Origin of the sequence: Roseobacter sp. GAI101, assembly GCF_000156335.1 — a bacterium.
GTDB lineage: Bacteria > Pseudomonadota > Alphaproteobacteria > Rhodobacterales > Rhodobacteraceae > Sulfitobacter.
Window position 1 is genome coordinate 2,171,549 of record NZ_DS999213.1, and the last position, 56,389, is coordinate 2,227,937.

Genomic DNA, 56,389 nt, shown 5'->3' on the forward strand with positions numbered 1-56,389 from the left:
CCCAGACCCCGGGATATTTAAGAGCCAGAGAAGACTGAATAGTCGTTGTTTGAAAGCAACGGCAGTAAGGTCTCAGCGGTCGGTATCTTATGAAGTCTTACCGCCTGATCTCTCAGGTCTCCGGTTTTGCTCAAGCTTCTAAGTATTTTTTAAACAGGTCAAGATCCTACGCTCTTGGAAACGATAGCAAGCGCAGTCGCATCTGATGATGGCTGCCACCACCTTTAACGCTTAGAATGCGCCCGTGCGTCTGCGAGCAATTGATCCGATCGCGTTTCGACAACGCGTTCTAGGGTTTCCATAAACTCCTTGCGCGCCATTCCGGCGGGCATCGGTTCCAGAAACTCGACCACCGCGACGCCAGGGCGACGGTACAGGCCGCGACGGGGCCAGAAATACCCAACATTCGTGGCGACCGGTACGCAGGGCTGACCCAGCTGTTCATAAAGTGCCGCAGTCCCTTTTTTATAGGGGACGACTGCGCCCGGTGCGACGCGGGTGCCTTGGGCGTAGATGATCATCTGGCCCGCTTCCATGTCGCCGACCCTGACGTCGGCCAGCATCTTTGTCACCGCCTGCCCCCGTTTGCCACGGTTGACGGGGATCATCCCCATGCGTTTGGCATATTGCCCGATCACAGGCATCCAGAGGATTTCCCTTTTCATGATGAATTTACCCGCCGGGACAGATTGAAATATCATCAGAATATCCAGGAAGGACTGATGCTTGGCGGCAATCAAGACTGCATCTGTTGGGGGCGTGCCGCGTACTTCACAGCGCATGCCGACGATATGTTCTGCCATCCACATCACCCCGCGCGAATAGCATTTGCAGCAGGCATAAGCCCCCCGCTTGGAAAACAGCGCCCATGGTGCATAAAGAAGGCCGATAACAGGCATGAAGACCGTGCACCCCACGATAAAGGTGATCGAGCGTATCCACTGTAACATCAGGCAAGTTCCTTTAGGGTACGGCGCGCTGCGGCACCAGTAGCGGCAAAGGCGACGGCACCTGCCAAGAACGGGATCAGCGGCGGCACCAGCCAATGCCATCCTTGAAAGCCGAGACCGGTCAGAAAGCCCCCCGCGTCAGAGGTGCTTGGCAGCAGCAGGATCGCCAGCATCCCCAGCACCGTGCCCGCTGCCGACCCTGTCAGCGCGCGCAGCGTGAAACGCCGGATAAAGGCCTGCGCGATATAGCCATCGGTGGCACCGACCAACCGCAACACCGCGATGACCTGTGCGTTCGCAGACAGCGCGGCATTGGCTGCAAGTGTTACCATCGCCGCCATCGTCGCCGTGATCAGCAATGTCGATATCCACCCCAACAGTTTGAGCCGCGAGGCCGCTTTGACCAGCGGCGCACGCCAGCGGCTATGGTTGTCCAACACCGCGCCGGGCACCTCGGCAGCCAGTCGCAGGCGGAGCCCGTCGGCGTCCATGCCATCACCGTCCTCGATGATTTCGATCAGGCGGGGCACCGGCAATGCGTCAATTGCCAATTCCGGGCCGAACCAAGGGGCAAGCAGTTCCTGCTGTTCGGCGTCTGTCAGCGCACGGGCGGTCTGTACACCTTTTGTCGTCTCAAGAATGCGCAGGGCGGCGGCCGTTTGTGCGGCGCGTTGATCAACCGGAGCCACGACGCGGATCGTCGCAGTACGCGCCAGTTCCTGCCCCCACATATTCGCCAACCGGCCTGACGCCAGCGACAGCGCCAGCGCAAACACCGCCAGAAACGCCATCGTCGCAGCCGCAAATAATGTCAGCTGCGCGGTGAACCCAGACGGCGGCACGACCCGGTCCGCCTGCCGGTCCCCTTTGAAAAGGGCCGCAAGGGTGGCGTTTGGCTTGGTCACAGGTCAGCCCCCGCCAGTTGGATACGCCGGTTGGCGATCCGCAACACCCGCGCCTGCACCTGCGCCTTGGTGGCGCGGATCAGGCTCAGGTCATGGGTCGCGATCAGCACGGTCTTTCCCATCTTGTTCAGCTCGACCAACAGGCGCAGCAGGCGTTGGGACATTTCCCAATCCACATTGCCCGTGGGTTCATCGGCCAGCACCACATCGGGCGACATGATCACGGCACGTGCAAGGGCCGCACGCTGGCGTTCGCCCCCCGACAGTTCAGGCGGCAAGGCATCGGCGCGGTTGCTCAGGCCGACCCAGGATAACAATTCCTGAAGGTCTCCGCCTGCAGTATCGGCATGGCGACCCGACACTGTCAGCGGCAGGCTTATGTTTTCGGACACCGGCAGGTGGTTCAGAAACTGGCAATCCTGATGCACGACACCGACGCGCCGGCGGACCATCGCGATATCATCGCGGTCAAGGCTGCGCACATCCGTATCGAACAGGCGCACATGACCCGCTGTCGGCAACAGCGCGCCGTAGCATAGCTTCATCAAGGTGGTCTTGCCGGACCCCGACGGCCCGGTCAAAAAGTGAAACGATCCCGGTGCCAGCTTGACCGAGATATCGGACAGCAATTCGCCCCCGCCATAGCTATAGGCCACGTTTTCAAACTCGATCACACGAAATTCCCAACTCGTTCGAACTGTTGTGCCTTAGCACCGCTTGGGTTTCAATGCACCCCTTGGCAGGCTGGGTGCGAAGATTGCACTTTTCCTGTCGATTTCTACACCATAAGGTCATTTACAGGTGAAGAAGGTGAGGTTTCCAATGGGTACGGACGCGAGATGAGACTGATCTGTCCCAATTGTGATGCGCAATACGAGGTTCCCGACGAGGTCATGCCGAGATCGGGGCGCGATGTGCAATGTTCGAACTGTGGCCAGACCTGGTTCCAGCACCATCCCGATCATATGCCCGAAGAGGATTCAGACGCTGCCGAGGATGACGATTTCTTTCCCGGGACCACACCGCAAGGGACACCTGCCCCTGTGCGCAAGCAGCTTGATCCGTCGGTCGCAGATATCCTGCGACAGGAAGCCGAAGCGGAGCAGGCCGCACGCCAAAGCCGTCAGGCAGAGACATTGGAAAGCCAACCCGATCTGGGGTTGGATAGTGCCAGCGAAACCACTGAAAGCGAACGCGCACGACAGGCCCGCGACCGCATGGCCCGGCTGCGCGGCGAGGAAATGCGCACCGCACCCGAAGCCAAGGCAACAGCGGCTGCCATGGGATCACGCCGCGACCTGTTGCCCGACATCGAAGAGATAAATTCAACCCTGCGGTCTGATACGGCGCGGCGCAATGCCGCCCCCGCCGGAGATGTGGCAACCGCCGTAGGCCTGGATACACCCGAAGAGCGGCGCGGCTTCAGCGTCGGGTTTCTGAGCATCGTGGTTCTGGCGACGCTGCTGATCATGGTCTATGTCTTTGCGCCAAAGATTGCCGCGATGGCACCTGGGGTCGATCCCTATCTGTCGGCCTATGTGGCTTGGGTCGACAACACCCGCCTGTGGCTGGACAGCCAGTTGCAAATCGCCTTGCAGTGGCTGGATGCCAAGGCTCTGGAATCGGGCAGCTAGGCCAGTATCAATCAGAATTCTGGCGCGCTCAGGCCTGAGCTAGAAACGGTCCAGCAAACGGTTCAGGTAGTCACGTTCGACCTCGGGGCGGCCAGCTTCGCCTGACCGGCGTCTAATCTCATCCAGCAATTCGCGCGCGCGCCCGTAAGCATCATTGTCCATCGACAGGTCGCCTTCGGTGCTTTCGCCCCCGTTCGAGGATTGATTGCGCCCCAAGGGATCACGGCTCTTGGCCTGCTGGTTTCCTTCGCCAGTGCCTTGGCCCGGCTGGTTCTGCTGCTGTTCCTGCGCCATGGCATCCCCAAGGGCACGCATGCCGTCGCGCAGGGCTTCCATCGCCTGAGACTGGTTATCAATCGCCTCGGACAGGTCATTCCTGCGCAGAGCTTCTTCGGCACCATCCATGGCCCGGCCCGCGCGGTCCAGCGCGTCGCGCGCGGCTTTTCCTTCGGGTGTGCCACCGCCCGGAAGCCTCCCTCGCTGGCGGTTCAACTCATCCCGCAGCGCTTGCTGGCGATCGGCGATGGACCCTTGGCCTTGACCCTCTTGGGTCTGACCGTCGTTTTGGCCGTTGTTCTTCCCGGGCTGCTGTCCTTGCTGCTGCCCCTGCTGTTGTCCTTGTTGCTGACCGGGCTGCTGACCTTGCTGGCCTTGTTGCCCCTGCTGACCCTCGGGATTGAACTGATCCTGAAGATCGCGAAAGGCCTGATCGCTCAGGTCCTGCTGATCGCGCAAGGTCTCTGCCAGCCCTTCCATCGCTTGCTCACCGGGGCTTTGACCGCCCTGACCGGGCTGGCCCTGGGTGACGCGCATGTTCTCCATCATTTCCTGCAACTCGCGCAGGGCCTGTTCGGCCTCGGCCATGCGGCCCTGCTCCATCAACTCCTGAATGCGGTCCATCATGCGCTGCAAATCGTCCTGGGTCATCTGCATGCTTTCGCCCTGCTGCCCTTGCTGCGGGTCCTGCGGGTCGCCGTTCTGAGCTTGCTGGCGCTGCAACTGACGCATGTATTCCTCGGTCGCGCGGCGCAATTCGTCCATCAGTTCGGCGATTTCCTCTTTCGACGCACCGTTCTTCATCGCCTCTGTCAGGCGTTCCTGCGCACGGCGCATCCGGTCCAACGCATCGGCCAGCACGCCCTCTTCCAGCTCAATCGCGAGGTCCCATAGATCTTCGGCGATATCGGTCTGGACCTCATCGGTCAGGCCATACCGGGCGCGAATATCCAACCGGTCGATCTGCTGACGCAGCCGCAATGCGGATGTTTCCGACCGGAACACGTCTTGCGGACGATACGCCACCGCCTTGAGGACCTGTGCCAACCGCGCCGCGTTCGCCTTGGACCACAGCAGGTCACGCCTCTGTTCGATCACTGCGGCAGCAAGCGGGTCGAAAAAGCGCCGTCCCGGCAAGGTCATCTCGCGCGCGGGGGTCGCAACCTGCTGCTCTGACGCGTCCAGAACGCTCAGGCTGATTTTGACCGGCAGGTTCGCCCATGGGTGCTTTGAGAAATCATCGATCAGATTTTCTTCGAAACTGGTACGGTCCCCCGCGATCGGCATCGGCAAGGGCACAACCAGTTCGGGGCGCATATCGGGTTCAATCGCCAGACCGTAGCGCCGGTCAACCGCCGCCAGATCAAGGCTGATCCGCGCCTCGCCCGCCTCGACTCCGTAATCATCGCGGGCCGCAAAAGGCAGGCGCATTTCACCCAAGGCCGCAACCTCGGGATTGCCCAGAATTTCCACCTCGGGGGCGGCATCCGGCAGCATCGTCACGTCCCACGCCCGCCCGCCGGGGCCATCAATGCGGATTTCACCACTTTGGGCGACCGTAAAATCCATCACCAGTGCAGGTTCTGCATCAGATGCGACAGGATCACCCGACACGGTCTGCGCCACGGTCAACGCGCCGACTTCGCCATAAAGCCGCAGCGTGATCAGCGTACCGGCAGGCAAATTGATCGCCCCGGCGTCCAAGTCAGCTAGGTACAGCGTCGGCCGCCCGGTATAGCGGGGCGGTTCGGCCCAGCCTTCCCAGACAGGGCCGCTCGCCAGTCCGCCAGCGCCCGGGGCCATCCCCGCAACCGATCCCACACGCAGGACTGACCCAAAGATCAGCGCCGTCGCGAAAAACAGCACCGCCACATAGCGGAGCGCAAACGGATCGCGCCGTGACACGCGCAAATCGGCAGGCACGGCCCGCGCTGCCGCCGCGCGGTCGCTCATCCGTTTCTGATGGGCGCGCCAGACCGCCATCGACGCCGCATCGCCCGCACCGATGGCTTGCGCGTCCTTCAGGGCCTGAATGGGCCGTCCGGGCAAGCTGGCATCCAGCCGTGCCAATGCTTCGAACTGTCTAGGGATCCGAAAATGCCATGCGGCGTAAACCAATGCACCCACGGCAGCGATCAACGCCACCACAGCCGCGGCGTAAACACCTTCGACCGGGACAAGATCGTGCAGCCCCAGCATCAACGCCGCCAGCACGAAAAGGATCACCCCGAACACAGGCCAAAGCGCCTGCACCAACATTTCAGCCCACATGCCCGCCCAAGTCAGCCTGAGCGGCCACTTGATCTTGGCCAGCCCGCGCCGTTGGTCATCGCTTGTGAATAAGGTCATCTTTGACAGTCTCCCGCACGGCAGACACGCAGCGCGCGGTCAAAGCCATTCAGGGATGGTATCTCGATTTATCATTTCGTCAAAGGTCGGTCGCGGGCGGATAACCGCAAATTGATCATCCTTGACCAGAACTTCGGGAATAAGTGCCCGCGAATTATACTCGCTGCTCATCACGGCACCATATGCACCGGCACTTCTGAACGCGACAAGGTCTCCTGCGGCAAGCGCGGGCATCATGCGCTGCTTGGCAAAGGTATCCCCGGATTCGCAGACCGGCCCGACGATGTCATAAGGCTGCTGTTCCGCACCCGGTGCGGGTTCCACCACGGGGATGATATCGTGATGGGCCTCGTACATGGCGGGGCGGATCAGGTCGTTCATCGCACCATCCAGAATCAGGAAATCGCGGCCTTCGCCAGACTTCACATAGATCACTTCGCTGATCATCAGGCCGGCATTGCCCGCAATCAGGCGACCGGGCTCGATTTCAACCTCGCACCCCAGATGCCCCAGCTTGCGCTGCACCATCGCCCCGTAATCGCGGGGCAAAGGCGGCGCTTCATTGCTGCGCTCGTAAGGAATGCCCAATCCGCCCCCCAGATCAAGGCGGCGAATGTTGTGGCCATCAGCGCGCAGAACTTCCGTCAGTTCGGCGACCTTGTCATAGGCCTGTTCGAACGGGGCAAGATCGGTCAGCTGGCTGCCGATATGCACATCGATCCCGATGACCTCCAGGCCCGCCATCGCGCCAGCCATGCGGTAAACCTCGCGCGCACGCGCGATGGGAATGCCGAACTTGTTCTCGGACTTGCCGGTCGCGATCTTGGCGTGGGTCTTGGCGTCAACATCCGGGTTCACGCGAATGGTAATGGGCGCGACCTTGCCCAGTGACCGTGCCACAGTATCCAGCACCTCCATCTCGGGCTCGGATTCAACGTTGAACTGTCGAATGCCGCCTTCCAGCGCCAGCCGTATCTCGGCGGCCGTTTTGCCTACGCCGGAAAACACAATCTTGTCGCCCGGAACACCAGCCGCCTTGGCGCGCAGATATTCCCCGGCTGACACAACATCCATGCCAGCGCCCGCCTGGGCCAAAGTGCGCAAAACCGCCTGATTGGAATTGGCCTTCATCGCATAGCAAACCAGATGGTCCATCCCTTCAAGTGCATCATCAAACGCCTTGAAATGGCGCAGCAACGTCGCCGTGGAATAGACGTAAAACGGTGTTCCCACCGTTGCCGCGATCTCTGATATGGCAACGTCTTCAGCGAACAGCGCACCGTCGCGATACAGGAAATGATCCATCTTCTCTGGCTCCCAAATATCCCCGCCGGAGGCTCCGACACTATTTTACAGGGGCCGACCGCAGAAATAGATACAAGGGCAGGCCACAGCTTACCCCAATACCAAAGGTTGCGGGAATGGCAATCAGCGCCAGCCAATTTCGCCGCACCGCGACCTCGGCGACGATCCAGACCGTCAGCGTAACAGCGGCGATCGTCAAATCCCAGACCAACCCGCTCGAGGCTGCGTTCGCATGCCACGCATCGACCATGCCCATGATATCAAACCCATTGGCCCGAAACCATGACACGAAATAATACATCGGATGGACCGCGCCCCAGACGGCCAGGGCAAGATAGATCATGCGCAGGACGGACATGTCAGAACCCCTTTGAAACGCCGACGTTCACATACCCTGAAACGTGAATGCCCGGTTCATAATTCGACGGCTCTTGGCGCGGGTGGGTCACGTCATCAGCATTGCGCGGCACCGGTGTGGTACAGGCCCCCAGCACGATCGCCGATAGGATCATCCCCGCCAGCCGCGTCACAGACCCAACCCCAGACCCAACCGAAACGGGTTGGGTCCGACAGACACGGACGTGCCAGCGTAAACGCCTGAATTCGACAGGGTCACGTTGCCGTTGATCTGCGGTTTTTGCGGTTCGCCATCCGCGCCGCACCCCGCAAGGGCAAGCAAGGACACCAAAGCCAAGGCAGGTTTCATCCTACAATCCCTTTCCAGCGGGCAACCTGCGCCCGCACTTGCGCTGGCGCGGTCCCCCCGTAAGACATACGCGAATTGACGGAATTTTCCACGCCCAGCACGTCAAAAACATCCGCCGTGATGCCGTCATGGGCAGTCTTCATCTGGTCCAGCGTCAGATCGGGCAGGTCACAGCCGTTCTTTTCGGCCAGTGCCACAAGCGATCCGGTGATGTGATGCGCGTCACGAAACGGCAGGCCCAGCACACGCACCAGCCAGTCCGCCAGATCGGTCGCGGTCGAAAACCCCGACCCCGCCGCAGCGGCAAGGCTGTCGCGGTTCGCGGACATGTCCTTGACCATGCCCTCCATCGCGGCCAGCGCCAGCATCAGGTTATCGGCGGCGTCAAACACCTGTTCCTTGTCTTCCTGCATGTCCTTGGAATAGGCCAGTGGCAGCCCCTTCATCACCATCATCAGCGCCACGTTGGCCCCCATGATGCGTCCGATCTTGGCGCGGATCAGCTCTGCCGCGTCAGGGTTCTTCTTTTGCGGCATGATGCTGGACCCGGTCGAAAAACGGTCCGACAAGGTGACAAAACGGAACTGTGCAGACGACCAGATCACCAGTTCTTCCGCGAAACGGCTCAGGTGCATCGCACAGATGGACGCCGCCCCGAGGAATTCGAGGGCGAAGTCGCGGTCACTGACCGCATCAAGCGAATTGGCAGACGGGCGGTCGAACCCAAGCGCATGCGCCGTCATGTCGCGGTCGATCGGAAAGGACGTGCCCGCCAATGCCGCCGCACCCAAGGGGGATTCGTTCATCCGGGCCCGTGCATCGCGCATCCGGCTCAAATCCCGGCCGAACATCTCGACATAGGCCATCATGTGGTGGCCCCAGGTGACCGGCTGCGCGGTTTGCAGATGGGTGAAACCTGGCATGACCCAATCGGCCCCCGCTTCTGCCTGCCCCAGCAATGCCTGGATCAAGGCCAGCAGACCGCTTTCGGCGGCGTCGAACTGGTCGCGCACCCACAGCTTGAAATCCGTCGCGACCTGGTCGTTGCGCGACCGGCCCGTGTGCAGACGCCCGGCGGGTTCGCCGATGACTTCTTTCAGCCGCGCCTCGACGTTCATGTGGATGTCTTCCAGCGTCGTTGAGAACTGGAACGTCCCGCCTTCAATCTCTGACAAGACCGTGAGCAGGCCTTTCCCAATCGCATCCGCATCGCTATCAGTGATGATGTTCTGTGCGGCCAACATGGCGGCATGGGCGCGCGACCCGGCAATATCCTGGGCGGCCATGCGCTGGTCAAACGAGATCGAGGCGTTGATCGCCTCCATGATCGCGTCTGGTCCGGCGGCGAAACGGCCACCCCACATCTTGTTCGAAGTCGTATCAGTCATCAGGCAACCCCTCGGAGGGAAAATGAGAAAAGTAATGCTCGCGCTCGTTTATACGGCCCTGGCCGTCGGTGCAAACCCAAGCTTTGGCCAAAGCGTCGACATCGCAGCCTTGCGCGACGGGGACATGAAAAAACTCGTGGTGCATGACGCGCCTGTGGCGACGTCGACAGTGGCCTTTGATCTGGCTGATGGCGCGGGCCAGGCGACACTTGAGGACTGGCGCGGCAAATATGTTGTGGTCAACTTTTGGGCGACATGGTGCGCGCCCTGTCGCAAGGAAATGCCGCAGTTGAACGCACTGCAAAAGGAATTCGGCGGCGATAATTTCGAGGTGCTGACGATTGCCACGGGCCGCAATTCCCCCGACGGGATTCAACGGTTCTTTGACGAGGCTGGCGTTGACAGCCTGCCGCGCCATCAAGACCCCAAGCAGGCCCTCGCCAGCCAGATGGGGATTTTCGGCCTGCCGATCACCGTGATCATGGACCCCGACGGCCGCGAGATCGCCCGCCTGCGCGGCGACGCCGATTGGTCCAGCGACAGCGCAAAGGCGATTGTTCAGGCATTGGTGGCCGACAGGACCGACAGTTAACCGGTTCTGTTGCTAAAAACGACCGCACGCCCCCCCCTTATCAGGCCGCGTGATGCAAAATCGCGGCCTCGGATACGCTAAGGTTGCGCCGCGCATAGCTGCCATAGGTATGCGGATCAAAGGTCAGCTTGGGGTACTGCGCGACAAGCCGTGCCCGGTCGGAGCCATCAAGCGTCTCCAGCGCCGCCGAGGCGGGGTGGAAGCTTTCTGTTTCGACACCGTTGGCCCACATGATCTGGTGGGTGTCCAGCAGCACGTGGATATAGGTGATCTCGCGGGTGTGGGCGTCGACCGTGACGCTTGACCCGTTGATCATATCCTTGGCCGACACCAGCACCTCTGATGTATTGAACAAACTGCGCGCGACCTCACCCTTGATCAGCAGCCGGTGACTGGGCGACACCAGCAAATCCTGATCCGGGCGCGCAAGGCCCAGCGCGTTGGCGTGAAACCGCACAGGACGCAGTTTCGGCATCGCAAACAGGCGTGCACCGCTCATCCGGCGTTTGCCGATCCAGCGGATCGGTTGCATCCCGTTGTCTTTGGTCTGAACCAGATCACCTTCGCGCAGATTTTCGATCCGGTCTGCGCCATCTGCGGTGCGGATCAGCGTGCCGGGGGTAAAACAGATCACGCCCCCGCCGTTTTCGGCAACCTTGTCCAACGCGACAGACCCAAGCGTATGGTGCACGATCCAAAGATCGCTGTTGCGCGGCGGCATTTCATCCAGAAACATCAACAGTGGCTGGCTGCCACGGCCCACCTCGATCAAGGTCACGGTATAGCTTTTGCCACCGTCGGTGACGACAAAACTGTTGTCCATCAGTTCCGAAAACTGCGTATCGCTGCGATCCTTGCGCACCGGCGGTGCGTCCTGATCCAATGCTGCGCCCACAAGACGGTGCACCATGCGTGCCGCCCGTTTGCGCAAGTCTTCTGCGCCGTCTGCCTGATCCAGCCGCAATACATCATTCGGGCCGTCAACGCGGATTGCGTCACCTCTCCATGCCCATGCAGCCCCTACTTTCAAGGATTGCACCGGCGCGGCGTCTAGCCCGTCTATTTCTGTTTGCGCCCAGCTTATGACAAACGTGCCTTTAAAGCCCGTTCTGCCCACTGTTCACCTGCCTCGTCTTTTTTTATTGGGGTCAGGTTAGCAAAACGGCAGCCGTCTGGGAAGACCGGTTGCGTCAAAGGTTCCAAGGCGTTGCAAAAAGGCTAACCTGTCAGATCGGCAGGTCGATGCTGCCCCTGCGTGCAGTCAGTTAACCGATCCGCCGGATCGGCACTGCTAGAACGAGAAATTCACCCGAACCGCCCCGACAACCTGATCTTCGGGCTGGGTTTCATATTCCTTGCCCAACCATGTCACGCCATAAAAGGCCGATGCGCCGTCGCCCTGCCAATGCACGCCAAGACGCACGCGGTCGCGGTGGTCCGTCAGGTCAAGGCCGCGGTCTTCGGGCAGATAGGTGCTATCGGTGACATAGGCCATGTCGGCCCCCACGACAAAGCTGAAGCCGGTGTTTTCCGCATTCGGGATCACCCGATAGCGATGTCCGGACGTCGAATCGCGGACCAATAGCCCGCCCCTGCCGATGCTGCCAAAGGTAAAGTCGACCCCTGCCCGCACCATGGTCTCGATCCCGGCTTGGCCTTCGACGAAAGGACGCAGGGTCGTTTTTGTCCCGATCGGATAGCTGCGGGCCGCCTCGACGATCATGGTCGGATGAAATCCATTGGCGATCTGCGCATTCAGGGTCTGGTCCGACGGAGGTCTGTCCCCGACCAGATCATGAAACTCACGCTGCAAGCTGCCCAGCCCGGTCTGCGGACCCGTGGCATAGACCGCAGCACCCATCGCCAGTTCCATTGATTTATACTGGTAATGCGTGTGCAATCCTGCGGAAAGCACCCCGGCCCAAGGGCGCGATCCCGCGCCAGGGTTGACGATATTTTCCGGGGCGAGCACTTCCATCCCAAGGCGCAATTCGATCAGATCGCCGAAACGGTCCGGAAGATCGCCGATCCAAGGGCTCCCCCACACTCTCGATGAGGCGACAGCGCCAGTACGTTCGCGGTCTTCCAGATCACCCAGAAAATCATTTGTGATCAAGCGGCCATAGCCGATGCGCGTGCGATCCGCGGCACTGGCAACGAGTGGTGTCAGAAGGGATGCGGTCAAAGCGGCAAGAAAAATTCGAAACATATGCGGTCCTGCGGTTACGCCCCCCGGCCCACCTGATTTAACCCCTAAAGTGATTCGATCAATGCGGCTAGTGCGCAGCGGCAACAGAACAAGTTTTGTTTTCAACCTGTTGCATCCGATGAAACTTGCGCAACGCCGACAAATCGCTAACGTTATACCAGTAAAAATAGCGCCGGAGCCCCCATGTCAGACCCGAAATCGCACCCGTCCCGCCGAATCGTTTCATCGCGCCACCTTGCCGAAGGCGAAGGTTGGGAGGCTTCCGAGCTCGAATACGGCATGATCATCGCATATAACGCGTTCAGCCGATGGATGTCGCGCTGCATGACCGCAGCCGGCAATCCCGACCTGACACCGCTTGAGATTCTGGTGCTCCACAACACCAACCACCGCCAGCGCGACAAACGCCTGACCGACATTTGCTTTATGCTGAACATCGAAGACACGCACACGGTCAACTACGCGCTGCGCAAGCTGTTGAAATCCGGTCTGATCGAAGCGGAAAAGCGCGGCAAGGAAGTATTTTACCGCACCTCAACCGCAGGGGCCGACCTGATCGAGGCCTACCGCGCCGTGCGCAACACCTGCCTGATCGACAGTCTGGGCCGCACCGACATCAAGGGCGACGATCTGCGTAACATCGCCGCCCATCTGCGGGCCATTTCAGGCCAATATGATCAGGCAAGCCGCGCGGCGGCGTCGCTTTAGCGGCCCAACTGGTTGGCGGCACGGGCCAATTCGGTGATCGCGGCCCAGTCGCCAGCACGCACCAGCGCGTCGGGGGCAACCCAGCTGCCGCCTGCGCAAACCACATTGGGCAGCGACAGATAGCTTTCCGCATTGGACGGGCTGACCCCGCCCGTCGGGCAAAAGCGGATTTGCGGCAAGGGTGACGCCAGCGATTTCAATGCCGGTGCCCCGCCAGATGCTTCGGCAGGAAAGAACTTGAGCATATCATAGCCGCGTTCCAGCAAGCGCATCGCTTCTGATGCCGTGGCGGCACCGGGCAGCATCGGCAGATCCAGATCTTCGGCGGCTTGAAGCAGCTTGTCGGTGGCACCGGGCGAGACGCCGAATGTGGCCCCTGCATCGACCGCGCGCTTTACATCGTCGGGCGTCAGCAAGGTGCCAGCACCGACGAAGCCGCCCTCGACCTTTGCCATTTCGGCAATGACATCAAGCGCGGCATCCGTACGCAATGTCACCTCGAGCGCAGGCAAGCCGCCAGCGACCAGCGCCTCGGCCAAGGGCCGCGCATGTGCAACGTCATGCACCACCAGAACCGGCACGATCGGGGCGCGTTTGCAGATCTCGTAGGCGGATGCGCTTGCGTCTTGGGGGGTCATATTTTTCGTCCTTTTGTCAAATCAAATGCTGCTGGCACCGGTATCGGCAGCGCCGACGGTCTTGCGGAAGGTGGCGAACAATTCACGCCCCTGCCCGTGTTCATTGCCCGACAGATCGGCGCTCGCCAACGGGCGATCCATCACACCGGGCGTCACGATATCAAGCAGGCCGTCACGGGCATCGACGCGGATCACGTCCCCGTCCTGTATCCGTGCGATCGGCCCGCCGTCCAGCGCTTCGGGACAGACATGGATCGCGCTCAGCACCTTGCCCGACGCGCCCGACATGCGGCCATCGGTGACCAGCGCCACCTGTAGCCCGCGCGCTTGCAGGTTCGCCAAGACTGGTGTCAGGCTGTGCAGTTCGGGCATGCCGTTGGCCTTGGGCCCCTGAAAGCGCACGACAACCACGACGTCTTCGTTGAATTCGCCATTCTTGTAGGCCAGCTTGACCGCTTCCTGATCGTGAAACACCCGTGCAGGCGCTTCGACCACATGCTGTTCGGGCTTGACCGCAGATACTTTGGTCACCGCATTGCCCAGCGACCCCGTCAAGCGTTTCAAACCGCCTGTCGGCTGGAACGGGTCCCCCATGGGCCGCAGGATCTTGTCGTTCAATGTCGCGGTCGGCCCCGCGACCCATTCGACCGCACCGTCCTTCAGCTTGGGGTCCTGGGTGTAGCGGTCCAGACCGTCTCCGGCGACGGTTTTGACGTCCTTGTGCAGCAAGCCGCCCGATATCAACTGCCCGATCATATAGCCTAGCCCCCCGGCCGCGTGGAAGTGGTTCACATCGGCCAGACCGTTGGGATAGACCCGCGCCAGCAGCGGCGTCACATCGGCCAGATCCGAAAAATCCTGCCAGTCCAGAACAATTCCGCCAGCCCGCGCCATCGCCACCAGGTGGATCAGCAGATTGGTCGATCCGCCCGTCGCATTCAGCCCGACGATACCGTTCACATAGGCTTTTTCGTCGAGCACATCGCACACCGGCGTATAGTTGTTGCCCAGATGGCTGATCGCCAGCGCACGCTGCGCGCCTGTCACGGTCAGCGCATCGCGCAATGGGGTATTGGGGTTCACGAAAGACGCGCCGGGCAAATGCAAGCCCATGAACTCCATCAACATCTGGTTGGTATTGGCGGTACCGTAAAAGGTGCACGTGCCCGGACCGTGATAGGCTGCCATCTCCGAGGCCATGAGCTCTTCGCGCGTCGCCTCGCCCGAGGCGAACCGTTGGCGCACCGCAGCCTTTGCATCGTTCGAGATACCCGAGGTCATCGGCCCCGCAGGCAGGAAGATCGCGGGCAGATGCCCAAAGACCTGCGCCGCGATCACCAGCCCCGGCACGATCTTGTCGCAGACCCCCAGAAAAACGGCGGCGTCAAAAGTGTTGTGGCTCAGGCCGACCCCTGCGGCCATGGCGATGACGTCGCGCGAAAACAGGCTCAGCTCCATCCCCGGGGTGCCCTGGGTGACACCGTCGCACATGGCGGGCACGCCGCCTGCAACCTGCGCGGTGCCCCCGACGGCGCGGGCGGCGTCGCGGATGATTTCGGGAAAGCGTTCAAACGGCTGATGCGCCGAAAGCATGTCATTATAGGTGGTGATGATGCCGATGTTGCCCGCCGATTTCGTGGCAAGCGCATCCTGATCGGGGCCGGCACCGGCATAGGCATGGGCCTGCCCGCTGCACGACAGATGCGCGCGCGCCGGTCCGTCTTCGGCGGCGCGGCGCATGCGGCCCAGATAGGCTTCGCGGCTTTGCGCGCTGCGCGCAATGATCCGGTTGGTGACGCGGGCTACGGTATCGTTAAGCATGATTTCTCCTCCTGTTTCGCATCCCGGCGGGGCCGTTGATCCAAAATATGTTAGCGCTAACCTAGCACGGCCGTCAGGATTTTGCAAACCTGCTGAAGCCTACGTGCGGGATAAAGCGAAAAGACCCTTTCCCCGCAAATTCTTGTACCTTAAACAAACCCAATGACAAATATTGAACCTTCTTTTCTGATCGCCGTAGATGGTGGCGGCACCGGGTGTCGCGTTGCTGTGGGCACGGCAGCGCAGGGCATTCTGGCCGAAGCCAAGGGCGGGCGTGCCAATGTCAGCACCGATTTCGACGAGGCGATCGCGAATATCATGCAGGCCACCGGAACAGCGCTTCAGGCCGCAGGGCTGGACGCCAGCCGGATGGGCGACGCCGTGGCGCATCTGGGGCTGGCAGGTTTTACCGGGCCGGACATCGGGGCCAGGGTCGCTGCGGCATTGCCCTTTGGCACATCGGTCGTGACTGAAGATACCGCGACCACCATCGTCGGGGCCATCGGGCAAGACGACGGGTTCGTGATTGCCCTTGGCACAGGTACCATCATCGCGCGCCAACGTGACGAGGTGCAAAAATGCATCGGCGGGTGGTGTTATCAGGTGTCGGATCAGGCGTCAGGCGCGTGGCTGGGACACGGGGCGTTGGTACAAACGCTGCTGGTGGTAGACGGCATATTGCCTCCCAGCCCCTTGTCCAGCCATCTGCTCGACACCCTTGGCGGCGGCGCGGGCATCGTGCAATTCAGCCTCAAGGCGCGGCCCGGAGATTTCGCGACCCACGCGCCGGCCGTGGTGCAGGCCGCTGCCGCTGGTGATGCGATCGGTGTCGACCTGATGAAAAGCGGTGCAGCATATCTGCAAAGCGCGCTCACCTCACTTGACTACAAGACCGGGGATATCCTGTGCCTCGCGGGCGGTGTCGGTCCGCATTACGCAGATTACCTGCCCGCCGACATGACGCGCCATCTGGTCCCCGCCAAGGGCCGCGCAGTAGACGGGGCCTTTGCGCTCGCGATGCGCGCTGCGCGGCAATGACCCCAAGACAGGCCTTCACAGGGGCACGGATATTTGACGGCAGCACCCTGTGGGACGACCATGCGCTGCTGGTTTCGCAGACCGGCACGACACAGTTGGTTGCCCCTCATGCTGTGCCCGATGGGTGCCCCGTCACAGCGCTGAACGGCGGTGTGGTTTCACCCGGCTTTGTCGATCTTCAGGTCAACGGCGGTGGCGGGGTGATGTTTAACGACAGCCCCGATGTCGAAACCCTGACCGTGATGGCCACCGCCCATCAAAGCCTTGGCACGTCGGCATTTCTGCCGACGCTGATCACCGATACCCCTGATCAAACCCGGGCGGCAATTACCGCGGTACGCCAAGCGCTCGGGCAAAATATCCCCGGGATTTGCGGGCTGCATCTGGAAGGGCCACACCTGAGCGTGGCGCGCAAGGGGGCCCATGACGCAACCTTGGTCCGGTCAATGACGGCCGATGACCTTGCTATGCTGCTTGAAGCTGCCGACCATATCGACACGCTGATGGTCACCGTCGCCCCCGAAAACGTCACCACAGCGCAGATCACCGCGCTGTCCAAGGCAGGCGTCATTGTTTCGCTGGGTCACAGCGATTGCGTTTACGACACTGCGATGCGGGCGTTTGACGCTGGCGCGGCCTGCGCCACCCATCTGTTCAACGCGATGAGCCAAGCCACTGCGCGCGAACCCGGACTGGTCGGTGCCGCGCTGGATCATGACACCGTGTCGTCAGGGCTGATCGCGGATGGCGTTCATGTGCACCCCGCAATGATCCGCGCCGCACTGGCCGCGAACAAGGGACCGGGCGAGGTTTTTCTGGTCACGGATGCCATGGCAACGGCGGGGTCGGACATCACCAGCTTTACCCTGAACGGTCGCGTTATTTCGCGCGCGGGCGGCAGGTTGACCTTGGCCGACGGCACGCTTGCGGGTGCTGATCTGACGCTGCCGCAGGCGGTGCGTTATATGGTTGATGTGGTTGGCACACCTCTGACTGACGCTTTGGCCCGCGCAACGACCTTCCCCGCCGCACTGCTGCGCACGGCGCATGATACGGCGCACGCGCATAGCATGATCTGGCTAAGCGATGACTTCACCCGGTGCCGCTGGCTGACCGACCTATAGCGGCGGCAGGATCGGCGCAAAGGAATAGTCCTGACAAAAGCCGATCAGTTTTTGTACCGCATGCGATCCGCTCTCGATGGCTTCGGCCTCGGTTCCGATCAAGGTGATGACGGCCTGCGCCTCGCCCTGCCAATCAAGGATCGGAGCAGCCAAGGCGACCAGACCGGGAATGAAATCACCGTCCACTGTCGCATGCCCCTGCGCCTTGATCTTGGCACACAGCGCATCGACCCCCGCCGTCGTCGGCACAAAATCCGATGCCAGGGCGGGTGTGCGTTTCATCCGGCGCAATTCGGCCTCGAGTAAGGTCTGGATCGGCGCGCGCGGGGCCCATGCAAGAAAAGCCCTGCCTGACGACGAATTCAGCAAAGGCAGCGTCGTGCCCAGGCCCATCGACGTCACGACAGGGGCCGCCGCGCGTTCCCACCGGACCACCGTCGCACCGCCACCGCCCCACACGGACAGCAGCACCGTCAGGCCGGTTTCGTCGCGCAGATCGGCCAGCGCTTCGGACGGGCGGTTCACGAAATCATGGCGTGCGATGGCGGCAAGGCCCAGCCGCATTGCCCCCGGCCCCAGATCATATTTCCCCGACCGTCCTGCCTGCGCCACAAGCCCCGCGTTCAGGAAGGACGCCAGATAACGGTGCACCTTGCTGGGGGGCATGTCACTGGCGCGCGCCAGATCGGTCAGCGATGTCGGTCCCGCCTGATCCGCCATCACCGACAGCAAACGCAACGCGGTATCAAGCGACTGGATGCCTGCGCTTTGGCTTTCGGATGATTTGGACATGGCACCTTCCCTTGCGAATTCCCCCATCGTTACAGTCCGGACGGGCAAGACACAATCACCGCATATTTTCCGCAATAAGGAATCTATTGCCTAATGTGCAATTGTCCCCTAGCGTCCCCGCAAGGTTTGAGTGAGAGCTTTGGGAGGAGCAGGATGTCAAAACTATCAAGCGTGGCGATTCTGGGCGGCGGGCCTGCGGGGCTTTACACCGCGATCTTGTTGCGGCGCAAAATGCCCCACGTCCGCGTAAAGCTTTTCGAACAGAACCCCCAAGGTGCCACCTTTGGCTTTGGCGTGGTATTCTCGGATCAGGCGCTGGCGTTTCTGAAGTCAGCGGACCCCGAGATTCACGACCTGCTGACGCCCCATATGGAACAGTGGCAAAACATGACCCTCCACCTGCCCACAGATCAGGTTGTGCTGGACGGGGTCGGGTTTTCCGCCGTTGGCCGGCTTGAGCTGATCGAGATCCTGCGCAAACATGCGCTGGCCTTGGGCGTCGAGATGTCGTTTGACCACCTGATCACCTCATTGGACGAGATTGATGCCGATCTTATTGTCGGGGCCGACGGGCTGAATTCACTGGTGCGCCGGACGTTCGAGGCTGATTTCGCCCCGCAAATCGACCATTTCACCAACCACTTTGCGTGGTTCGGCACCGACCGCCCCTTTGATACCCTGACACAAAGCTTTATCGAGACTGATCTTGGCCCGCTGAACGCGCACCACTACCGGTTTGCGCCGGATCGCAGCACGTTTATCATCGAATGCGAGGCCGAGACGTTCCAGAACTACGGCTTTGCCGACATGACCGAAGACGCCAGCGCCGCCCTGTGCCAGTCCCTGTTTGCGGATGTTCTGGGCGGGACCAAGTTGATCACGAACAAATCGCTTTGGCGGCAGTTCCCGCGGCTTTGGTGTGAAAACTGGGTCTCGGGGCGGCATGTCATCATTGGCGATGCAGCACATACCGCGCATTTTTCCATCGGGTCCGGTACGCGCCTCGCGCTTGAGGATTGCATCGCGTTGGTCAACGCCCTGGCCACGGATGCCGACATTGATGCCGCCTTGGCCACGTTTCAGGCCGACCGTTTGCCGGTGGCGAAAAAGATGGTGCAGGCGGCAAACACCTCTGCCCTCTGGTACGACAATTTCGGCGACAAGATGGCGCTTGCCCCGCTGGATTTCGCGTTTGACTACATCACCCGCTCCGGCCGTGTGGACATGGACCGGTTGCGCAAAATGGCCCCGGCATTCGCGGCCCGTTACGAGGGGCGGCCCGCCCAGATCACGGACCCGGTTGCCGACATGGTGCCCGGCGCGGTCGAGATCGGGTTTGACAAGACGCAGCACGCCAACTGCTCTGACATCCTGTGGCAAAACCTTGCACGCAACCCCGACAGCACCGCCATCATTACCCCCGATGGCCGGATCAGCTATGCCGCACTGATCACGGATGCCGCGCGTTGGGGCAATGCGTTCATCGCCGCCGGTTTGAAACGTGGCGAACGGATCGCATTCCTCCTGGATGATACCGCTGCCTATCCTGCTGCCTTCTTTGGGGCTGTGCGGGCAGGATTCGTGCCAGTGTTGCTGAACACGATGACCACGCCCGAGGTGTTGACCTTTTTCCTCAAAGACAGTGCTGCACGGTTTGCGATCTGCGACACGGCGCTGGCGGACAGGTTTGACGCGACCGTAATGACAGGCACCGATCTTGAGACTGTGATCGTCGTCGGAGGTGATGCAGCCGGTTTCATGACAGACGCAGCTTTCCTTGAAAACCAACCCGACACGCTGGCCTGCGCGGATACCGGCCCCGATGATATGGCGTTCTGGATGTATTCTTCAGGCTCGACAGGCATGCCAAAGGGCATCGTGCATCTGCATCACGACATGGCCTATACCCAAGCGTCATTTGGCGTTCAGATCTTGCAACTGCGCCCTGATGATGTCTGCTATTCCGTCCCCAAGATGTATTTCGCATACGGGTTCGGCAACTCCGCCACCTTCCCGTTTTCGGTCGGCGCTGCGGTCTTGCTGATGCCCGGACAGCCCCGCCCCGAGGCCGTGTTATCGGCGATCGAAACCTGCAAGCCCACGGTGCTGTTCGGCCTGCCGACCTTGTTCACCGCCGTCGCACGGCATGAAAATGCGGCGACGACCGATCTGTCCTCTGTGCGTCAAAGCATGTCCGCCGCCGAAATTCTGTCAGAGGATGTCTATAAAACATGGGTCGATCTGGTGGGTCACGGCCCGACCGAGGGGCTGGGATCGACCGAATTACTTCATGTCTACCTGTCGAACACATTGCAGGATCACCGTCCGGGGGCCGCTGGGGCGCGGGTACCCGGCTATGAAATCCGGCTCGAAACCCCTGATGGCACCCCTGCACAGCCGGGCGAAGAGGGCGTGATGTATGTGCGCGGTACCTCGTCCGCGCCGATGTATTGGAACCGCCCCGACAAGACCGCCGATACGATGCGCGGCGACTGGATCTATACCGGGGACCGCTTTGTCGAGCGTGACGGGTATTACTATTTCCAAGGCCGCGCCGATGATCTGATCAAGGTGTCCGGACAATGGGTCTGGCCGCTGGAAGTCGAACGCTGCCTGAACGAACACCCCGATGTGCACGAATGCGCCGTGCTGGCGCATCAGCTTGACGACCGCCGCATGACCCTGCGCGCCATCGTGCATCTGCGCGACGGCATTACGGCGGATGACACCCAAAGCGACGCATTGCGCGGCTTCGTCAAATCCCGGCTACAGCCGTATAAATACCCCCGCCTGATCGATTATGTCGCTGAATTGCCCAAGACCGGCACCGGCAAGATCGACCGCCAAGCGTTGCTGCACCGCCCCTGAATGACCGGAGACCCCATGAGCTTTATCTTTCCTCCTGCCCCCACCCCCAGCGTCGCCATCGCCGGATCGACCGACCGCATCCCAGTGCGCCGTATCTTTTGTGTGGGGCGCAACTATGCTGCCCACGCTATTGAAATGGGCAAAGACCCCGACCGGGACCCTCCGTTCTTTTTTACCAAACCCGCCGACGCGATGGTCGAGGATGGCCAGACGATCCCCTATCCGCCCGAAACCGAAAATTTCCACTACGAGGCGGAATTGATCGCCGTCATCAGCACGGGCGGGCGCAACATCGCGCAAGCGGACGCTTTGGATCACGTTTGGGGCTATGCTGTCGGCAATGATCTGACCCGCCGCGACCTTCAGCTTGAGGCACGCGAAAAGGGCCGACCCTGGGACTGGGGCAAAGCCTTTGACCGCTCGGCGGTGATCGGGCCTGTCCATGCCGCAAGCGATGTGGGCCATCTGGCACAAGGGGCGATCAGGCTGACGGTGAATGGCCAGCCCCGCCAAGACGCCGATCTGGCCGAACTGATCTGGTCGGTGCCCGAGGTCGTTTCGATCATCTCGCAGTCCATCGAACTGCGGCCTGGCGATCTGATCATGACAGGTACCCCCGCTGGCGTCGGGCCGCTGCTGGAAGGCGATACATGTGTTGTCGAAATCGAAGGCCTGGGGCAGGTTACCACCCATATTGGCCCGCGCGCCTGATCCGAAAAAGGGAGAGAGACCATGACCAAAGAACCTGATCACGAGACGGTTGCCCACGGCATGCAACCCGAAGATACGCCTGCGCTTCGGGCGTTGTACAAGGGGTTCGAGGCGGAAAACCTGATCCCGCTTTGGAACCAGCTTGGCGATCTGATGCCGATGCACCCCAAGCCCAAGGCGGTGCCGCACATCTGGAAATGGTCGCGCATTCTACCGCTGGCCGAAGCGTCCGGTGAACTTGTCCCCGTGGGCCGTGGCGGCGAACGCCGCGCGCTTGGGCTGGCGAACCCCGGCCTTGGCGGCAACGCCTATGTCAGCCCGACCCTGTGGGCCGCGATCCAGTATCTGGGGCCAAAGGAAACCGCGCCCGAACACCGCCATTCCCAGAATGCCTTTCGGTTCGTGGTCGAAGGTGAAGGCGTCTGGACGGTGGTAAACGGCGATCCCGTGCGCATGTCGCGCGGTGACCTGTTGCTGACGCCGGGGTGGAACTTTCACGGGCATCACAATGTCACGGACAAGCCAATGGCATGGATCGACGGGCTGGACATCCCCTTCAGCCAGCATAATGACGTCGGCTTTTTCGAATTCGGCACCGAACATGTCACCGATTATGCCACCCCCAACTTCAGCCAGGGCGAACGGCTCTGGGCCAACCCCGGCCTGCGCCCGCTCTCAAGGCTCGAGGATACCGTGAGCAGCCCGCTGGGGGCGTATCGCTGGGAACACACCGACCGCGCCTTGACTGAACAGCTGCTGCTGGAAGACGAAGGCATTCCCGCCACCGTCGAACAAGGCCACGCCGCGATCCGATATGTGAACCCCACGACGGGCGGCGATGTGATGCCGACGATCCGCTGCCAGTTCCACCGCTTGCGTGCCGGCGCATCCAGCAAGACCCGCCGCGAGGTGGGATCATCAGTGTTTCAAGTGTTCGAAGGCAAAGGTTCGGTTGTACTGGACGGCGTAGAACATGCGCTCGACATCGGCGACATGTTCGTCGTGCCCTCGTGGATTTCATGGTCGCTGCAAGCCGAAACGCAATTCGATCTGTTCCGCTTTTCCGACGCGCCGATCATAGAACGGTTGAATTTCGGACGCACCATGGTGGTCGAGGAATGACAACCACAGACGCGGCCCTTGCAGCTTTTGTTGCGCGCCAAGGCAAGGGCGCGCGTTACGATGCGCAGGCGGCCCCGGCGGACGCACTGGCGATGGCCCGTAGGGGCACGGCCTATTTTGCCCGTCTTCTGAACGGGCTGGGCGATGCCGATCTTGACGCGCCATCGGCTCGCGCGGGGTGGTCACGACGCGCGGTGATTGCGCAGACCGGATACCATGCCCGCCACCTTGGGCTTTTCATCGCCGCCGCGCAGACTGGTACCGGCCGGGACCGGCCGCTGGCCCCCTCCCCGGCGGAAATAGCCTTGGGTGAAACCCTCCCGCCGCGCGCCTTGCGGCACCTGATCGAACACGCCAGCGTGCATCTGAACGTCGCATGGCGCGACATGACGGATGGGGATTGGGGGTTGACCTGCAACGGCATCGCCCTGCGCGATACGCCGGTGCTGCGTGCGCGGGTGCTTTGGCAGAACGCGCTGGACCTGAATGCCGGAGGACGCGTCAAAGACGTGCCCGACGACCTGCTTTAGAAAACGGCGGCGCGGGGTAAACCCTACGCCGCCGCCGTTATTCATCGCTCAAGGCCGCCATGATCTGATCATAAGCCTCACGCGCTTTGACGCGCATTTCGTCGTCGGTGGCATCCTGAATAGGATGCGGCACCAACACGTATCTTGCGCCTTCCATGCCTAGTGCCTTGCGCTGCGTTTCGGCGGCTTGGCCAAATGCGCTCGAGGCGACGGAAACGGACGGGATCCCCTGGATTTCAAACCAGACTGTATCGTGCATACTGCACGTGGTACATGATCCTCAATCCGCCAATGCCTCTATCATGAAATCGCATTCATCGCGGATTTGATGGCGCAATGCGTCGGGGCACGGCTTGGCGAAAGTCGGCTTGGTATAGCGGCGGATTTCAACGGCGGGCGCGCCTTCGGCTATCAAGCGGTCCAGTTCGTCCAGCAGGATATTGCCGCGCGGTTTGCTGATGTTCAGCAGCCCTACGACACCCTGGACCGATCCGGATCGTTCGGTAATCTGACGCACGACCGGGACGCGTTCATCCGTCGGGTCGAGAATTATTGTCATTCATGTCCTCCTCTGTAGGTGATGCTAGCCCAGATCGATCTTTCTGGAAACGGAAATTGATCCGACCGCCCCCGTGGCCCAGCCATGGAAGGCCGACGAAAACTTGCCGGCCTCGCCGCCGGCGACAACGATATGGATGTATTCCTTGCCTGCGAATTTCGGGGCAAGCTGCGCCAGCTTTTCCGGGCCCATCTTTTCGGCATCAGCCTGCGGTATGCCTGCACCGGAATGATCATCCTGGACCATTTCACTTAAGGGGCGCGACGTGACCTCTTGGATCCGGTCGCGCAGGCGGTCTTTGGAGTATTCGCCATCCACGGTCAGCGTATTGATATGTTCAGGGCACACGACCAGCAGCGCATCGACGGGCAAGTTGTGTAACTTGGGCATGAAGACCCCCTCTAGCCCCTGCCCCAATGACCCGGCAATCTGGTCGGGCTTGCGCGAGGTCTGGTCGACGATATGCACCGGGCCGCCGGTCATGGCAAAGACGGTCACGACGGACTCCTCCGCCTTGAATCCGCGTTCAACATGCAGCGGCTCCCACGGCGACACGGCCTCGTTTTCGGCAAAGCACATGGTGTATTTCATAGGGTTACCCAACACCGACCGTTCAACGCCCCCCGTCGTGGCCCCGCCAACATTGCGGATCACCAGACGCAGCGCGCGACCGATGGTGGCGTTGGCACGGTTGCCCGCGCCCATTGCGCCAAGGCCCGCATTCATCCCGATTTTCTCTATCACGGGGCCGTTCACGATCATGACCGTCGCGGCCCCCATCGTCGTGGCAGTCACCCCGTGAATGTTGAATTCATCCGTACAAACCGCCTCGACCGCAGCGATGACTACGGGCAGATATTCCGGCTTGCAGCCCGCCATCACCGCATTGATCGCGATCTTTTCAACGGTACCGACCCCCATGTTCGGCGGCACGGTCGCGATCACCTCTTGCGGATCGCGGTGGGTCCCCGCGAGCATCCGCATCACCCGTTCGGGCGTCGGCGGCACCAGCGGCAACCCGTCCGAGAACCCCTGATCGAACATGAACTCTGCCACGTCGTCACCGCTGGCAACCTCAACCTTGCGGGCGCGCAGAACGCTGCCGTCCGCTTCGGCGCGCAGCTTGTCGTAGATTTCGGGATCAAAGTGTTTTGACCCGCAACCCGGCCGCCATGCGGGCAGGCTGTCCCAGTCGATCTGGGCATTGGGTTGGCGCGTCTCGGTCGCAATCTGATCGGATAGCGCTTGCCAGTCGTCGCGCACGAAACCCTCGAATTTGGTGACGACCTTGCCGTCAGCATCAATCCAGAACACGGCAGGTACGATTTCGATGTCCCAATCAAAGGACGCCTTGCATCCCGCATCGGCCAGAACCGGCATACTCAGAACATGGCGTTGGGCAAAATCCGCGTTTTTGTCGCCGGACTGGCCCAGAACAATCATGTCGATGCCGCTGCCGTAGGCCTTGAACAGCCCCTCAAGAACAGGGCCCGCGATGTTGCAGGTCTCGCAATCTTCTTTCACGAAACAAACCAAAGCGGGGCCAGTGCCATCAAAGGCATGTGCCGTCCCGTCCAGATTATCCAGTGTGAAAGAACGCGCCTCGTCGATCATGTTCCACCCTCCCAAATATGCATTTGCATAGTGCAGGTGAACGCGGCGCAATGTCCAGCCGCTTGGCGGAGGTGGATGGGAATCGAACCCACCACACGCCTTTTCGGCGCGTCCATGGTTTTGAAGACCAGGGAAGCCACCAGACTCCAGTCACCTCCGAACCGGGCCAAACTAGCGTGGGGCGGGCCGGGGTAAAGACCTATTGCGCGGGCGGGGCCATTTGGCGGGTATCGTCGCTGCGGAAGGTGATGCCTTGGGCGTCGAAGTGTTCCAGCACCGGGACGATGAATTTGCGCGTCGTGGCCAGTGCTGCGCGGGCCTGACCGGTCGTGAAACGGGTTGCCGGCGGAAAGGCCGCCGTCAGGTCACGGGCGGCACGGGCAAGGGCATCAGCATGGAAAACCAGCCTTTGGTTCAGACCGACATTGACCATCGCGACGACACGCCCCGTGCCGGTCAACAAGGCCAAAAGATCGGCATCATCCGGCGCGTCAAGAACCGTGGCGATGTCGGGCGGTGTTACCGCGCCGTGCCTGATCCGGCCTTCCATATGGTCCAGCCGTGTGCGCTGCGCATCGGTCAGCAGCGCCCAGGGATCATGGGCGGCAAGGGCAATATGGTCATCCTGTCGGCGCAGCACGCCGTCGGCGATCAACCCGTTTTCCGCGTGTTTCAAGACCACCTCGGACACAGTGCGGTCTTGAACGACAGCCTGCGGTGCCCATTGCCTGACCGGCTGCGCCGCGTGAAAATCCGTAAGCCGCGCGCGCATCTCTCCCTGGACAGTTTCCAGCGCTTTGTCCTGAATGACCCATCCGCCTTCAACCACAGTGAACCCGGCAGGCAGGTCCGCCTGCACCATTTCTACGCTTTGCCGGCCGATGCGGACGATATCACTTATCCGCGCCGCACCCCGCCCCTTTTTGCACAGGGCCAAGATGATCTGACCTGCATCTTGCGCCCACCCCGCCTGCATCACCCCCAGATGGGCGGTATCGCCCGATTTCACGGGCAACGCCTGCGGGTCCAGAATGCTACACCCGCCCAAGGTGACAGCCGGTGACAGGCTGCGCAAAATAGCAGTCTGACCGGCAAAGGCCACGACGCGCTGCCCAAAGCGCAGTTGCGCAAATCCGGTGCCGCCCGGTGCTATCTGCCCGCCGCCCATCAACCGCACGGTCGCGACCGCATGCGCAGTGCCAAACAGCACGCGAATGTCCTGCATGTGCTTCAGGGGCCGCTTTGCGTCGGGCAGCAGCGACAGGCATACATCCAGACAATCGGACGGCGCAAACGCAGCAGCGCCACACAAGACATCGCCGCGTGCGATGCCGTCGACCGCGATACCCCGCAGGTTCACCGCGACGCGTTCACCGGGGGCGACCGCATCACACGCCTGCCCCCGAGACTGCAAACCACGGACCGCCACCGGTCTGGCCTCAGGGTGTAGCACCATGGGATCGTCCAGCGTCAACGCCCCGCCCAAAAGCGTGCCGGTGACCACGGTGCCCATGCCCGGCAGGCTGAACACACGGTCAATGGGCAAGAAAGCCGCCCCGGGCGACATGCCCTTTGGCAAGGTTTGCAGAACGGCGTCCAACTCTTTGGTCAGCGCCTCCATCCCGCCGGTTTGCAGCGCCGAACATGCGATCACAGGAACCCCGGCCAGACCAAGTTCCGTCAAGGCTGCAGCAATGGCATCAAGGCGATCAACCATGGCGCTGACCGGCACCAGATCGGCCTTGGTCACTGCGACAAGGGCGATCGGCACCCCCAAAAGCCCGGCAATCCGCAGGTGTTCAACGGTCTGCGGCGCAACGCCTTCGGCGGCCGACACGACCAGCATCGCACCGCTTGCGCCCGTGGCACCGCTGACCATGGCGCGGATGAAATCCTCATGCCCTGGCGCGTCGATCAGATCAAGCGTGCCCGAGGGCAAAACGCAATGAGCAAAGCCAAGGGTGATCGACAGGCCGCGTTGTTTTTCCTGGGCCAGACGGTCGGTTTCGATCCCCGTCAAGGCACGCACCAGCGCCGTCTTGCCGTGATCCACGTGACCGATGACGATCATGCAGGCGGTTGTCATGGGGCCGTCACCGCGTTGAATGCTGCCGCGATCCGGGGCAGGTCATCATCTGTCACCGTGCGCATGTCCAACAGCATCCGGCCTTGGTGTATCCGGCCAATGACCGGTGGATGCGCGTGGCGCAATGCCTTGGCCAGATCATCGGCCGGCAGATCAGGCACACTGACCGAAACCGCAAAACTGGCCAGATCCTGCTGCGGCATCGCCCCGCCCCCGACATAGGCCGCAGACGGCGCGACCGACACCTCGCAGCCCCCTTGATCGTGCAACATGCCCGCCAGCAGATCAGCGCGGGCTTGGACCGTCGGCAACGGTTCGGACAACATCCGCAAGACGGGGATGCGGGTCAGCGGATCGTTCGGCGCGCGGTACAGACGCAACGTCGCCTCAAGCGCGGCAAGCGAGAGTTTGTCGATGCGCAGGGCACGCAGCAAAGGATGCGCGCGCAGCTGCGCGATGATGTCGGCACGGCCCGCAATGATGCCCGCCTGTGGCCCGCCCAGCAGCTTGTCGCCCGAGAACATCACAAGATCGACGCCAGCTTTCAAGATATCCGCCACCACCGGTTCATCCGCCAGCCCGAATGGGGACAGGTCGATCAGAACGCCACTGCCCAAATCCTCGATCAGGATCAGATCACGATCCTTGGCCAGCTTGGCCAGATCCTCGCGCGCGGGCGAAGCCGTGAACCCCACGATCCGGAAATTGCTGGTGTGGCTTTTCAGCAGAACGGCCACGTCATCCTCAATGGCATCGGCATAGTCGCCAATCCGGGTCTTGTTGGTGGCTCCGACCTCTTTCAGCACCGCACCGCTTTGGGCAATGACATCGGGCAGGCGGAAGGAGCCGCCGATCTCGATCAACTCCCCCCGTGACGCGATGACCTTGCGCCCCATTGCAGTGCCCATCAGGCCAAGAACGACGGCGGCGGCGCAATTGTTGACGATCAGCGCGGCGTCGGCACCGGTCAATTCGCAAATCAGCGCCTCGGCGTGATCATACCGCGACCCGCGCTTGCCGGTCGTCAGGTTCAGTTCAAGGTTGGACGCCTGCGCGCCGACATCCTGCATCGCCGCCAAGGCTTCGGGGGCTAGGCGGGCGCGGCCCAGATTGGTGTGAATGATGATCCCCGTGGCATTGACCACTGCGCGCAAATTCGGTGCACGCGCCTTGAGGATCTGCGCGTGCAGCCCCTGTGCAAAGCGGTCACCTGCAAAATCGGGCAGTTCGGCAGCATGCCCCGCCAGGATATCGACGCGCAGTCGCGACAACAGGTCACGCAACGCGTCAATGACTTCTTGGCGACTGCACGCATCAATCACCTTGGCGATCGCGGGGCTGTGCAACAGGGTATCAACCTGTGGCAATTGTCTAAGCTGGCTGTTCACCTGTCGGCCCTTCCCCCCTGTGCCGCGCCAGTCTAATGGGCCACACAGGCGGGGCAAGGCCGATCGCACCCCGTCAAAAGGAAAGCCGCAGCAAGATCAGAACGACGCGATCCAGATGCCTGCAAACATAAGGATGCCGCCGAAATTCACCCAGAGATGCCATGTGGCATAGCGATACGGCATGGCCTTGCGGGCATAGAAAACCGTACCGATCACATAGCAGGCCGCGCCTGCGATGACACACCACAGCGCCGAGATATCGACGCTGGTCAAATGCGGCAGCGCCGCCATCCCCACGGCACCAAGGCCCAGATAAGAAGCCGTGGACCAGCGCGTTTTGACGGATTCGTTGGTGATCTTGTGCCAGATCGCCACCGCTGTCAGCACCCAGCTGACAACCAGCAACGCAAGCGTCCATGTGGTATTCGCCTGAACGAAAAACGGGGTGAACGTGCCGGAAATACTGGGGTAAATCGCGGCGTGATCAATGCGCCGCAACAGCGTGCGGTGACCGTGCCAGGCAGTAAAGTGATACGCAATAGACGCCAGGTTGGACCCAAGCGCACAGAGAACATAGACCACAACGGCAGCGATCAGCGCGGGTTCCAAGCTGTTCGCCGCATGAAAGATCAGCGCCGTACCGGCCGTCAGGATCAGCGCAAGCCCCAGAACATGCACGGCCAGATCGGCGCGGCGGTGGGCAAAATGCGGGCTGGGAAAGGTGATTGTGGTCATGGTCTTCTCTGCTAGATGGCGTTTGGCATGGGGCGCACCAAGGCTATTCGGCCAAGGCCTCCGTCACGGCCAGTTCGGCCATCTGCAAGACCGCGTCACGGCTGCTGGCCACGGCGATAAAGCGACCGTTGTGGCAGAACTTTGCGCCTTTCACGCCAGACGCGTCCTCAAGCGCGGTGTCCGTCAGGCCGGCCCATGCAGCGGGCAGATCGGCGCGGGTGTCAAAGGTGTCGTCGCCGGTGCGGATCGTGGTCAACGCCCAATCCGCGCCGCGCGGGTGAACGACGAAAAGCAGATGGTCGGCACCGGCATTCTCTACGCCCGCGCGAAAGGGCATGCCCATCGGAAGCTCAAGAACATGGCGATCCCCGGCAGCTGTGATAGCGGCCATGACCATCGCCTCGGCGCGGTTTTTGGCAGCTTTGCGGTTGATCTGCGCCTCGACGAAGGCGCGTGCAATGGGCAGCGCCGCGGCAAAAGCGCGGTCGTCAGCGCCGTCTTCGCGATCATCAAACACCGGCTTGAGCGTCTCAAGCAGCACGGGCAGCGTCAGTCCGGCGAACAACGGGCCTGCTTCGGAGGCGTTGATCGCGCCATTGTCGATCAGATCGACGGGCACTACGAAACCACGGTCAAATGACGTGTGGATCGCCTCGATGTCCTGATCCGGCACATCCATCGCGCGCAGGTAGTCGCGACCGTAATGCGCCCAGATCAGGCCGAACGCACTGAAGGGCTGGCCGTTTTCACGCAGCGGATTGGGCCGCTGGTGGTGATCGAATATCTGCAAGCCCGCATCGAACTGCCCCCCCAGATCATAGATGATCCGGTCTTGGGCAGGCGTGATCCAGTCCTTGTCACGGGTGCGCACAAGCTGCGCATCCGGAAAAAGGCGCGTCAGGATCACCGAGGACAAAAGTTCGTCCGCGTGAAATCCGCCGGAGTGGGTGACAAGGTGCTGGATGGTCATGGCAATGCCTTACATGAAACCGGCGGCCCGGTGACCGCCTTGGCGCAACCCGCAGGCCGCGCGCCAGTTGGGATCGCAAAAGGATGTGATCATAGCGCAAAGCAAATCCCCCGCCGCCGATTGGCCACGGGGGATTGAAGTTCCGCTAAAGCGAGTCGTGAATTATGCTTCGCGCTCAAGCTTTTTGCGTGCCAGCTTGCGTGCACGACGGATCGCTTCAGCCTTCTCGCGCGCTTTCTTCTCGGAAGGCTTCTCGAACTGTTCCTTGAGTTTCATCTCACGGAACACGCCTTCGCGCTGGAGCTTTTTCTTCAGAGCCCGGAGGGCTTGATCGACGTTGTTGTCGCGTACACTAACCTGCATGTGGTTTTCATCATCCTTCTGGGATAAATCTACAATCATTGAAATCAAGCCGCCGTTTATCAACTCAACTTTGCTTTGTCGAGTCTGCTTTTGCATCAAATGGCGCGAAGGCGTGATGCGCACCTGAAACGGCGCGAGGCGATGCCCCCTCTTCGACAAACGGACATGTCCTGCTCCAATCCCGGTGCCTTAAGGTATTTGGAACAGTTGGCCGCATGCGGTGTTGTCTCTTCGAACACACAAAACTCGGAGAGTTTGCATGACAGAGCTTACGACAGTTAATCCCGCAACGGACAAGCCGATTGCCGAATACCCCCTGATGGACAAGGAGACAGCATTCGAAAAAATCGAAAGCGCCCATGCCGCCTTCCTCGATTGGAGAGAGAAGACGCATGCCGAGCGCGCGCCTTATCTGAACGCAATCGCAAAGGCGCTGCGGGAAAACGTCGACGATCTGGCGCAACTCATGACACAAGAGACCGGCAAGCTGCTGCGCGACGGCAAGGGCGAAGTCGAGCTTTGCGCGCAGATTTTTGAATACACGGCAACGCAGGGGCCCGATCTGCTTGCTGATGAGGAACGCACCCATTCAGGAGGCAAGAAACGCGGGATTGTCGCGCATTGTCCCATCGGCGTGATCTACAGCATCCAGCCTTGGAACTTCCCCGTCTATCAGCCCGTGCGCGTTCTTGCCGCCAATCTGATGGCGGGCAATGCGGTCGTGCTGAAGCATGCCGAAATCTGTACGGGCACCGGGCTGATGCTCAAGGAGATTTGCGCCAAGGCGGGGTTGCCCGACGGGTTGTTCGAGGTGATCATCATCGATCACGACACGTCGGATGAAGTGATTGCACATGACCTTGTGCGCGGTGTCACCATGACGGGCAGCGACGGTGCCGGGCGCAAGATTGGCCAGACTGCCGCGAAACATCTGAAGAAATCCGTGCTCGAACTGGGGTCGAACGATGCATATCTCGTGCTTGAGGACGCGGATGTCGAACTGGCCGTGAAAACCTGTGTGCAGGGGCGGCTTTATAACAATGGTCAGACCTGCGTATCGGCGAAACGCTTCGTGGTGACGGACGCTGTCTATGATGCGTTCGTGGATGCCTTTGTCGCGCAGATGAAGACCATCAGGATGGGTGACCCTACTTCGGATGACACCCAGCTTGGGCCGCTGTCCAGCGAAGAACAATTTGCGACGATCAAGGAACAGGTAGAAAAAAGCGTCGCCAAAGGGGCCACCCTGCTGTGCGGCGGGGACCCTGATGACCGCACGGGCCAATACTACCCCGCGACCGTTCTGGCAGATTGTCAGCCGGGATCACCCGCCTATGACGATGAAATCTTTGGGCCCGTTGCCGCGATCATCAAGGCCAAGGACGATGCCGATGCCATGCGCATTGCCAATGACAGCCGCTACGGCCTGGGTGGAGGCATCTTTACCAAGGACGAAGACAAGGCGCTGAAGCTGGCCCGCGACCATTTCGATACGGGCATGGTCCGTCTTAATTCCTTCGGGACAGCCGATCCGAACATGCCGTTCGGCGGCGTGAAAGATTCCGGTTTCGGCCGTGAACACGGCGGATTTGGCATGAAAGAATTCGTCAACGCCAAGGCGATCTATCTGCCTTGAGCAGCATATCGTGATGATCAAGAGGCGGCAAAGCACTGGCCAGATAAGGGGCCGCTTTGCCGACCGCATTCTATTTTTGAAAGGATACGACCATGAAAGTACTTGTTGCAGGGGCGACCGGAAAAACCGGCTCCCGCCTGATGGAAACGCTCGTTGCGCGTGGTCATGACCCGATCGCCCTGGTGCGCGAAAGCTCAGACACCAGCAAACTTCCCGCGCAGGCCGAACAGCGCCTCGGGGACCTTGCGGATTTGCAAGACGGTGTGTGTGAAGGTTGCGACGCGGTGGTTTTCGCCGCGGGGTCCGGCGGGGATACCGGTGCCGACATGACCGACAAGATCGACCGTGACGGGGCGATGCGTCTGGTCGATCTCGCGGCGGATGCCGGTGTGCGCCGCTTTGTGATGCTAAGCAGTGTCGGTGCGGGTGACCCCGACCCTGAAAGCGATCTGGCGCATTATCTGCAGGCCAAACACGACGCGGACGAGCATCTGAAAAAGTCGGGGTTGGACTATGCCATCCTGCGTCCTGTCGCCCTGACGGACGATGACGGAACTGGCGACATGCTGTTCGGGGATGATGTCGATGTCACGGCCAAAGCAGCGCGCGGCGATGTGGCCACCGCCCTCGCGGATGCACTTGAAAGCGACGCGTGGACCGGCAAGGTAAAGCTGATGCAGTCGGCCTGAATCCGATGACATCACCAGCGACCAAGGGCCGTAGCACCTGACACCGGCCCTTGGTCGCCAGACTGCCAAACTTCACTTAACGTGATCTTCTGTCTCGAAACACTGCCTCAAGACAGCTGGCAACGCTTCGGGAAGATCCTCAGCGATCAGACCGGGGCCAAACTTTTCGGCACAGCGCAGATGAAGGTTCGCGCCCAGTGACGCAGCGTCGGACACATCAAACCCCTTGGCGATAAGGCCGGTGATGATGCCTGACAAAACGTCCCCCGACCCCGCTGTCGCCAGCCAGGCGGCATGTGCGAAACCCTGTGACGATACAACGCTATGATCGCCGTTTGGCTGTGCAACAATCGTGTCGGTACCCTTGAAAAGCACGGTGCACTTCATCGTTTGCGCAGCACTCACTGCCAGCGATACGCGGCAGGTCGTTCGGGCAAATACATCGGGGATCAGACGGCGCAGTTCACCCTCGTGCGGGGTCATGACCACCTGCGGATGCATCACGGCCTTGATCGGCTCGGGGTCTTGCGCGATCAGTGTTATGGCATCGGCATCAAGGCAAAGCGGGATGCCAAGGGACAGAATATCCAGCAGTTTTCCATGGCTTTCCCAATCCAGTCCAAGGTTCGGACCAATGCAGACCGCCGATGCCCGCAACGTCGACAGCCCATCGGCAAATCCATCATCATCGGGGTAGGCTTTGACCATGATGGCATCCAGACGCGCAGCATTTTCACCTTTGCAGGCGTCCAGGCAGAAAACGCTGACCAGCCCTGCCCCGACGCGAAGCGCACCGCGCGCAGCCAACCTTGCGGCCCCGCTTTGCCCCGGCGGGCCCGATACCACGACCGCGTGGCCGTAATCGTATTTATGCCTGTCACCGGATTTCATCAGTCGCTTCAGGTGGTCCCGCGTGATCCTGAATTCGGATTCCCGTTCGTCGGGTTGTGTCATGCTGAACCTCACAGGTTGTTTCATGTCCGCCAAGCCCGGTTTGACATGGACCAGACACCGTTCCATCACTATCCTTGATCTGCAAGGCCAGAGCAACTGCGGTCCCCTTGGCCGATGGGTCAAATCGCGTTTTGGCGGCCGACCCCAATATTGGAAATACCCGTGACGACACGACTGCCGAACGACCGCAAAGCAAACCTGATTGGCAGCCTCTGGATGGTCGCGGCGATGGCTGTCTTTGCCAGCGAGGATGCGTTCATCAAGGCTGCTTCGGTCATGCTGCCCGTCGGCCAAATTCTGGTGATCTTCGGCATGGGGGGCGCACTGATTTTTGCAGGTCTGGCACGGTTGAACGCTCAACCCTTGTTCGTGAAAGACGTGGTGTCACGCCCGATGCGCTTTCGGATCCTGTTCGAGATCGTCGGCCGCCTGTTCTACGTCCTGGCCATTGCCGTGATCCCGTTATCGGCAGCGACCGTGATCTTGCAGGCGACGCCGCTTGTCGTTGTGGCGGGTGCCGCGCTGGTGTTCGGTGAAAAGGTGGGATGGCGCAGATGGACGGCGATCATCATTGGGCTGATCGGCGTTATCATCATCATACGACCGGGCACCGATAGCTTTTCGATGCTGTCCGTTCTGGCGGTGATCGGCATGATCGGATTTGCAGGGCGCGATCTGGCCAGCCGCGCCGCACCTGCAACGCTCAGCACGTGGCTGCTTGGGTTATACGGCTTTATCGCGGTTGTCATCGCGGGCGTGGCCTATTCCATCTGGCAAGGACAGGCGTATGTGCGCCCGAGCGTCGAAATCTCCCTTTACCTGCTGCTGTCGGTGCTTGCCGGCGTGGGGGCCTATTCCTGCCTGATGAAGGCGATGCGCACCGGCGACGTTTCGGCGGTGACACCGTTCAGATACACCCGGCTCTTGTTTGGCATCGCCTTTGGCGTCGCCCTGTTTGGCGAGGAACTCAGCATTCCCATGCTTGCGGGATCCGGCCTGATCGTCATTTCCGGGCTGTTCATCCTCTGGCGGGGGAAGGCAATAGAGGCCCCCCCGCCACACGATGCGGCATTGTTAAAGTAGGACGAGATGATTGTCCCATGCCTGCTTTGCCCGCGACCCGGATTGCAGGTTTTGCCCGCGCAGCCCGCTGAGCAACCCTGTCCCGGATGTCAGCGTGAACCCCGTTTCATGTGTTGCGACGCCGCACACGTCCTCCAGATCAAGGCTGGCCTTGAGGCGCATGTTTTCGGCGTCGTAGACATGCAGCACGCTGCCACGCGGTGACGTCGCCGCGATGGATTTGCCGTCTTTCGAAAACGCGATGCTGCCGATATAGCCGTCCAGCCTGCGCGCATCCTCGGCGGGCGCATCCAACAAGACCGGCGCAGCGCCTCTTTTGTGCACCCCGACCAGCGACGCTACGGGCGTATCGCCCTGCCATTGCATCCCGAACGCCACATCGCCCGTGGGCGCGACGTCCAGATGCCGGATCGAATTCATATGCAGGTCCGCAGGCAGACTGGTGGTTTCCGTGATGCGACCGTTTTCGGCATAGGACAGGTTGGGCTGCATCGTCGCGATGTTCAGCTTGGCCCGCCCCGACCCCGGATGCGTGTCGATGCCGCCATTCGCAATCACTAACGTGTCGGAACCGGGAAGCCGCTTGATGTCATGCGGACCGACACCGCCACTGTCGAATTCACCGGTGCGTTTATAACCGGCAGCCACGTCCCAGACCCCGACAACGCCCCGCCCCGCCTCAAAGTCATTTTCGGTCGTGAACAGCCAGGCACCGTCGGCGGAAAACGCCCCGTGCCCGTAGAAATGGCGGCCTTCCGGCGCGTCCAGCGTTGCCTTGGGGGTTCCCGTGGCGCAGTTGATCACCATTGCGACAGTGCCGGGGCGGCGGGCGAACGCCACCGCTTCGGGCCGCGCGGGGTGGCCTGCTGCCGCATGGCCCCGCACGGGCAACGGGATTTCAAACAGCACGTCTAAGGCGGCGCTGATCCCGCACAAGACATATGCCCCATCCGGTTTTGCCGCCGCCGACAGATATGCCGGAGAGCCGACATCGGCCCAAGTGGGCGCAGGCACCAGCCCCGCCGCCAAAAGCCCGCCCAGAAAACGGCGGCGTCCGGGTTTCATACTGTCCATGTCAATCCCCATCCAAAGCGTTGAAGCCCGCCGCGACACCCAGTGTCGGCCCCAGATCCTCGCGCACCGTGGCGCGGATGGCGTCGATGGACTGCTGCACAACCTCGACCCTCAGGCGGCTTTGCGGATCGTCGACACCGGCAAAGACCGGATCGTTCAACGCAGCCAGTTGGTCCAGTGCCTTCTGGAAATCGCCGCCCAGTTCGGCGACCAGATCAGGTTTGCCCATGGCCAGACGCAACGCGAGGTCCCTCAGCGCGATCAGGCTTAGTTCCACATGGCGCGCAGACCGGCCCGCGCGCCAGCTTTCCGCCCGCGATGCACGCGGGTGGTCAAACGTCCCCAACGGGCGGCCCATGCGCACGTCCGACGTAAACTCCAGCCCCGCAGTCTCTGCCTTGAACAGCTCTTTCAGGACTTCTTCGTGTGAATGGTACGTACCGTCCGGAGCGGGGGCAATCAGGCGATCGGCGTAGAAAGACTGCCAGTCGTTCAATATCGCCGCGCTGTTCGCCGCGATATCGCCAGCAACAGTCTGGACCAGCGTGCAGTGATAGGCCGGATCACCGGCAGTGCTTAATGTCTCGTCATACAGCAGGTATTCCATGGCATAAAATCCCCGCGCCGCGATGGACATTTCGGCATAACTTTCGGGGCTTTGCGCTATCTTGTCTTCATCCGCGATCAATGCGGCCAGCGCACGGGGCGTTGCACCGCGACTGTCGGGCCAGAACGCCAGTGCGAAAGCGCGGTTGTCGGTTTCCGTCGGTCCAAAGCGCAGATGGCTGGCTGCGATCCAGGCATCGAAAGCGTCGCCATAGGACGCGCGCAGGGTTTCGGATGCCGGATCGCAGTCGTCCAGCGCCACGTCACGCAGCCGTTGGGCCATGGTGTCCAGCGTGCCGAACTGCACCAGAATGTGATCATTGACGACATCCGTGATAATGTCCTGCGGTGTTTCGGCACCGGCAGCCATAGGCAGGGCCATCAGTGCCGCACGAAGGATGAAACGTCTCATAAGCTCTCCAGATAGGCGATCAGGGCCTCCCGATCCGCGGTAGGAAGTTGGATCACGGCATCGCGCTGCGCTTTGGCTTCGCCGCCGTGCCACAGTACGGCCTCCAACAGCGATCGGGCGCGCCCGTCATGCAGAAAATATGTGTGCCCGCTGACCTGGCCTGTCAACCCGATACCCCACAGCGGCGGCGTGCGCCATTCGCTGCCCGTTGCACGGGCTTCGGGGCGGTTGTCGGCCAGCGCAGGCCCCATGTCATGGAGCAACAGGTCGGTAAAGGGCCAGATCAGCTGGAAACTCTGTTCGGGTCGGTCTTGCAGTCGCTGGGTCACGAAACTGGGGGTGTGACAGGCCGTGCAGCCGGTTTGATAGAACAGCTTTTTGCCGCGCAGGACCTGTGGGTCATCGACATTCCGACGTGCCGGAACACCCAGGTTGCGGCTGTAGAAGGTGACCAGATCAAGCCCCTTTTCATCAACCTCGAACACACGGTCATCGCCGTCACCGTGCTGGGCTGCCTGACAGTCGGCCTGAAGGTCCGTGCATTCGCCGGCACCTGCAGTAAAGATGGGATTGGAAATGCCGATATCCCCGACAAAGGCAGAGGCGGATTGTTCCAGGATGGTGGGATTGCCCGCCTTCATCCCGAAACGCCCCAGCATGGGCTGCGCATGAACCTGCGACCAGACGATGTTGGGCCGTCCCGATATCCCGTCGCCGTCGGCGTCGTCGGGGTCGGCACCGGCAAGGATATCGGCGCTGGAAATGGCTTCCAACAGGCCCAGTCCGATCATCTGCGGCGCGACGCGCGGGCTAAGCATCGCGTCGGGGTGCAACGGGCCGTACCCCAGATCGGCAGCGGTATAGGTTGGCTGTCTCAGCGATACGGTTTGCCCGTCGGCAAGGGCGATCTTCGTTTCCGTATAGCTGATTTCAAGCCGGTATTCAGAGGCATGGCCCGGCACGGCAAAATCCTGCAATTGCGTACCATAGGTCGGATCGGGGCGGGTCCCGATGTAATCCTTGATCTGCGCCATTGCATCATCCACCGTGCCCGGGATCGAGATACGCAGGAACATCGAGATGGCGTTGTCATCGGGGCCTTCGGGCGGATGGCCGCGCCCGTCCTTGATGTGGCAGCGCTGGCAGGACCGCGCATTGTAAAGCGGCCCCAGCCCGTCAGAAGCCAGCGTCGATGAAGGGGATGACACCCAAAGCTTGCGAAACAGGCCGTTGCCCACCTTGAAGGTCAACTCGTCCTCGAAGGTGATGTTGCCCGAGGGCTGAGAGAAGGCATCGGCCGTCTTGCGGGCGCGTACCGTCGCGGCCCCAGCCGGCTTTTCCTCGAACTTCTGGGGCGCGCTGAAATCCGTGGTCGGCGCGGTAACCGCAGCAATCCGTTCCGCTTCCTTTGCTGACCGGGGGATCACGTTCAGATGTGGATCACCCAGATTGAAACCGGGGTCCTGCGCATTGGCGGCGGTGGTGAACACCAACGCCAATGCGATAAGGCTGCTACTTTTCATCCATGTTCGATGCATTTTGCCGCCCATTTTTTGTCCACGCCGTCTTACCACTTGATCGCTTTCTTCAACCATAAAGTCGATCGCACCTTATCCACGGATCACCGCCCCCTCAACCAAGGCGGTTTCCGTGGTAGGCTGGCAGTAGCGGCGCTGTATCATCATCCCGTTAGAACGACACCACAACGGCCAGGCCGACAGCGGTGGATTTCTCGTCCCCGACATCGAAACGTGCCACGCCAAAGTTGACCTCGATACTTTCCGTCACGGCGCGGTCCACGCCAAATGCGATCACGCTGTCGGTGCCTGCTGCGGTATCAACCGTGGTGGCAGTCGTGGAAAACGTCCAATCGCCCAGCGCATAAGCACCGCCCAACGTCGCATAGGTCGCGTTTGCGTCAGTGCCGCCCGCGCCGTCAAAATGCGCGACCTCTGCAATCATGTCGAACCCGTTGCCGAAATCATGGGTCGCGCCAACGACGACACCCGTTTCATCTGATGCATCCCCCTCGCCCGCCGACTGGTGGCGCGCGCCGACCCAGCCGGTCGTAGCGCCAAATTCCTGCGTGTACTGGATTGCAAAGTTGTTCAGCTTGCCCGTGTTGCCGACACCCCCTGCGGCAACCGAATTGCGCCCGCGTTTATTGCCGATGCTGTCGCTCAGAAAGCTGTCATCGACGTAGAACGCCGCAAATGACAAAATGCCCCCCGTGGTGCCCGCGGGCGTGTCCACGGTGACACCGATCATTTCGCTCAACTCGTAATCTTCGACCAGTGACGTGCCGTAGAATCCCGGCGCGGCATCCCAAGCGACTGCGAACACCGGGCTAAGCTTGCCCACCGACATCACCGTTTCGCCAAAGGCGAACCGCAGTCCCAGTTCGCTAATGTACAGCCCCAGATCATCAAAGGTGCGATCATCTGCGGCGTCCGTTACGGATTCGAGCGTCAGTCCACCAAAGGCGCTGATGCGGTCCGTCAACGCCGCGCTGAAAGCAGCCTCAAAGCTGAGGTAGGTATCTGTCACCTCGGATGCTGGGTCACTGGCATTGACCGTGCTGTCAACGCCGACCTCAAGGCTGCCGCCCCAGGCAAAGCCTGCGTCCTGAGCGTGAAGTGCGGTGCCGCCAGCCAGCACGAGGCCGTAAAGCCCCGCGGTAAGTATCGTCTTTTTCATCTATGGGTGTCCCGGTTCAGATGTGGATCAACGTGGCTGGCGACGTGCTGGCGGGTTGGTTTATTGGAAAACGGCGTTCGGATCATCAAGGCTGTTCGACCCTTCAAACGCGATCTGATCAAGACCAAGCGTCGTGACGACACGTTCGATGGAGCGGGTTTGGTCGATCAGGGCATCAACGCCGCCCATGATGAGCGCCTCACCGCCCGCATCCCCGCGCGCCAGCATCTGGTCATAGGCGAAACCTGCCTCGGCTGCGGTCTTGATCCGGCCAAGCGCCATCATGGTCTTGCTCAGCTTGGCTTGCATTTCCGTGTTAAGGTCGGCGTCTGTCTCGGCGACCATATCGGCAAGGGATGGGCCCGACACCATGGTACCGTCGATGCGGACATATTCGCCCAGATACGCGCTTTGGATGCCAAGCCCGTCATAATAGTGGCTGTTGTGCGTGTTGTCGGAAAAGCAATCGTGCTCTTCTTCGGGGTCGTTCAGCATCAGGCCAAGGCGCATCCTTTCGCCCGCCTGTTCGCCGTAGGACAAGGACCCCATACCAGTAAGAATGGCTGCCAGACCTGCATTGGTGTCTTGCGTCAGTTCTGCGCGCGCAGCGCCGTCGTCGGCCCATTGCGCCGTCATCCACGTCAGGTCAGACACCAGCAGGTCGGTCGCAGCGGTCAGGTATGCGCCCCGGCGATCGCAGTTGGCGTTCGTGCACGCGTCACCCTTAGCGTAATCCGTCCAAGGGCGGTTGCCTGCGCCATCGCCGTGCCCGTTCAGGTCCTGCCCCCACAGCAGGAATTCAATGGCATGGTACCCAGTGGCCACGTTCGCTTCTATCCCGTCGGCTTCGTGCAGGGTGTCGGACAGAAAGGCAGGCGTGATGGTCGAGGCGTCAATTTCCGTGCCAGACAACGTAAAGGTCGGGCTGCTGATCACGTTCAGTCCGGCCAGTTCGTTTTCATCCGACGGCCCGCCATAGGACGCATCGACATAGTCGATCAGGCCTTCATCAAGGGGCCATGAATTCACCTTGCCTTCCCAGTCATCCACGATCGGATTGCCGAAACGGTACACCTCGGTCTGCTGATACGGCACGCGGGCTGCCAACCATGCCGAACGGGCCGCGGTCAGCGTATCGGCAGAGGGATCGGAAACCAGTGCGGCCACGGCAGTCTGAAGCCGCTGTGCGGTGATCAGGCTGTCCTCGTATTTTGCGGCGGCGATGTCTGCATAGGTGCCAAGCACTTCGGCTTTTTCAAGGGCTGCAGCCGGGGACGCGAGCGCCAGCAAGGCAAGAGGTGTCAAAAGATGAATACGTATCATGGAGGATCCCTTTAGTGAAATGTGGTGGGGGTTGTGTCCAGACCGGCGATGTTTCGCGGCCTGCAAAGGTGCATCCGCTTCAGCGCCAGCCCGAATTCGGCGGCGCAGGATGCGATCAAGGGGGCCACGTCCGGCCGAACCAGCAAGGTGGCGATCAACAAGGCGTCCTCCCGCTCTCCCTCGGCTGCGGTGGCGATGAAGTTGGCAAAGCAGGATTCGTCCGCGCCAAGGCATTTGCACTGCACAGCATGGCGCATCAGCGGGCGGCGGCCATAGCTGGCACACAGATCGCACAGCCGTTCGAACGACTGCATCGCCTTGCGCCCCCGAACAGCGCCAAGCCCTGCGACGAAGTCATCCAGCACCTTGGCTTGCGCGTCTGCGCCATCGGACCAAAGCCGCAGACACATAACGGAGGTCGCTTCGATCGCCGTCAGCTCCGTGAGCAAGCCGACAGGTGCGCCGCCGCGTTTTTCCGCTGCGTTGGTCATTTGGTCAGAATCAATTTGCCGGCCCGCGTGATCCGCAGGGTGTAGGTTTGATCGTTCAGCACGATCTGCGCAAGATCGCCGCCGCCGGTCAGATCGCTGGCCGCGTAGGTGGGCAAGTGGTCTGCGGGGGCACGTTGCGCCGGTACGGAATGAAAGCTCATGCCGTCACCCCGCCTTGCACTTGCGCAAGGTCACGCGTCCACGCCAGCGCCTTTTGCGTCCCGGTCAGTTGAACGACCTGACCGTCGGCGTGCGGTTTTGAATGGGGTGCAGAATGATGCATTTCGAAGTCCTCACATGGCTCGCGTATCGGGCGTCCCCAGTTTCAGACCCGGGGTGGCTTGACATGATGCATTCCTGAGTGATTTCATAGGATATGTCAATCCGACAAAATTAGTAAACTATTATCGCGGTTAAAGAAGGGGGTAATGAGGTCGCTCAGAGGCGCAAAACCTTCAGGGTCGCGACACTGCCGAACATGAACCTAAAGCTGCGGGTTTGGTCTGTGCGACGACCCCCGCCTACGCCCTGACGAAGCGGATCAACCGCGTCAGGGCGCACTTGGCCAACGGACAGGCACGGGATTTTTGGCCGGGCTAGGCCACGTCCTTCCACCCCGGAACAAAGCTGCGCCAGTCCGGTTGCCGCCCCGCAGCATACTCCATGCCGATCTTGACCCAATCAATGTCACCCGCAGGGGCTTGTCCGCTGATGTTCCCGCTGCCATAGCGCACAACCCTCGATCCCTCCTCAAAAGCGTCAATGGACTGTTCCCAGACGACGCCTTCCCAGTGCAGGGTCATATGACGCCGCAGCGGCTGGTATTCGGCGGTGAACAAAGTGCCGAAACCTTCGCCGTAGCGGTCTTGCCTTAACGGGGCCTCTTGGAATCGGCTGGCAAGGGTCGACGGCGTACACCCGCCCGACAACACCCCGTCCAGATGGTCAGATCTCTCGAACGTGCGGGTGAAGGCACCGCGATCAGGGGTGCTGCCGTCGGTCTGGTGGTTCGTGGCGACAAGGCGAGGCTGCACCTTGGCACCCCCACCGGCGTAGATCTCGACACTTGCTGCAGCGCCCGAGGCATCGGCTACCACCACATTATAGGGCATATGCGACGGCACCCGTTGCAGGGCACGCAACGCTTGCGGGACCGTGTCGCAGGTTTCAAGCACATAGCGCAGGATCGTGGTGATGCCGAAACCGCGCCCGGTTTCCTGCCGCCCGCCATAGGCCAGCGCGATGCTTAGCCCCGCGTCGTTGATCCCGTCGGACAGGCCCCACAGGAACTCGACCATGCCCATGACGCGGCGGCCGGTCCACGCACTGTGCAGCAGCAGGCCTTCGTTCAGGTCAGGCGACAGATCGTAGTTGCGCACAAGGCGAATGTCGTCCTTGGACGTGGCGACGGCCAGCGAACAGCCTCCCAGATAGCTGGGCGGGCACCACGTTGACAAAAAGCACGCGGCGCGGTCCGATCCGCCCGCCAAGGCGGTCAGTTGCGCGTGAACCGGCACCAGTTCGGGCATGTACTTTTCCAAAGCGGCAACGCAGGCGGCACGGTCGGGACCGCTGTCGCCGCCGCGCGCCACGAACCACGCTTCGTATGCAGGCCATGAACGCTGCCAGCGGGCTGCCCACTTTTGGCCGGGGGTTGTTTCGCTGATCGCATCGAAGGTCAGGGAATGGGTCATGTCATGCGCCTTTCAAAGGGAGATCGAGGAAGAACCGCACCATTTCGGTGCTGGCGTCGGGGCCGTCGGGGTCGGTGTAGGATCCTGCGGCATTGCCACCGGACCAGGCGTGACCCAGCCCCGCAATGGTCCAATGCTCCACCACCGGATGTCCCTCGGTCGCCAGGACCGTGCTTCGGGTAAACCTGCGTTTGCCGATGGTGCCGTCGTCGATCACCTGCGGGCCCGTCGCAGCATCTTCCGCGATGCGTTGGCCATTCGCCGCATTCACCGTATGATCGGTGTCACCATGAAACACGATCGTGGGAATGGGCTGCGCTTTCTGGCCATGCGCGCCCCATGCCCCCATCGCGGCAAAGGCGGACGGCATGTCGTGCGCAGCCTTGTAAGGCAGCCCCGAATGCGCGCCAACAGCGTCAAATACGTCCGGATAGGTCTGCCCCAGAATGACCGCCATCGCGGCCCCAGCAGACAGTCCCGCAACAAAGCAGCGACCCTGCGGAATCCGATGATCGCGCTGCATTTGCCCTGCCAGTTCGGCAAGGATCGCGGGTTCGCCTGCATCGCGCGCCTGGTCGGCAGCCGCAAACCAGTTCCAGCAAGATTGCATGTTGGCCCCCCGCGATTGCGCCGGATAGACCACAACCAGCCCATGTTTATCAGCCAGTTGGTTCATGCCCGTGCCTTTTGCAAAATCCACGGGCGACTGCGTGCAGCCATGCAGCATCATGATCAGGCCCGTCGGCGCGGCCCCGTTCAGATCGGGGATGTAAACGCGGTACTCCCTGCTGCCTTGCGCACAGGTTACGGTGCCACTGTCAAATCGCGCACCATCCGGCAGGGGTGGCTCCGTCACATTTGCCGCCGGCATCGGGGATTTCGGCATGTTGCTCAGGCTGGCAAGCGTTTCGCGCAAGCTGCAGCCTGCCTTGGCGCGACCGAACCTTTCAAGGGGCGTTGTGGTAGACGCCCCCTGGCCGGGCAATCCGCCCACGCCAAGGGCGGCTTGTATCATTTCGGTCGCGCCCACGGGGTTTCCCGCGCGCACAAGTTTACTGGCCCGGCGCAGAGCCGAGTTGAATTCATGTGTCATTTCAGTTTCCTTTAAGAGGTTAAATCGGGGTCAGCTGATCCGTGCGCCCAAGGCCTTCTTCACCTCGGCACTGGCCTGAAGCGCGCCCAGCACGTTGATCGACCCGATGGTGGCAAGCGCCAGTTCGGGCGTCACGTCGCTGGCGATGCGGGCAAGGCCCACCACCTTGATGTGCAGGATTTCATTGGCAGCCTGCACGGCCTCAAGATCGGCTGTGGTGTAATCGCGCAGGCCCAGTTCCATCGTGTGGCGGTCGATTGACTGCGTCACGGTATCGGATTGATGGTCCAACTGGTTGCGAATGGCAGTGCGGATAAAATCGCTGCGGTTCGAATAGAACCCTTCCTGCACCAACAGATCAATCCGGCCCAGATCGACAAAGCCAAGGTTGATGGTGATCTTTTCGTTTTCCGGCATCTTGTCCCGGATCTGTCTGACGTTGCTCATGACGTTTCTCCATCCATGTGGATGGTATATGGATGCTAACCGCCAGTTTGCAACACGTGATTTGGATTTACCCGCGCTTAGGCCAACATCCGCACAGCTGTTTCCAGATCGGCTCTGAATTGCGCGGTGGCATCCGCCTTGGCGGCACGGTCGGGCAGACGCAGCAGATAGGACGGGTGCAGGGTCAGCAGCACGGGTGTGCCGTCTGGCGCCTCTTCCACCTTGCCACGGCGGGCAAGGATCGCGTCACGGCGGCCCGTCAGCCCCTCGGCGGCCGTGGCCCCCATGCCAAGGATCAGCTTGGGCTTCACTTGCGCCACTTCGGCATCCAGCCACCAGCGGCAATGGTCAATCTCAGAGGTGTTGGGCCGCTGGTGGATACGCTTTTTACCGCGCGGCGTGAATTTAAAGTGCTTCACCGCATTGGTGACATAGGCCCGGGACCGGTCCAGCCCCGCCTGTACGGCGATCTGGTCGAACAACTGCCCGGCAGGACCGACAAAGGGGCGACCGCTCAGGTCTTCTTGGTCTCCGGGCTGTTCGCCAACGATCATCAGGTCGGCATCCATCGGCCCTTCGCCCACGACGGCTTGCGTCGCGGTACAATGCAGCGGGCAGCGGGTGCAGGCGGCAATCGCGGCGGGCAGCGCATCGCTGGGGCCGTCCCACGCCGAGTGATGCGCCGCCAGTTGCGCCTGAACCTGCGCCATCCGCGCGGGGGGCAGCGACGGGGCCGCTTGGGCCATGGCACGCGCGCGGGCAGGGGCATCGGCGATCATCCGGGGGATGAATGCCGCTTCGGGCATGTTCTTCCAGTATTTCTTGGGCATCTCGGATTGCATGGCTTTGACCATGAGCCGCGCGGGGTTAAAGATATTCTGGAAATAGGTGATCCAAAGCTGTTCGCTGGCGTCTTCGGGCAGGTGCGGCTTTTCCTGCCCCTCGTGAAACGACAGCTTGCCGTTTTCAAACACTGCGGACACATCCGGCGTCAGGATACGCCAATCCATATCGCTGAAGCGGCGCACAAAGAAATCCGCCGTGGGTTCAACCGTATGGTACGTCGGTTCAAACCAGGCGGCAAAGGACCGGCGCGGCGCATCGGCTTCGCCAATCTCGCGAAAGCGCACGAAGGCTTTCATCTTGTGCTGGCAGCGATGCACGTTCTTTTCCATTTGCCGCAGCCGCGACAGATCGCGATCGCCGCGATCCGTCATAAGATGCGGCGCATCTTTCAACCGCCACAAAAAAGTATAAAGCCGGGCAAAGCGTTCAGGATCGCCGTGCCAGACCACGCTGCTTGCCATGCTGACAAAACTGCGCGGCACGGAGACTTGGCCGTTTGGACGCAGGGGCGCGTCGGTGCCAAACAGGTCGGGTGCCGTGTTGGCATCACCCCACAAGATGTCCTCGGGGCGGATACCGGCTGCCAGAAACTGCCGCGCCGCATCGCGCCACGCCTGCGCGGTGCCGATCTGTGGCATGACGGCGCGGTGCATCAGAATAGGCTAAGTTGCTGTGGCGGAGGCGTAAAGCGGGCGCGCAAATTAACGCTGTCGGTCAGACTGCCGGGGGACCAACCGGCCGCCGTGATAAAGCTGCGCGCCTTTTTCATGGACGCGCCCATGCGGATCAGATCCTCGTAGCGCAGGGTGCGGTGGCGGCGGGTGGACAGGATGCGGTTGACGGTTTTCAAGCCAAAGCCGGGCACGCGCAACAGCATCTCGCGACTGGCGCGGTTGACGTCCAGCGGGAAGACCGCGCGGTGTACCAAGGCCCAGGCCAGCTTGGGATCAACCTCAAGATCAAGGTTCCCGTCGGCGGTCACCGACGTAATCTCGTCCAGCTGAAAATCATAGAACCGCAGCAGCCAATCCGCCTGATAAAGCCGGTGTTCACGCTGCAACGGCGGACGGATCAACGGCAGCTTGGAGGAACTGTCAGGGATCGGCGAGAAGGCGGAATAATAAACACGCTTGAGCTTGTAGCTGGAATAGAGCCGCGTGGATTGCCCCAGCACGGTGGCATCATTCGACCCGTCGGCCCCGATGATCATCTGCGTCGACTGCCCCGCAGGCGCGAACCGCGGCGGGCGCTTGCCTGTGTGGGATGTGTCTTTGGACACGTCTTTGCGCAGCCGGAAATCGGCCATCGCCTTGCGGATCTGTTCGGGCTTCTTCTCGGGGGCGTATTGCTGGATCGCGGCGTCGGTGGGCAGTTCGACGTTGATCGACAAACGATCCGCCAGCAATCCTGCTTCGGCAATCAGTTCGGGGGCGGCATCAGGGATGGTTTTCAGGTGAATGTAGCCGCGAAAGTTTTCCTCGTGGCGCAGTTTGCGCGCGATTTGCACCATGTCGGACATGGTTGCATCCGGCGACCGGATCACGCCCGAGGACAGGAACAACCCTTCGATATAATTGCGGCGGTAGAATTCGATGGTCAGTTTGACCACTTCATCCACGCTGAACCGTGCGCGTGTGACGTTCGACGACGCCCGATTGATGCAATAGCTGCAGTCGTAAATGCAGAAATTGGTCATCAGGATTTTCAGCAGACTGATGCAGCGGCCATCCGGAGCATAGGCGTGGCAAATGCCACTGCCTTCGTTTGATCCCAACCCTTTGCCATCACGCGAATCGCGCTTCGTAGAGCCTGAAGAGGCGCAGGAAGCGTCATATTTTGCCGCGTCACTTAGAATCGCGAGCTTTTGTTCTACCGTATGTTTAACCATACGTTCACTGTATGTTCTTATCTGACGGATGTCATGTCAAATCGCCGTGTAACACCGCCGTGGCCTGCGCGTACGGCCAAGGCGGTTTCGTGCCGCGGCCGGGACTTACGTTTCCAGGTCTGGATACACGCGACGCAGTGTTTCGATCAGCTTTTGGCTGCTGACGGGTTTTTTCACCACACGGTCGTCTGGCCCGACAAAGCTGATCTGATCGCGATCATAGGCCGTGATGTAAACGAAGGGGATGCCGCGTTCGCGCAGGATATCCGCAACGGGCTTTGACGTCTTGTTGTGGCCTAGGTTCACATCCAGAAAGGCGATGTCGATATCACCTTCGCGGGCTTTGACCTTGGCGTCTTCAAGATGGATACTTGGACCAACGACGGTAAAGCCGATATCCTCTAGGATGTCAGTCATTTCAAAGGCCACGACGACCTCGTCCTCAACGATGAATATGTTCTGGGGAGCATTAGTCATTATTTTAAATGGTCTTCCGTTTGTTGCGGCATCCGAAGGTGCCATTTATATCCATCAGGCTCGAAGAATGTCTTAATCTCTCCGCCTGTTTCCATCTGAAGCGCGCGCCCGGTGATGATGCTGCCAAAACCCGTCTCTTTCGGTTTTTCCGCACCGGGTCCGCCTGTCTCGATCCAATGGAGTTCTATAGCAGAACCATTTTCCGTCTCAGTTTGTTCCCAAGACAAATTGACACGCCCGTCCGGCACGGACAACGCACCATATTTCATGGCATTTGTCGCCAGTTCATAAAAGGCCATTGAAAAGGCCAGCGCCTGCCGCGAGGGGATTTCGATCTGGGGGCCGTTCATGATGATGCGGCCGTTTCCGATCGGGTCCAGCACATCGGCAGCGACGGCACCGATCGCGGCACGGTCCCACGTGGTACCGACCAATTTGGAATGCGCCACCGCGTAGGCGTTCAGCCGTTGGTCGATGGTTTCGCGCAGCCCGATCTGAACGCGCATCTTGCGCAGGGACTGGCTGACGATAGACTTGACGACACTGAAGGCGTTTTTGACACGGTGGTTCAGTTCGGCGATCAGGATGTTCTGCGCCTCGCGCAGGCGGCGTTCTTCCTCGATGTCGATCAGGGCAACCGTCGCCCCGATGCGCTGCCCTTCGCCATCCCGCACGGGTTCGCAAATGATGCGCATCCAGAAGAACGTCCCGTCGCCCCGCTTGTAGTTCACGTCAATCTCGGAATGGTCCTCGTTTTCGAGGATGACCCGCGCAAGGGGGTATTCGTGGCTCTGAACCCGGCTGCCGTCCTCGTGAAAGGATACCCATTCATCGTATGAATCCGTGCTCTCGGAATGGAATACCGGATGGCGCACCATCTTTTCAACGTGGCTGTTCCCATAAAGGATCTGGCCGTCCCCGTCCGCCATGATGACGCCGATCGGAACCGTTTCCATCATGGCTTCGAGAAAGCTCAATCGGTTGGAGGCATTGCGTGCCTTGTTCCTGCGCGCGGTGGTTTCATCATTATGTGCTGCCAACTCTTCTTGCAGATGCAGAAGCTCCTTGGCCATCTCGTCGGGTGATCGTGTCGGCATGCTGTTTCCAAGATGGTTAAATGTGCTCCGCGAGGAATTAGAGCTTAGGCGGGCAGAGTCTAGCGAAAAACCACGCCCGTTCATTGGATGCCATAGTTTTCGAATTTGCAACATTGGAAATCTGCCAGATCCGGCAACGGCCAGAAGGAATGGCGAGCACTGCCTGCACGTTGTTTCAGGGCGCAAACCACGGATCCGCCCAAGGTGCCGAAAGCAAGATGACCGAGGTTATTCAACGGCACTGCTTGCTTCGCCAAAGGGCTGTGTCAGATGCCGTTGCCGCGCCAGGAAGCGGTCAACATCATGCGCGTCGGGTTGGACGCCGGCGAAAAGTTCGACGTAGTGTTGAACGCGGGCATGCCTTTCAGTGACTGTTTCTTTGACCTGCATCGAGATATAGCCGATCTGGGTATAGATCACGGTCAGCCCGCGCACCTCTGCCTGTTCGGGGGAATAGCCGTGCCGCGTGAACATGCCCGACACCGCACCGATACGACGCCTGTCCGCCGCGCCGACACGCCGTTGCAGATCGGCATCGTTGCGGGCCCAGTTCCGGATGGCCAGATCAAGAGGCGCATCAAACAGCGCGGTGTCCAGCCAGCAGTCCATCAGATGAAAAAGTGCCTCGCAAATGTTGGATGCATCCTTTTGGCACCGGGCCTCGAGGGTGGCGGTATTCTTAGCTTCCCACATCTCGATCATCGCGCCATGCAGTTCGGCGATATCTTTGAAAAACCAGTAGAACCCCGTGCGTGTCAGGTTGAGCCTTTTGGCCAGAGCCATGATTTTGACAGCCTCGATACCGTCTGAAATCAACAGATCATACGCGGCGTTCAGCCATATGTCCCTGGAGCCGCGCTGCCGCGAGAGGTTTGCGTTCATATCAAGCACCATAGAACTCTTGACACACATGTCAATTGTGCGGCACGCTTTGAATGTGACACCCCTGTCAAGTCGCTTTGCTGAACCGGCCAAGCCGATTGTACCTTTGTTTGCGAGATCACCCCGATGACAAAAGACCCGCTGCTTCAGCCCTATCAACTCAAGCACCTGACGTTGAAGAACCGCATCATGACGACCAGCCACGAACCGGCCTACCCCGAGGACGGCATGCCAAAAGACCGCTACCGCGCCTATCACGAAGAGCGCGCCAAGGCTGGTGTGGCCCTTGCGATGACAGCGGGATCGGCGGCGGTATCAAAGGACAGCCCGCCGGTCTTCAACAACATTCTGGCCTACAAGGACGAGGTCGTGCCGTGGATCCAAAACCTGACCGACGGGTGCCACGCCCACGGCTGTGCCGTCATGATCCAATTGACACACCTGGGGCGGCGCACCACTTGGAACAAGGGTGACTGGCTGCCGTCGGTATCGTCGTCGAAACACCGCGAACCGGCACACCGCGCCTTTCCCAAGCTGATCGAGGATTGGGACATTGACCGCATCATCACCGACTTTGCCGATGCTGCCGAACGCATGAAGGCCGGCGGCATGGACGGGATCGAACTACAGGTTTACGGCCACCTTCTGGATCAGTTCTGGTCACCGCTTTCGAATGATCTGGTCGGGCCATACGGGGCCGATACATTGGAGAACCGCATGCGGTTCCCGCTTGATGTGCTGGGCGCGGTCCGCAAGCGGGTCGGAGACGATTTCATCATCGGCTTCCGTTATACCGCCGATGAAGCGCAGAAAGGCGGGATCACCGCCGAAGACGGGCTGGAGATTTCCAGAAAACTGGCCGCGACAGGCCAGCTTGATTTCCTGAACGTCGTCCGAGGCCGTATTCACACCGACCCCGCGATGACCGACCTCATTCCCGTGCAGGGCATGGCAAATGCCCCGCATCTGGACTTTGCCGGGCAGGTCAAAAAGCTGACGGGCATGCCGACATTCCATGCAGCGAAAATCCCCGATGTCGCCACCGCTCGGCACGCAATCGAGGCGGGGTTGTTGGATATGGTGGGCATGACCCGCGCCCATATGGCCGATCCGCATGTGGTCAAAAAGATCATCGAGGGTCGCGAGGAAGACATCCGCCCCTGCGTCGGTGCAACCTATTGCCTTGATCGCATCTATCAGGCGGGCGAGGCGCTGTGCATCCACAATCCGGCGACCGGCCGCGAACTGACGATGCCACACGAGATTTCGCCCGCCGCAGTCAAGCGAAAGGTCGTCATCATCGGCGCGGGCCCGGCAGGCCTTGAAGCTGCGCGGGTCGCGGCAGAGCGGGGCCATGACGTCGTCGTCTTTGAGGCGCAGGCCGATCCCGGAGGGCAGATCCGTCTGACGGCCCGCAGCCCGCGCAGGCGCGAAATGATCTCGATCATCGCGTGGCGGATGGCCCAATGTGCCGCACGCGATGTGGTGTTCCACTTTAACACCTGGGCCGAAGCTGCGGATGTCATGGCGCTGAACCCCGACGTCGTGATCGTGGCGACGGGGGGCATGCCCAATCTCGAGCTGTTCGAGACCGGCAAGGATGCTGCAAATGTGGTGTCTGCCTGGGACATCATTGCAGGCGATGTGAAGCCTGCTCAAAACATCCTGATCTACGATGAAAGCGGCGACCACCCTGCCCTGCAGGCCGCGGAAATCGCGGCCTTTGCAGGATCAAAGGTCGAGGTGATGACACCTGACCGCACATTTTCGCCCGACATCATGGCCATGAATCTGGTGCCCTACATGCGGTCGCTGCAAGACAAGGATGTGACCTTTACCGTGACCCGCAGATTGCTGGGTGTCCTGCGTAACGGCAACCAGCTTACCGCAACGATCGGCACGGATTACAGCGACCACACAGAGATGAAGGACTACGATCAGGTGGTCGTGAATTATGGCACACTGCCCCTGGATGATCTGTATTTCGACCTCAAGCCCAAAAGCTCGAACGGGGGGGCCGTGGACCATGACGCCTTGATCGCCGGCACGCCGCAAACGATGACGCGCAACGAAAGCGGCACGTTCCAGTTGTTCCGCATCGGCGACGCGGTTTCCGCCCGCAACACGCACGCAGCGATCTATGATGCCTTGCGCCTTGTGAAGGATATCTAGGACACAGGTGGTGGCTGATAGCCGACAACCACAGCTCCCAAAACCATATCGACCACGCGCTGCCGCATTCTTTTCTGCCCTTCTTTAGTATAAAGGCTGTTGCCGAACGAGGTCGAGAACGTCGCCATGTTGGAGACGTTGTAGAAACTTGCCGAACTGGTCATCCAGTGAAGTTCGAGAGGGTCGGCATCCTCGCGCAGGACGCCGCTGGCTTTGCCCCGTTCGCAAACGTCGGCCAGTTTTTCGATGATCGCCTTGTTCAGCTTCGGAATGATCTCCGACTTCTTCACATACTCCGCGTTGTGAATATTCTCGATCATCACGAGGCGGATGAAATGCGGGTTGTTTACGTGTGAATCGAACGTCGCTTCGGTCAACCGGCGCAGGGCCGCGACCGGTTCAAGGTCGCTGACATTCAACGCCTGTTCGGTCTCGCGCAGGGATGAATAGACCCGCTCCAGCACGTGCTGGTACAACCCTTCCTTATCGCCGAAGTAATAGTAGATCATCCGCTTGGACGTCGCCGTCCGCTTTGCGATCTCGTTGATGTTCGCACCGGACAGACCCTGCGCCGCGAATTCTTCAGTTGCGATCGTCAGGATGTTCTCCTTGACGGCCTCAGGATTCTTTTTCCACGATGTCTTCCGGTTTTGAGAAGCCTCGTCACAGCTGCCACCCATTTCAAACGCCTCCCCACGTTTTTTGATTCTTGTGTTGAGATATCACAAAATTAACTCGAAGGTACAATCTATTTGACAAATTAACCACGAGGTACATAAGTGAGGCATGACGGCGATGCGAGGAGCGAATCGCCGGCAAACGAACAACTAGGGAGGACACAAATGTCTCGTAAACTGATTGGCGCACTTGTTGCGTTCGGGCTGAGCACAAGCGTTGCAATGGCTCAGGAATACCCAACCAAAGAAATCCAGGGCATCATCCAATGGGGTGCCGGTGGGTCGACAGACACCGTGATGCGGTCCGTCACACCCCACGCCGAAGCGGCGCTTGGTGGCACGGTCGTTATGCAGAACATGACCGGTGCGGTTGGCGCGATCGCCCTGAACCACGTTGCCGGCGCGAAAGCTGACGGCTACACCTTGCTGATGGGCGCGGAAAACCCGCTGCTCTACAAGGTTATGGGCCTTGGCGACAAAGACTACTCCGAATTCACACCAATCAACATTCTGGCACGCGGCACGCCAATTCTGGTTGCCAACAATGACGCGCCTTTCGACGATTACGCAGGCATGATGGACTACATCGCCAAGAACCCTGGCGAGCTGCGCATCGGTTCAACCGGCCCCGGCGGCGTTCCTTCGGTCGTTACCGCGATGATGAACACAGTCGAAGGCAATCTGGACGTGATCGCAGTCCCTTACGACGGTGACGGTCCTGCACTGACAGCCCTTCAGGGTGGTGCCATCGACGTGATGCCCGCCGTTCTGGGTGCCGCAATCGAAAGCATCCGCGCCGGCGCGATGAAGCCTATCGCGATCTTTGATGTCGAACAGAACCCAAAACTGCCAGAAGTGCCCGCCGTGACATCGTTCAACGATGGCTACAGCAAGTACCTGCCTTGGGGTCCGTTCTTTGGCGTCTTCGTACCCAAAGGCACAGCTGACGATGTCGTGGCCAAGCTAAGCGCGGCCTACTCCGAAGGTGCCGCACACCCTGATTTCGTAAAGCTGATGGACGACCGTGGCTTTACCATGATGGGCATCAGCGGCGACGACGCGACCGCGTTCCTGTCGAAATGGCAGCAAGGTACCGCATGGCTTCTTCAGGACGCTGGTCTGGCCAAGACGTCCCCGGAAGAGTTCGGCATCGCACGCCCATAAGACGACACCCCGATTTTATCGGACGGCCGGCCTTCGGGCCTGCCAAACTTGGTGCCGCCCGCGCCTGAAGATGCTGGGCGGCGCTTTGCGTTCCGGGGGAGGAGCCCGGATCAACCCCAGGGAGGAGAGGATCATGGATCCGGATTTCAGAGGTGACATCGATCATCACGACGGCACATCCGACGCAACGCCGGGCGGATATGTTGAAAAGCGCCGGCCCGGGGAATTGGCTTTTGCCCTGTTCCTGACAGCGGCCAGCCTGTTCTTGCTCTATAGCGCTTATGGCATCTCGGGCTTCGAAGCCCTGTCGGCACCGGGTGCCATTCCGATGGCCACGACGCTGGTCATGGCGATCTCAGCCTTTATCGTGGTCCTGCGCACGGCAGGTCTGCCGAAGGTCACGACCGAAACGCTGGCCAAGGATATCCTGCCCGGCACCGTGATCGTCTTCATCGGATTTCTGATCCTGTTCGGTTTGCTTTTGCAGCCGCTGGGGTTTGTCCTCACGGCTGGCCTGTTTCTGATCGTCGCGATCAAGGTGCTCGCGAAACGGGGCTGGGGCTATACGCTGGCCGTCGCCCTTGGATCACTGGTTCTGATCTGGATCGTCTTTCGGGTGGTGTTCACGGTGCTCTTGCCCTCCGGCGTCCTGCCCGAAGCTGAATTCATCCAGTTCTTCCGCAACCTCATCGCCGCAGGAGCATCCTGATGGAAACGTTTCTCGCCATCCTTACCGTATTCACCCAGCCTGAACTGCTATTGCTTGTCGGCGTGGGCACCTTTGCGGGCATCTACATCGGGGCCATTCCCGGTCTTTCGGTCACAATGGCCGTATCGATCCTGATCTCCTTTACCTTTTCATGGGACGTTTACCCCGCGATTTCATTGATGGTCGGCATCTACATGGGCGGCGTCTATGGCGGTTCGCGCACGGCCATTCTGTTGAACATTCCCGGTGCCCCGTCTGCCATTGCGACGGCCATGGACGGCTACCCCATGGCGCAACGCGGCGAAGCGGGCCAAGCCATCGGCGTGACAACGGTCATGTCGTTCTTTGGGGGGCTGATCGGCATTCTGGTGCTGGCCCTCGCCGCCCCGTTCGTTTCGGAATTCGCGCTCAGCTTTCAGCCGCGCGACTACATGCTGCTGGCGGTTCTGGGCATCCTCCTGGTCGGTTCGCTGTCCAGTGGGTCGATGATCAAGGGGATATTCGCAGGCTCACTGGGCATCGCCATCGGTGCCGTCGGCCGCGACCCGCTGACCTTTACGGAACGGTTCACCTTTGATTTTCAGATCATGGAAGGCGGCATTTCCTTTATCGCCGTGATGATCGGCATGTTCGGCGTGTCCGAAGCACTGATGCAGTTGCAGAACGTCAACATGAAAGCCGTCCGCCAGAAGATCGACAAGATCGTTCCTTCCTTCGGGACCGTCAAGAAATTCCTGCCGCTGTCCCTGCAAACCTCGACCATCGGGGTGGTGATCGGCGCGTTGCCCGGAACGGGCGGCGATATTGCGGCGCTGATGGCCTATGACCACGCAAAACGTGTGACCAAAAACCCGAAAACCCCCTTTGGTGAAGGCGCGATGGAGGGGCTGGTGGCCC

At 60.8% G+C, this 56,389-nt stretch carries 55 protein-coding genes and 1 tRNA gene (1 of these 56 only partly in view); 16 read left to right on the forward strand and 40 right to left on the reverse strand.

What is annotated here, in order from left to right:
* Positions 1–224: 224 nt before the first annotated feature.
* From RGAI101_RS10090 to RGAI101_RS10100, 3 genes are read right to left on the reverse strand one after another with little or no spacing between them, the layout of a single operon-like run.
* Complete coding sequence (locus tag RGAI101_RS10090; RefSeq protein WP_008227872.1) at positions 225–950, reverse strand: lysophospholipid acyltransferase family protein; 726 nt, start codon at positions 948–950, stop codon at positions 225–227.
* Positions 950–1,855, reverse strand: coding sequence for a cell division protein FtsX (locus tag RGAI101_RS10095; RefSeq protein ID WP_008225464.1), 906 nt, complete (start codon positions 1,853–1,855; stop codon positions 950–952). The genes RGAI101_RS10090 and RGAI101_RS10095 overlap by 1 nt, the downstream gene beginning before the upstream one ends.
* Positions 1,852–2,529: a cell division ATP-binding protein FtsE gene (locus RGAI101_RS10100; RefSeq protein ID WP_008227740.1), complete on the reverse strand. Its 678-nt coding sequence runs from the start codon at positions 2,527–2,529 to the stop codon at positions 1,852–1,854. Before RGAI101_RS10100 ends, RGAI101_RS10095 begins: the two co-directional genes overlap by 4 nt.
* A 165-nt stretch (positions 2,530–2,694) precedes the next feature.
* On the opposite strand from RGAI101_RS10100, the gene RGAI101_RS10105 reads away from it, so the two are divergent.
* Complete coding sequence (locus RGAI101_RS10105; protein WP_008225874.1) at positions 2,695–3,489, forward strand: zinc-ribbon domain-containing protein; 795 nt, start codon at positions 2,695–2,697, stop codon at positions 3,487–3,489.
* Between the two features lie 39 nt (positions 3,490–3,528).
* Here the strand turns inward: RGAI101_RS10105 and RGAI101_RS10110 are convergent, their stop codons facing one another.
* From RGAI101_RS10110 to argH, 6 genes are read right to left on the reverse strand one after another with little or no spacing between them, the layout of a single operon-like run.
* A complete protein-coding gene (locus tag RGAI101_RS10110) occupies positions 3,529–6,114 on the reverse strand; it encodes a TIGR02302 family protein (protein ID WP_008228197.1) in 2,586 nt (861 codons plus the stop codon).
* 39 nt (positions 6,115–6,153) lie between these two features.
* Positions 6,154–7,419 carry a diaminopimelate decarboxylase gene (gene lysA, locus RGAI101_RS10115; protein ID WP_008228097.1) on the reverse strand — a complete coding sequence of 422 codons (1,266 nt, stop codon included), beginning with the start codon at positions 7,417–7,419 and terminating at the stop codon, positions 6,154–6,156.
* Between the two features lie 40 nt (positions 7,420–7,459).
* Positions 7,460–7,777, reverse strand: a complete 318-nt coding sequence (locus tag RGAI101_RS10120) for a DUF2834 domain-containing protein (protein ID WP_008227954.1) — start codon at positions 7,775–7,777, stop codon at positions 7,460–7,462.
* Between the two features lies 1 nt (position 7,778).
* Complete coding sequence (locus tag RGAI101_RS21915; protein ID WP_008227222.1) at positions 7,779–7,949, reverse strand: hypothetical protein; 171 nt, start codon at positions 7,947–7,949, stop codon at positions 7,779–7,781.
* Positions 7,946–8,125 (reverse strand): hypothetical protein, encoded by a 180-nt coding sequence (locus RGAI101_RS10125; RefSeq protein ID WP_037227933.1) that lies wholly within the window; start codon positions 8,123–8,125, stop codon positions 7,946–7,948. Before RGAI101_RS10125 ends, RGAI101_RS21915 begins: the two co-directional genes overlap by 4 nt.
* Positions 8,122–9,513, reverse strand: a complete 1,392-nt coding sequence (argH, locus tag RGAI101_RS10130) for an argininosuccinate lyase (RefSeq protein WP_008225712.1) — start codon at positions 9,511–9,513, stop codon at positions 8,122–8,124. Before argH ends, RGAI101_RS10125 begins: the two co-directional genes overlap by 4 nt.
* Positions 9,514–9,535: 22 nt before the next feature.
* On the opposite strand from argH, the gene RGAI101_RS10135 reads away from it, so the two are divergent.
* The gene (locus tag RGAI101_RS10135) at positions 9,536–10,105 is read left to right on the forward strand and encodes a TlpA family protein disulfide reductase (RefSeq protein WP_037227935.1); all 570 of its coding nucleotides are present in this window, start codon (positions 9,536–9,538) and stop codon (positions 10,103–10,105) included.
* A 40-nt stretch (positions 10,106–10,145) separates the two neighbouring features.
* Here the strand turns inward: RGAI101_RS10135 and RGAI101_RS10140 are convergent, their stop codons facing one another.
* Together RGAI101_RS10140 and RGAI101_RS10145 are read right to left on the reverse strand one after the other, a co-directional pair.
* Positions 10,146–11,222 (reverse strand): Hint domain-containing protein, encoded by a 1,077-nt coding sequence (locus tag RGAI101_RS10140; protein WP_037227937.1) that lies wholly within the window; start codon positions 11,220–11,222, stop codon positions 10,146–10,148.
* 174 nt (positions 11,223–11,396) lie between these two features.
* Positions 11,397–12,314 carry a lipid A-modifier LpxR family protein gene (locus RGAI101_RS10145; RefSeq protein ID WP_008228396.1) on the reverse strand — a complete coding sequence of 306 codons (918 nt, stop codon included), beginning with the start codon at positions 12,312–12,314 and terminating at the stop codon, positions 11,397–11,399.
* A gap of 183 nt (positions 12,315–12,497) precedes the next feature.
* Here RGAI101_RS10145 and RGAI101_RS10150 point away from each other — a divergent pair, with 183 nt between their 5' ends.
* Complete coding sequence (locus RGAI101_RS10150) at positions 12,498–13,022, forward strand: winged helix DNA-binding protein (protein ID WP_008226492.1); 525 nt, start codon at positions 12,498–12,500, stop codon at positions 13,020–13,022.
* On the opposite strand, the gene RGAI101_RS10155 is transcribed toward RGAI101_RS10150, so the two are convergent.
* Together RGAI101_RS10155 and edd are read right to left on the reverse strand one after the other, a co-directional pair.
* Positions 13,019–13,660, reverse strand: a complete 642-nt coding sequence (locus RGAI101_RS10155; RefSeq protein ID WP_008226347.1) for a bifunctional 4-hydroxy-2-oxoglutarate aldolase/2-dehydro-3-deoxy-phosphogluconate aldolase — start codon at positions 13,658–13,660, stop codon at positions 13,019–13,021. The genes RGAI101_RS10150 and RGAI101_RS10155 overlap by 4 nt on opposite strands.
* Before the next feature lie 21 nt (positions 13,661–13,681).
* A complete protein-coding gene (edd, locus tag RGAI101_RS10160) occupies positions 13,682–15,481 on the reverse strand; it encodes a phosphogluconate dehydratase (protein ID WP_008227796.1) in 1,800 nt (599 codons plus the stop codon).
* 162 nt (positions 15,482–15,643) lie between these two features.
* On the opposite strand from edd, the gene RGAI101_RS10165 reads away from it, so the two are divergent.
* Positions 15,644–16,519 carry a BadF/BadG/BcrA/BcrD ATPase family protein gene (locus RGAI101_RS10165; RefSeq protein WP_008227803.1) on the forward strand — a complete coding sequence of 292 codons (876 nt, stop codon included), beginning with the start codon at positions 15,644–15,646 and terminating at the stop codon, positions 16,517–16,519.
* Positions 16,516–17,643, forward strand: coding sequence for an N-acetylglucosamine-6-phosphate deacetylase (gene nagA, locus RGAI101_RS10170; RefSeq protein WP_008226141.1), 1,128 nt, complete (start codon positions 16,516–16,518; stop codon positions 17,641–17,643). Before RGAI101_RS10165 ends, nagA begins: the two co-directional genes overlap by 4 nt.
* Here nagA and RGAI101_RS10175 read toward each other — a convergent pair.
* A complete protein-coding gene (locus tag RGAI101_RS10175; RefSeq protein ID WP_037227940.1) occupies positions 17,638–18,435 on the reverse strand; it encodes an IclR family transcriptional regulator in 798 nt (265 codons plus the stop codon). The genes nagA and RGAI101_RS10175 overlap by 6 nt on opposite strands.
* Before the next feature lie 153 nt (positions 18,436–18,588).
* Between RGAI101_RS10175 and RGAI101_RS22700 the strand changes: the two genes are divergently transcribed.
* Genes RGAI101_RS22700 through RGAI101_RS10195 form a run of 4 tightly spaced genes read left to right on the forward strand, consistent with a single transcriptional unit; the run spans position 18,589 to position 23,666 of the window.
* Complete coding sequence (locus RGAI101_RS22700; protein ID WP_037227943.1) at positions 18,589–21,303, forward strand: benzoate-CoA ligase family protein; 2,715 nt, start codon at positions 18,589–18,591, stop codon at positions 21,301–21,303.
* Positions 21,304–21,318: 15 nt separating this feature from the next.
* The gene (locus RGAI101_RS10185) at positions 21,319–22,014 is read left to right on the forward strand and encodes a fumarylacetoacetate hydrolase family protein (RefSeq protein ID WP_008225611.1); all 696 of its coding nucleotides are present in this window, start codon (positions 21,319–21,321) and stop codon (positions 22,012–22,014) included.
* A gap of 21 nt (positions 22,015–22,035) precedes the next feature.
* Positions 22,036–23,136, forward strand: a complete 1,101-nt coding sequence (locus tag RGAI101_RS10190) for a cupin domain-containing protein (protein WP_008227553.1) — start codon at positions 22,036–22,038, stop codon at positions 23,134–23,136.
* Complete coding sequence (locus tag RGAI101_RS10195) at positions 23,133–23,666, forward strand: maleylpyruvate isomerase N-terminal domain-containing protein (protein WP_008227120.1); 534 nt, start codon at positions 23,133–23,135, stop codon at positions 23,664–23,666. Before RGAI101_RS10190 ends, RGAI101_RS10195 begins: the two co-directional genes overlap by 4 nt.
* Positions 23,667–23,703: 37 nt before the next feature.
* On the opposite strand, the gene RGAI101_RS22570 is transcribed toward RGAI101_RS10195, so the two are convergent.
* From RGAI101_RS22570 to rpsU, 8 genes are all read right to left on the reverse strand, one after another.
* The gene (locus RGAI101_RS22570; RefSeq protein ID WP_255296096.1) at positions 23,704–24,225 is read right to left on the reverse strand and encodes a UGSC family (seleno)protein; all 522 of its coding nucleotides are present in this window, start codon (positions 24,223–24,225) and stop codon (positions 23,704–23,706) included.
* 24 nt (positions 24,226–24,249) lie between these two features.
* Positions 24,250–25,839 (reverse strand): TlpA family protein disulfide reductase, encoded by a 1,590-nt coding sequence (locus RGAI101_RS10210; protein ID WP_008227755.1) that lies wholly within the window; start codon positions 25,837–25,839, stop codon positions 24,250–24,252.
* 63 nt (positions 25,840–25,902) lie between these two features.
* A tRNA-Sec gene (locus RGAI101_RS10215) sits at positions 25,903–25,997 on the reverse strand.
* Positions 25,998–26,038: 41 nt separating this feature from the next.
* Entirely contained in the window at positions 26,039–27,925 is a 1,887-nt protein-coding gene (gene selB / locus RGAI101_RS10220; protein ID WP_008225306.1) for a selenocysteine-specific translation elongation factor, read from the reverse strand.
* Positions 27,922–29,313: an L-seryl-tRNA(Sec) selenium transferase gene (gene selA, locus RGAI101_RS10225; protein ID WP_008228269.1), complete on the reverse strand. Its 1,392-nt coding sequence runs from the start codon at positions 29,311–29,313 to the stop codon at positions 27,922–27,924. The genes selB and selA overlap by 4 nt, the downstream gene beginning before the upstream one ends.
* A gap of 96 nt (positions 29,314–29,409) precedes the next feature.
* Positions 29,410–30,048 (reverse strand): PAQR family membrane homeostasis protein TrhA, encoded by a 639-nt coding sequence (gene trhA / locus RGAI101_RS10230; protein ID WP_008227960.1) that lies wholly within the window; start codon positions 30,046–30,048, stop codon positions 29,410–29,412.
* Positions 30,049–30,091: 43 nt separating this feature from the next.
* A complete protein-coding gene (locus RGAI101_RS10235) occupies positions 30,092–31,018 on the reverse strand; it encodes an MYG1 family protein (RefSeq protein ID WP_008226604.1) in 927 nt (308 codons plus the stop codon).
* 162 nt (positions 31,019–31,180) lie between these two features.
* On the reverse strand, positions 31,181–31,381 hold the full coding sequence (gene rpsU / locus RGAI101_RS10240; RefSeq protein ID WP_008225136.1) for a 30S ribosomal protein S21: 201 nt from the start codon (positions 31,379–31,381) through the stop codon (positions 31,181–31,183).
* A 259-nt stretch (positions 31,382–31,640) separates the two neighbouring features.
* Here rpsU and RGAI101_RS10245 point away from each other — a divergent pair, with 259 nt between their 5' ends.
* Positions 31,641–33,017 (forward strand): NAD-dependent succinate-semialdehyde dehydrogenase, encoded by a 1,377-nt coding sequence (locus RGAI101_RS10245; RefSeq protein WP_008228219.1) that lies wholly within the window; start codon positions 31,641–31,643, stop codon positions 33,015–33,017.
* Between the two features lie 92 nt (positions 33,018–33,109).
* Entirely contained in the window at positions 33,110–33,706 is a 597-nt protein-coding gene (locus tag RGAI101_RS10250) for an SDR family oxidoreductase (protein ID WP_008229138.1), read from the forward strand.
* Between the two features lie 72 nt (positions 33,707–33,778).
* Here RGAI101_RS10250 and RGAI101_RS10255 read toward each other — a convergent pair whose 3' ends face one another.
* On the reverse strand, positions 33,779–34,660 hold the full coding sequence (locus tag RGAI101_RS10255; protein WP_083792079.1) for an NAD(P)H-hydrate dehydratase: 882 nt from the start codon (positions 34,658–34,660) through the stop codon (positions 33,779–33,781).
* 216 nt (positions 34,661–34,876) lie between these two features.
* Here RGAI101_RS10255 and RGAI101_RS10260 point away from each other — a divergent pair, with 216 nt between their 5' ends.
* A complete protein-coding gene (locus RGAI101_RS10260; protein WP_083792080.1) occupies positions 34,877–35,743 on the forward strand; it encodes a DMT family transporter in 867 nt (288 codons plus the stop codon).
* On the opposite strand, the gene RGAI101_RS10265 is transcribed toward RGAI101_RS10260, so the two are convergent.
* The 16 genes from RGAI101_RS10265 to RGAI101_RS10330 all read right to left on the reverse strand — a co-directional run bounded on the left by RGAI101_RS10265 (position 35,735) and on the right by RGAI101_RS10330 (position 50,770).
* Entirely contained in the window at positions 35,735–36,817 is a 1,083-nt protein-coding gene (locus tag RGAI101_RS10265; RefSeq protein WP_008225231.1) for a DUF1513 domain-containing protein, read from the reverse strand. The two genes, RGAI101_RS10260 and RGAI101_RS10265, sit on opposite strands and share 9 nt — an antisense overlap.
* A 1-nt stretch (position 36,818) precedes the next feature.
* Positions 36,819–37,835: an imelysin family protein gene (locus RGAI101_RS10270; RefSeq protein ID WP_037227949.1), complete on the reverse strand. Its 1,017-nt coding sequence runs from the start codon at positions 37,833–37,835 to the stop codon at positions 36,819–36,821.
* Positions 37,832–39,358: a di-heme oxidoreductase family protein gene (locus RGAI101_RS10275; protein WP_037227951.1), complete on the reverse strand. Its 1,527-nt coding sequence runs from the start codon at positions 39,356–39,358 to the stop codon at positions 37,832–37,834. Before RGAI101_RS10275 ends, RGAI101_RS10270 begins: the two co-directional genes overlap by 4 nt.
* Before the next feature lie 166 nt (positions 39,359–39,524).
* A complete protein-coding gene (locus RGAI101_RS10280; RefSeq protein ID WP_008225247.1) occupies positions 39,525–40,532 on the reverse strand; it encodes a hypothetical protein in 1,008 nt (335 codons plus the stop codon).
* A 60-nt stretch (positions 40,533–40,592) separates the two neighbouring features.
* The gene (locus tag RGAI101_RS10285) at positions 40,593–41,855 is read right to left on the reverse strand and encodes an imelysin family protein (protein WP_008228175.1); all 1,263 of its coding nucleotides are present in this window, start codon (positions 41,853–41,855) and stop codon (positions 40,593–40,595) included.
* Positions 41,856–41,866: 11 nt separating this feature from the next.
* Positions 41,867–42,346, reverse strand: coding sequence for a hypothetical protein (locus tag RGAI101_RS10290; protein ID WP_008227916.1), 480 nt, complete (start codon positions 42,344–42,346; stop codon positions 41,867–41,869).
* A complete protein-coding gene (gene hemP / locus RGAI101_RS21555) occupies positions 42,343–42,507 on the reverse strand; it encodes a hemin uptake protein HemP (RefSeq protein WP_083792042.1) in 165 nt (54 codons plus the stop codon). Before hemP ends, RGAI101_RS10290 begins: the two co-directional genes overlap by 4 nt.
* Positions 42,504–42,629, reverse strand: a complete 126-nt coding sequence (locus RGAI101_RS22575; protein ID WP_302621179.1) for a hypothetical protein — start codon at positions 42,627–42,629, stop codon at positions 42,504–42,506. Before RGAI101_RS22575 ends, hemP begins: the two co-directional genes overlap by 4 nt.
* A gap of 313 nt (positions 42,630–42,942) precedes the next feature.
* A complete protein-coding gene (locus tag RGAI101_RS10295) occupies positions 42,943–44,040 on the reverse strand; it encodes a C45 family autoproteolytic acyltransferase/hydolase (protein WP_008227486.1) in 1,098 nt (365 codons plus the stop codon).
* A gap of 1 nt (position 44,041) precedes the next feature.
* Complete coding sequence (locus RGAI101_RS10300; RefSeq protein ID WP_008229308.1) at positions 44,042–45,133, reverse strand: extracellular catalytic domain type 1 short-chain-length polyhydroxyalkanoate depolymerase; 1,092 nt, start codon at positions 45,131–45,133, stop codon at positions 44,042–44,044.
* 30 nt (positions 45,134–45,163) lie between these two features.
* On the reverse strand, positions 45,164–45,580 hold the full coding sequence (locus RGAI101_RS10305) for a CopG family transcriptional regulator (protein ID WP_008224891.1): 417 nt from the start codon (positions 45,578–45,580) through the stop codon (positions 45,164–45,166).
* A 77-nt stretch (positions 45,581–45,657) separates the two neighbouring features.
* On the reverse strand, positions 45,658–47,079 hold the full coding sequence (locus tag RGAI101_RS10310) for a UdgX family uracil-DNA binding protein (RefSeq protein WP_008226553.1): 1,422 nt from the start codon (positions 47,077–47,079) through the stop codon (positions 45,658–45,660).
* Complete coding sequence (locus RGAI101_RS10315; RefSeq protein ID WP_008225543.1) at positions 47,079–48,314, reverse strand: putative DNA modification/repair radical SAM protein; 1,236 nt, start codon at positions 48,312–48,314, stop codon at positions 47,079–47,081. Before RGAI101_RS10315 ends, RGAI101_RS10310 begins: the two co-directional genes overlap by 1 nt.
* A 105-nt stretch (positions 48,315–48,419) precedes the next feature.
* The gene (locus RGAI101_RS10320) at positions 48,420–48,791 is read right to left on the reverse strand and encodes a response regulator (RefSeq protein WP_008226864.1); all 372 of its coding nucleotides are present in this window, start codon (positions 48,789–48,791) and stop codon (positions 48,420–48,422) included.
* Entirely contained in the window at positions 48,791–49,888 is a 1,098-nt protein-coding gene (locus RGAI101_RS10325) for an HWE histidine kinase domain-containing protein (RefSeq protein WP_008225001.1), read from the reverse strand. The genes RGAI101_RS10320 and RGAI101_RS10325 overlap by 1 nt, the downstream gene beginning before the upstream one ends.
* 228 nt (positions 49,889–50,116) lie before the next feature.
* Complete coding sequence (locus tag RGAI101_RS10330; protein ID WP_050763253.1) at positions 50,117–50,770, reverse strand: TetR/AcrR family transcriptional regulator; 654 nt, start codon at positions 50,768–50,770, stop codon at positions 50,117–50,119.
* A 126-nt stretch (positions 50,771–50,896) separates the two neighbouring features.
* Between RGAI101_RS10330 and RGAI101_RS10335 the strand changes: the two genes are divergently transcribed.
* On the forward strand, positions 50,897–52,942 hold the full coding sequence (locus RGAI101_RS10335) for an NADH:flavin oxidoreductase (protein WP_008227697.1): 2,046 nt from the start codon (positions 50,897–50,899) through the stop codon (positions 52,940–52,942).
* Here the strand turns inward: RGAI101_RS10335 and RGAI101_RS10340 are convergent.
* Positions 52,939–53,622 carry a TetR/AcrR family transcriptional regulator gene (locus RGAI101_RS10340; protein ID WP_008227119.1) on the reverse strand — a complete coding sequence of 228 codons (684 nt, stop codon included), beginning with the start codon at positions 53,620–53,622 and terminating at the stop codon, positions 52,939–52,941. The genes RGAI101_RS10335 and RGAI101_RS10340 overlap by 4 nt on opposite strands.
* A 162-nt stretch (positions 53,623–53,784) precedes the next feature.
* Between RGAI101_RS10340 and RGAI101_RS10345 the strand changes: the two genes are divergently transcribed.
* The 3 genes from RGAI101_RS10345 to RGAI101_RS10355 all read left to right on the forward strand — a co-directional run.
* Positions 53,785–54,783 (forward strand): Bug family tripartite tricarboxylate transporter substrate binding protein, encoded by a 999-nt coding sequence (locus RGAI101_RS10345; protein WP_008227000.1) that lies wholly within the window; start codon positions 53,785–53,787, stop codon positions 54,781–54,783.
* A 133-nt stretch (positions 54,784–54,916) separates the two neighbouring features.
* Positions 54,917–55,492 carry a tripartite tricarboxylate transporter TctB family protein gene (locus tag RGAI101_RS10350; protein WP_008227533.1) on the forward strand — a complete coding sequence of 192 codons (576 nt, stop codon included), beginning with the start codon at positions 54,917–54,919 and terminating at the stop codon, positions 55,490–55,492.
* Positions 55,492–56,389, forward strand: the 5' portion of a protein-coding gene (locus RGAI101_RS10355) for a tripartite tricarboxylate transporter permease (RefSeq protein ID WP_008227436.1). Its footprint extends 611 nt past the window's final position; 898 of the gene's 1,509 nt are visible here — the first part of the coding sequence; it begins with the start codon at positions 55,492–55,494; its stop codon lies beyond the right edge, outside the window. Before RGAI101_RS10350 ends, RGAI101_RS10355 begins: the two co-directional genes overlap by 1 nt.

Coding starts and splice junctions, on each gene's coding strand:
- rpsU (WP_008225136.1), bottom strand. CDS start 31,381: ATGCAGGTTAGTGTACGCGACAACAACGTCGATCAAGCCCTCCGGGCT.
- nagA (WP_008226141.1), top strand. CDS start 16,516: ATGACCCCAAGACAGGCCTTCACAGGGGCACGGATATTTGACGGCAGC.
- RGAI101_RS10350 (WP_008227533.1), top strand. CDS start 54,917: ATGGATCCGGATTTCAGAGGTGACATCGATCATCACGACGGCACATCC.
- RGAI101_RS10330 (WP_050763253.1), bottom strand. CDS start 50,770: ATGAACGCAAACCTCTCGCGGCAGCGCGGCTCCAGGGACATATGGCTG.
- RGAI101_RS10345 (WP_008227000.1), top strand. CDS start 53,785: ATGTCTCGTAAACTGATTGGCGCACTTGTTGCGTTCGGGCTGAGCACA.
- RGAI101_RS10210 (WP_008227755.1), bottom strand. CDS start 25,839: ATGATCGACGAGGCGCGTTCTTTCACACTGGATAATCTGGACGGGACG.
- RGAI101_RS10120 (WP_008227954.1), bottom strand. CDS start 7,777: ATGTCCGTCCTGCGCATGATCTATCTTGCCCTGGCCGTCTGGGGCGCG.
- RGAI101_RS10250 (WP_008229138.1), top strand. CDS start 33,110: ATGAAAGTACTTGTTGCAGGGGCGACCGGAAAAACCGGCTCCCGCCTG.
- RGAI101_RS10145 (WP_008228396.1), bottom strand. CDS start 12,314: ATGTTTCGAATTTTTCTTGCCGCTTTGACCGCATCCCTTCTGACACCA.
- trhA (WP_008227960.1), bottom strand. CDS start 30,048: ATGACCACAATCACCTTTCCCAGCCCGCATTTTGCCCACCGCCGCGCC.
- lysA (WP_008228097.1), bottom strand. CDS start 7,419: ATGGATCATTTCCTGTATCGCGACGGTGCGCTGTTCGCTGAAGACGTT.
- RGAI101_RS10185 (WP_008225611.1), top strand. CDS start 21,319: ATGAGCTTTATCTTTCCTCCTGCCCCCACCCCCAGCGTCGCCATCGCC.
- argH (WP_008225712.1), bottom strand. CDS start 9,513: ATGACTGATACGACTTCGAACAAGATGTGGGGTGGCCGTTTCGCCGCC.
- RGAI101_RS10275 (WP_037227951.1), bottom strand. CDS start 39,358: ATGAAAAGTAGCAGCCTTATCGCATTGGCGTTGGTGTTCACCACCGCC.
- RGAI101_RS10175 (WP_037227940.1), bottom strand. CDS start 18,435: ATGTCCAAATCATCCGAAAGCCAAAGCGCAGGCATCCAGTCGCTTGAT.
- RGAI101_RS10285 (WP_008228175.1), bottom strand. CDS start 41,855: ATGATACGTATTCATCTTTTGACACCTCTTGCCTTGCTGGCGCTCGCG.
- RGAI101_RS10110 (WP_008228197.1), bottom strand. CDS start 6,114: ATGACCTTATTCACAAGCGATGACCAACGGCGCGGGCTGGCCAAGATC.
- RGAI101_RS10295 (WP_008227486.1), bottom strand. CDS start 44,040: ATGACCCATTCCCTGACCTTCGATGCGATCAGCGAAACAACCCCCGGC.
- RGAI101_RS10305 (WP_008224891.1), bottom strand. CDS start 45,580: ATGAGCAACGTCAGACAGATCCGGGACAAGATGCCGGAAAACGAAAAG.
- RGAI101_RS10235 (WP_008226604.1), bottom strand. CDS start 31,018: ATGACCATCCAGCACCTTGTCACCCACTCCGGCGGATTTCACGCGGAC.
- RGAI101_RS10150 (WP_008226492.1), top strand. CDS start 12,498: ATGTCAGACCCGAAATCGCACCCGTCCCGCCGAATCGTTTCATCGCGC.
- RGAI101_RS10320 (WP_008226864.1), bottom strand. CDS start 48,791: ATGACTAATGCTCCCCAGAACATATTCATCGTTGAGGACGAGGTCGTC.
- RGAI101_RS10270 (WP_037227949.1), bottom strand. CDS start 37,835: ATGAGACGTTTCATCCTTCGTGCGGCACTGATGGCCCTGCCTATGGCT.
- RGAI101_RS10280 (WP_008225247.1), bottom strand. CDS start 40,532: ATGAAAAAGACGATACTTACCGCGGGGCTTTACGGCCTCGTGCTGGCT.
- RGAI101_RS10245 (WP_008228219.1), top strand. CDS start 31,641: ATGACAGAGCTTACGACAGTTAATCCCGCAACGGACAAGCCGATTGCC.
- RGAI101_RS10190 (WP_008227553.1), top strand. CDS start 22,036: ATGACCAAAGAACCTGATCACGAGACGGTTGCCCACGGCATGCAACCC.
- RGAI101_RS10265 (WP_008225231.1), bottom strand. CDS start 36,817: ATGGACAGTATGAAACCCGGACGCCGCCGTTTTCTGGGCGGGCTTTTG.
- RGAI101_RS10125 (WP_037227933.1), bottom strand. CDS start 8,125: ATGAAACCTGCCTTGGCTTTGGTGTCCTTGCTTGCCCTTGCGGGGTGC.
- RGAI101_RS10335 (WP_008227697.1), top strand. CDS start 50,897: ATGACAAAAGACCCGCTGCTTCAGCCCTATCAACTCAAGCACCTGACG.
- RGAI101_RS10195 (WP_008227120.1), top strand. CDS start 23,133: ATGACAACCACAGACGCGGCCCTTGCAGCTTTTGTTGCGCGCCAAGGC.
- RGAI101_RS10310 (WP_008226553.1), bottom strand. CDS start 47,079: ATGCACCGCGCCGTCATGCCACAGATCGGCACCGCGCAGGCGTGGCGC.
- RGAI101_RS10340 (WP_008227119.1), bottom strand. CDS start 53,622: ATGGGTGGCAGCTGTGACGAGGCTTCTCAAAACCGGAAGACATCGTGG.
- RGAI101_RS10325 (WP_008225001.1), bottom strand. CDS start 49,888: ATGCCGACACGATCACCCGACGAGATGGCCAAGGAGCTTCTGCATCTG.
- RGAI101_RS10090 (WP_008227872.1), bottom strand. CDS start 950: ATGTTACAGTGGATACGCTCGATCACCTTTATCGTGGGGTGCACGGTC.
- RGAI101_RS10105 (WP_008225874.1), top strand. CDS start 2,695: ATGAGACTGATCTGTCCCAATTGTGATGCGCAATACGAGGTTCCCGAC.
- RGAI101_RS10315 (WP_008225543.1), bottom strand. CDS start 48,314: ATGGTTAAACATACGGTAGAACAAAAGCTCGCGATTCTAAGTGACGCG.
- RGAI101_RS10255 (WP_083792079.1), bottom strand. CDS start 34,660: ATGACACAACCCGACGAACGGGAATCCGAATTCAGGATCACGCGGGAC.
- RGAI101_RS10135 (WP_037227935.1), top strand. CDS start 9,536: ATGAGAAAAGTAATGCTCGCGCTCGTTTATACGGCCCTGGCCGTCGGT.
- selB (WP_008225306.1), bottom strand. CDS start 27,925: ATGACAACCGCCTGCATGATCGTCATCGGTCACGTGGATCACGGCAAG.
- RGAI101_RS10165 (WP_008227803.1), top strand. CDS start 15,644: ATGACAAATATTGAACCTTCTTTTCTGATCGCCGTAGATGGTGGCGGC.
- RGAI101_RS22575 (WP_302621179.1), bottom strand. CDS start 42,629: ATGCATCATTCTGCACCCCATTCAAAACCGCACGCCGACGGTCAGGTC.
- RGAI101_RS22700 (WP_037227943.1), top strand. CDS start 18,589: ATGTCAAAACTATCAAGCGTGGCGATTCTGGGCGGCGGGCCTGCGGGG.
- RGAI101_RS10290 (WP_008227916.1), bottom strand. CDS start 42,346: ATGACCAACGCAGCGGAAAAACGCGGCGGCGCACCTGTCGGCTTGCTC.
- hemP (WP_083792042.1), bottom strand. CDS start 42,507: ATGAGCTTTCATTCCGTACCGGCGCAACGTGCCCCCGCAGACCACTTG.
- RGAI101_RS10260 (WP_083792080.1), top strand. CDS start 34,877: ATGGTCGCGGCGATGGCTGTCTTTGCCAGCGAGGATGCGTTCATCAAG.
- RGAI101_RS10155 (WP_008226347.1), bottom strand. CDS start 13,660: ATGACCCCCCAAGACGCAAGCGCATCCGCCTACGAGATCTGCAAACGC.
- edd (WP_008227796.1), bottom strand. CDS start 15,481: ATGCTTAACGATACCGTAGCCCGCGTCACCAACCGGATCATTGCGCGC.
- RGAI101_RS10300 (WP_008229308.1), bottom strand. CDS start 45,133: ATGACACATGAATTCAACTCGGCTCTGCGCCGGGCCAGTAAACTTGTG.